Origin of the sequence: Herbaspirillum sp. ST 5-3 (assembly GCF_004804275.1) — a bacterium.
In the GTDB taxonomy this organism is placed as follows: Bacteria; Pseudomonadota; Gammaproteobacteria; order Burkholderiales; family Burkholderiaceae_D; genus Noviherbaspirillum.
Genome location: NZ_STGI01000018.1, coordinates 57,463 through 105,631 on the forward strand (window position 1 = coordinate 57,463; position 48,169 = coordinate 105,631).

The 48,169-nt window shown below is 61.0% G+C and carries 46 protein-coding genes (1 of these 46 cut by a window edge); 34 read left to right on the forward strand and 12 right to left on the reverse strand.

The window, feature by feature from the left end:
* The 17 genes from E6W33_RS24625 to E6W33_RS24705 form a co-directional block, all read left to right on the forward strand.
* On the forward strand, positions 1-874 hold the 3' portion of the coding sequence (locus E6W33_RS24625) for an amidase (protein WP_136420027.1). 524 nt of this gene lie to the left of the window's left edge; only the last 874 of its 1,398 coding nucleotides appear in the window; the start codon falls outside the window, past its left edge; its stop codon occupies positions 872-874.
* A 22-nt stretch (positions 875-896) separates the two neighbouring features.
* Positions 897-1,910: a ring-hydroxylating dioxygenase ferredoxin reductase family protein gene (locus E6W33_RS24630; RefSeq protein WP_211097423.1), complete on the forward strand. Its 1,014-nt coding sequence runs from the start codon at positions 897-899 to the stop codon at positions 1,908-1,910.
* Between the two features lie 28 nt (positions 1,911-1,938).
* Positions 1,939-3,270 carry an acetylornithine deacetylase gene (locus E6W33_RS24635; RefSeq protein WP_136420029.1) on the forward strand — a complete coding sequence of 444 codons (1,332 nt, stop codon included), beginning with the start codon at positions 1,939-1,941 and terminating at the stop codon, positions 3,268-3,270.
* A gap of 31 nt (positions 3,271-3,301) precedes the next feature.
* Positions 3,302-4,042 carry an aspartate/glutamate racemase family protein gene (locus tag E6W33_RS24640; protein WP_136420030.1) on the forward strand — a complete coding sequence of 247 codons (741 nt, stop codon included), beginning with the start codon at positions 3,302-3,304 and terminating at the stop codon, positions 4,040-4,042.
* A gap of 34 nt (positions 4,043-4,076) precedes the next feature.
* Complete coding sequence (gene iaaH / locus E6W33_RS24645) at positions 4,077-5,525, forward strand: indoleacetamide hydrolase (protein WP_136420031.1); 1,449 nt, start codon at positions 4,077-4,079, stop codon at positions 5,523-5,525.
* A 199-nt stretch (positions 5,526-5,724) separates the two neighbouring features.
* Positions 5,725-6,786 carry a YCF48-related protein gene (locus E6W33_RS24650; RefSeq protein ID WP_136420032.1) on the forward strand — a complete coding sequence of 354 codons (1,062 nt, stop codon included), beginning with the start codon at positions 5,725-5,727 and terminating at the stop codon, positions 6,784-6,786.
* Positions 6,787-6,813: 27 nt separating this feature from the next.
* A complete protein-coding gene (locus E6W33_RS24655) occupies positions 6,814-9,192 on the forward strand; it encodes an MMPL family transporter (RefSeq protein WP_136420033.1) in 2,379 nt (792 codons plus the stop codon).
* A gap of 62 nt (positions 9,193-9,254) precedes the next feature.
* Complete coding sequence (locus E6W33_RS24660; RefSeq protein WP_211097424.1) at positions 9,255-10,850, forward strand: DUF1302 family protein; 1,596 nt, start codon at positions 9,255-9,257, stop codon at positions 10,848-10,850.
* A gap of 22 nt (positions 10,851-10,872) precedes the next feature.
* Complete coding sequence (locus tag E6W33_RS24665; RefSeq protein ID WP_136420034.1) at positions 10,873-12,123, forward strand: DUF1329 domain-containing protein; 1,251 nt, start codon at positions 10,873-10,875, stop codon at positions 12,121-12,123.
* A gap of 177 nt (positions 12,124-12,300) precedes the next feature.
* A complete protein-coding gene (locus E6W33_RS24670; protein WP_136420035.1) occupies positions 12,301-13,245 on the forward strand; it encodes a 3-carboxyethylcatechol 2,3-dioxygenase in 945 nt (314 codons plus the stop codon).
* Positions 13,246-13,269: 24 nt separating this feature from the next.
* Positions 13,270-14,058 (forward strand): 2-keto-4-pentenoate hydratase, encoded by a 789-nt coding sequence (gene mhpD / locus E6W33_RS24675; RefSeq protein ID WP_136420036.1) that lies wholly within the window; start codon positions 13,270-13,272, stop codon positions 14,056-14,058.
* A gap of 11 nt (positions 14,059-14,069) precedes the next feature.
* Positions 14,070-15,014 carry an acetaldehyde dehydrogenase (acetylating) gene (locus tag E6W33_RS24680; protein WP_136420037.1) on the forward strand — a complete coding sequence of 315 codons (945 nt, stop codon included), beginning with the start codon at positions 14,070-14,072 and terminating at the stop codon, positions 15,012-15,014.
* A 14-nt stretch (positions 15,015-15,028) separates the two neighbouring features.
* Positions 15,029-16,054: a 4-hydroxy-2-oxovalerate aldolase gene (dmpG, locus tag E6W33_RS24685; RefSeq protein WP_136420038.1), complete on the forward strand. Its 1,026-nt coding sequence runs from the start codon at positions 15,029-15,031 to the stop codon at positions 16,052-16,054.
* Positions 16,055-16,099: 45 nt separating this feature from the next.
* Positions 16,100-16,978, forward strand: coding sequence for an alpha/beta fold hydrolase (locus E6W33_RS24690; RefSeq protein WP_136420039.1), 879 nt, complete (start codon positions 16,100-16,102; stop codon positions 16,976-16,978).
* 37 nt (positions 16,979-17,015) lie between these two features.
* Positions 17,016-17,444 carry a lipocalin-like domain-containing protein gene (locus tag E6W33_RS24695; protein ID WP_136420040.1) on the forward strand — a complete coding sequence of 143 codons (429 nt, stop codon included), beginning with the start codon at positions 17,016-17,018 and terminating at the stop codon, positions 17,442-17,444.
* A 77-nt stretch (positions 17,445-17,521) separates the two neighbouring features.
* The gene (locus tag E6W33_RS24700; protein ID WP_136420041.1) at positions 17,522-18,352 is read left to right on the forward strand and encodes an alpha/beta hydrolase; all 831 of its coding nucleotides are present in this window, start codon (positions 17,522-17,524) and stop codon (positions 18,350-18,352) included.
* Positions 18,349-19,317 (forward strand): VOC family protein, encoded by a 969-nt coding sequence (locus tag E6W33_RS24705; RefSeq protein ID WP_136420042.1) that lies wholly within the window; start codon positions 18,349-18,351, stop codon positions 19,315-19,317. The genes E6W33_RS24700 and E6W33_RS24705 overlap by 4 nt, the downstream gene beginning before the upstream one ends.
* Before the next feature lie 79 nt (positions 19,318-19,396).
* Here the strand turns inward: E6W33_RS24705 and E6W33_RS24710 are convergent, their stop codons facing one another.
* Positions 19,397-20,992, reverse strand: coding sequence for a catalase (locus E6W33_RS24710; protein ID WP_136420043.1), 1,596 nt, complete (start codon positions 20,990-20,992; stop codon positions 19,397-19,399).
* A gap of 283 nt (positions 20,993-21,275) precedes the next feature.
* On the opposite strand from E6W33_RS24710, the gene E6W33_RS24715 reads away from it, so the two are divergent.
* The 6 genes from E6W33_RS24715 to E6W33_RS24740 all read left to right on the forward strand — a co-directional run bounded on the left by E6W33_RS24715 (position 21,276) and on the right by E6W33_RS24740 (position 28,635).
* On the forward strand, positions 21,276-22,421 hold the full coding sequence (locus tag E6W33_RS24715) for a Do family serine endopeptidase (RefSeq protein WP_136420044.1): 1,146 nt from the start codon (positions 21,276-21,278) through the stop codon (positions 22,419-22,421).
* Between the two features lie 218 nt (positions 22,422-22,639).
* Positions 22,640-23,116, forward strand: a complete 477-nt coding sequence (locus E6W33_RS24720) for a formate dehydrogenase subunit gamma (protein WP_136420045.1) — start codon at positions 22,640-22,642, stop codon at positions 23,114-23,116.
* Complete coding sequence (locus E6W33_RS24725) at positions 23,113-24,675, forward strand: NADH-quinone oxidoreductase subunit NuoF (RefSeq protein WP_136420046.1); 1,563 nt, start codon at positions 23,113-23,115, stop codon at positions 24,673-24,675. The genes E6W33_RS24720 and E6W33_RS24725 overlap by 4 nt, the downstream gene beginning before the upstream one ends.
* Positions 24,676-24,693: 18 nt before the next feature.
* Positions 24,694-27,546, forward strand: a complete 2,853-nt coding sequence (gene fdhF, locus E6W33_RS24730; protein WP_136420047.1) for a formate dehydrogenase subunit alpha — start codon at positions 24,694-24,696, stop codon at positions 27,544-27,546.
* Positions 27,547-27,559: 13 nt separating this feature from the next.
* Positions 27,560-28,399, forward strand: coding sequence for a formate dehydrogenase accessory sulfurtransferase FdhD (gene fdhD / locus E6W33_RS24735; RefSeq protein WP_136420048.1), 840 nt, complete (start codon positions 27,560-27,562; stop codon positions 28,397-28,399).
* Complete coding sequence (locus tag E6W33_RS24740; protein WP_136420049.1) at positions 28,396-28,635, forward strand: formate dehydrogenase subunit delta; 240 nt, start codon at positions 28,396-28,398, stop codon at positions 28,633-28,635. Before fdhD ends, E6W33_RS24740 begins: the two co-directional genes overlap by 4 nt.
* A 38-nt stretch (positions 28,636-28,673) precedes the next feature.
* Here E6W33_RS24740 and E6W33_RS24745 read toward each other — a convergent pair whose 3' ends face one another.
* The 6 genes from E6W33_RS24745 to E6W33_RS24770 all read right to left on the reverse strand — a co-directional run bounded on the left by E6W33_RS24745 (position 28,674) and on the right by E6W33_RS24770 (position 32,524).
* Positions 28,674-29,270, reverse strand: coding sequence for a hemerythrin domain-containing protein (locus E6W33_RS24745; protein WP_136420050.1), 597 nt, complete (start codon positions 29,268-29,270; stop codon positions 28,674-28,676).
* Between the two features lie 49 nt (positions 29,271-29,319).
* Complete coding sequence (locus E6W33_RS24750) at positions 29,320-30,015, reverse strand: succinate dehydrogenase iron-sulfur subunit (protein WP_136420051.1); 696 nt, start codon at positions 30,013-30,015, stop codon at positions 29,320-29,322.
* 11 nt (positions 30,016-30,026) lie between these two features.
* Positions 30,027-30,359, reverse strand: a complete 333-nt coding sequence (gene sdhD / locus E6W33_RS24755) for a succinate dehydrogenase, hydrophobic membrane anchor protein (RefSeq protein ID WP_168798749.1) — start codon at positions 30,357-30,359, stop codon at positions 30,027-30,029.
* On the reverse strand, positions 30,356-30,730 hold the full coding sequence (gene sdhC, locus E6W33_RS24760) for a succinate dehydrogenase, cytochrome b556 subunit (RefSeq protein ID WP_168798750.1): 375 nt from the start codon (positions 30,728-30,730) through the stop codon (positions 30,356-30,358). The genes sdhD and sdhC overlap by 4 nt, the downstream gene beginning before the upstream one ends.
* 190 nt (positions 30,731-30,920) lie before the next feature.
* Positions 30,921-31,283 (reverse strand): cytochrome c, encoded by a 363-nt coding sequence (locus tag E6W33_RS24765; protein ID WP_136420054.1) that lies wholly within the window; start codon positions 31,281-31,283, stop codon positions 30,921-30,923.
* Between the two features lie 11 nt (positions 31,284-31,294).
* Positions 31,295-32,524 (reverse strand): molybdopterin-dependent oxidoreductase, encoded by a 1,230-nt coding sequence (locus E6W33_RS24770; RefSeq protein WP_136420055.1) that lies wholly within the window; start codon positions 32,522-32,524, stop codon positions 31,295-31,297.
* Positions 32,525-32,736: 212 nt separating this feature from the next.
* On the opposite strand from E6W33_RS24770, the gene E6W33_RS24775 reads away from it, so the two are divergent.
* On the forward strand, positions 32,737-33,567 hold the full coding sequence (locus E6W33_RS24775; protein WP_136420056.1) for an NYN domain-containing protein: 831 nt from the start codon (positions 32,737-32,739) through the stop codon (positions 33,565-33,567).
* Positions 33,568-33,622: 55 nt separating this feature from the next.
* Here the strand turns inward: E6W33_RS24775 and E6W33_RS24780 are convergent, their stop codons facing one another.
* Entirely contained in the window at positions 33,623-34,654 is a 1,032-nt protein-coding gene (locus E6W33_RS24780; protein WP_136420057.1) for an integron integrase, read from the reverse strand.
* A 237-nt stretch (positions 34,655-34,891) separates the two neighbouring features.
* Here E6W33_RS24780 and E6W33_RS24785 point away from each other — a divergent pair, with 237 nt between their 5' ends.
* From E6W33_RS24785 to E6W33_RS24800, 4 genes are all read left to right on the forward strand, one after another.
* Entirely contained in the window at positions 34,892-35,347 is a 456-nt protein-coding gene (locus tag E6W33_RS24785; protein WP_136420058.1) for a rhodanese-like domain-containing protein, read from the forward strand.
* Between the two features lie 456 nt (positions 35,348-35,803).
* The gene (gene ltrA / locus E6W33_RS24790) at positions 35,804-37,156 is read left to right on the forward strand and encodes a group II intron reverse transcriptase/maturase (RefSeq protein WP_211097420.1); all 1,353 of its coding nucleotides are present in this window, start codon (positions 35,804-35,806) and stop codon (positions 37,154-37,156) included.
* A gap of 138 nt (positions 37,157-37,294) precedes the next feature.
* Positions 37,295-38,161 carry a tetrahydrofolate dehydrogenase/cyclohydrolase catalytic domain-containing protein gene (locus tag E6W33_RS24795; protein ID WP_136420059.1) on the forward strand — a complete coding sequence of 289 codons (867 nt, stop codon included), beginning with the start codon at positions 37,295-37,297 and terminating at the stop codon, positions 38,159-38,161.
* Between the two features lie 201 nt (positions 38,162-38,362).
* Positions 38,363-38,902, forward strand: a complete 540-nt coding sequence (locus tag E6W33_RS24800; protein WP_136420060.1) for a DUF6817 domain-containing protein — start codon at positions 38,363-38,365, stop codon at positions 38,900-38,902.
* A gap of 143 nt (positions 38,903-39,045) precedes the next feature.
* Here E6W33_RS24800 and E6W33_RS24805 read toward each other — a convergent pair whose 3' ends face one another.
* Positions 39,046-40,131, reverse strand: coding sequence for a sensor domain-containing diguanylate cyclase (locus E6W33_RS24805; protein WP_168798751.1), 1,086 nt, complete (start codon positions 40,129-40,131; stop codon positions 39,046-39,048).
* Between the two features lie 519 nt (positions 40,132-40,650).
* The gene (locus tag E6W33_RS24810) at positions 40,651-41,127 is read right to left on the reverse strand and encodes a hypothetical protein (protein ID WP_136420062.1); all 477 of its coding nucleotides are present in this window, start codon (positions 41,125-41,127) and stop codon (positions 40,651-40,653) included.
* Between the two features lie 147 nt (positions 41,128-41,274).
* On the opposite strand from E6W33_RS24810, the gene E6W33_RS24815 reads away from it, so the two are divergent.
* A complete protein-coding gene (locus E6W33_RS24815; RefSeq protein ID WP_136420063.1) occupies positions 41,275-41,709 on the forward strand; it encodes a GNAT family N-acetyltransferase in 435 nt (144 codons plus the stop codon).
* Here the strand turns inward: E6W33_RS24815 and E6W33_RS27680 are convergent.
* Both E6W33_RS27680 and E6W33_RS27685 read right to left on the reverse strand, forming a co-directional pair.
* A complete protein-coding gene (locus tag E6W33_RS27680; protein ID WP_247869777.1) occupies positions 41,682-41,963 on the reverse strand; it encodes a hypothetical protein in 282 nt (93 codons plus the stop codon). The two genes, E6W33_RS24815 and E6W33_RS27680, sit on opposite strands and share 28 nt — an antisense overlap.
* A gap of 9 nt (positions 41,964-41,972) precedes the next feature.
* Complete coding sequence (locus E6W33_RS27685; protein ID WP_247869778.1) at positions 41,973-42,113, reverse strand: hypothetical protein; 141 nt, start codon at positions 42,111-42,113, stop codon at positions 41,973-41,975.
* 201 nt (positions 42,114-42,314) lie between these two features.
* On the opposite strand from E6W33_RS27685, the gene E6W33_RS24825 reads away from it, so the two are divergent.
* From E6W33_RS24825 to E6W33_RS24845, 5 genes are all read left to right on the forward strand, one after another.
* The gene (locus E6W33_RS24825) at positions 42,315-45,695 is read left to right on the forward strand and encodes an EAL domain-containing protein (RefSeq protein ID WP_136420064.1); all 3,381 of its coding nucleotides are present in this window, start codon (positions 42,315-42,317) and stop codon (positions 45,693-45,695) included.
* Positions 45,696-45,971: 276 nt separating this feature from the next.
* On the forward strand, positions 45,972-46,568 hold the full coding sequence (locus tag E6W33_RS24830; RefSeq protein WP_247869779.1) for a DUF2238 domain-containing protein: 597 nt from the start codon (positions 45,972-45,974) through the stop codon (positions 46,566-46,568).
* Between the two features lie 12 nt (positions 46,569-46,580).
* Positions 46,581-46,925, forward strand: coding sequence for a hypothetical protein (locus E6W33_RS24835; RefSeq protein ID WP_136420065.1), 345 nt, complete (start codon positions 46,581-46,583; stop codon positions 46,923-46,925).
* Between the two features lie 30 nt (positions 46,926-46,955).
* Positions 46,956-47,408, forward strand: a complete 453-nt coding sequence (locus E6W33_RS24840) for a YiiD C-terminal domain-containing protein (protein ID WP_136420066.1) — start codon at positions 46,956-46,958, stop codon at positions 47,406-47,408.
* A gap of 159 nt (positions 47,409-47,567) precedes the next feature.
* Complete coding sequence (locus E6W33_RS24845) at positions 47,568-47,996, forward strand: DUF3995 domain-containing protein (protein WP_168798752.1); 429 nt, start codon at positions 47,568-47,570, stop codon at positions 47,994-47,996.
* The last annotated feature ends 173 nt before the right edge of the window (positions 47,997-48,169 follow it).

The following is a 48,169-nucleotide window of genomic DNA, read 5'->3' on the forward strand; positions in this document are numbered from 1 at the left end:
CGGCGGCTCGATCCGTTTCCCTTGCGCGGCAAATGGCCTGACCGGCCTCAAGCCGACCTGGGGCCGTGTGAGCCGGCACGGCGTGTTCGAGCTGGCGGCCAGCCTTGACCACGTCGGTCCCATGGCACGCAGCGCCAGGGACGTGCTCTACCTGCTGTGCGCCATCGCCGGCCACGACCCCAAGGATCCAACTTCGCTGCCCGGCGCATGCCTGGAAATTCCTGGAATCGACGAAACGTTCAAGGGCCTGCGCGTCGGCGTGGACGAGTCATGGTTGAGCGACGGCGTTGATCCTGCCATCCAGCACGGCCTGCAACAGATCATGGCGCTCATCCGTGAAGGCGGCGGCATTTTGCAAAGCGTGCGCATGCCTGATACCCGTGCCGTGAGCGCGAACTGGGAGCGCCATTGCGGTGTGCAGACCGCGATCGCGCACGAGGCCACTTATCCAAGTCGCGCCGCCGAATACGGCCCTGCGCTGAGCCGCCTGATTGACGGCGGGCGCGAACTCGGTGGCATGGACTACCAGCGCATCCTGCTGGCGGCACAGCGCTTTACCGGTGAAGTCGATGCCTTGCTTAATCAAGTCGATCTGGTGCTGGCGCCGGTGCAGCCCTATGCCGCGCCGACCTATGAACAGCTGGCCGATCTCGCGCTGGACCCTGAGGCGAATCGCCGTCTGATCCAGTTCACCTCGCCATTCAACGTGAGCGGACATCCGTGCCTGAGCCTGCCTTACGGCTGCACGCAGCAGGGCCTCCCGCTGGGCGCGCAATTCATCGGGAAAAAGGGCTCGGAAGGTGTCTTGTGCCGCGCCGGCATGGCCGTGCAGCGCGTCAGCGACTGGCACAAGCAGCATCCACCCGGAATCTGAATTCATCGTAATGAGACACATCATGCATCACGTCAAATTTAACTATGCCGATGGCATCAGCCGCAGTTTTGAAATCGCTCCCGGCGAGCTCATTCTCGATGCCGCCATCGCCGCCGAGGTTCCCGTGCTGTACCAGTGCCAGTCTGGCAGCTGCTCCACCTGCGCGGCCCAACTGTCGTCCGGCGACGCGCCGACGCGCGCTGGCGTCAGCTCGACCTTGCTGGCCAGCGAAGTGGCCGCCGGCACGCGCCTGCTGTGCGTGTGCGAAGCCAATTCGGATTGCAGCTTCGACCTTGCCTACACCAGTGAAGCCGGTAGCAGCGTCGCGCACAATGTCCATGCCTTCATCGACTCGGTCGAGCAGATCGCCAGCAATGCCGTGCGCCTGACGGTGGAACTGGCGGACGGAGAGTGGATGGAATTCCGCCCCGGCCAGTTCATGCAGATCGAGGTGCCCGGACTTGGCGTACTGCGCAGCTATTCGCCGTCGAGTGTGGGCACCGACGTGCCGAAAATGGAGTTCCTGATCCGCATCCTGCCCGAGGGCGCGATGTCCAACTTCCTGTCGAAGGAAGCCGCGCCGGAGCAGGTGCTCAAGCTGAGAGGCCCGTACGGCTCCTTCTTCCTGCGTGAAGAGAAAAGGCGTGCGCCGCACATTTTCGTGGCGGGCGGCACCGGCCTCGCGCCCATCCTGTCGATGATCGACACGCTGCGTCAAAGCGGCGGACGCAAGCCGCCCATGCTGCTCAGTTTCGGCTGCGCCACGCCGGATGCGCTGTTCTGCCTGGAAGACATCGCGTTGCGCAAGCAATGGCTGCCGACGCTCGAAACGCGCATCTGTGTCGACCGCGATCCGCAGGAAGGCATGCATCACGGTAATCCGGTCAGCGCCCTGCGCGAAGGCGATGTCACGCCTGACACCGTCGCCTATCTCTGCGGGCCGCAAGTCATGATCGACGCCGCCACCAGGCGTTTGATCGAGCTCGGCGCCGATCCGGCCAACATCTACAGCGAACAATTCACGCCGAGCAATTAGAAACAGAAGTAACGCAAAGGAGCCATCTATGCTGCCCGTCACCACCCCCGTCCCGTTTTCCGCCGAACAGAAGAAATGGTATGAGCAGGCCTGCGCGAAGATCGATCCCAGGCGCCTGCAACAACTGCTGTTCGATCTTACCGACATCCACAGTCCGACCGGTGCCACGCGCGCGGCCAGCGAATTCATGGTCGCTCATCTAGGCAAGGTTGGCTTCGAGGCCGACTACCAGCCGCTGACCGACATCAGCGGTAACGTCAAGGCGCAGTACAAGGGCACGGGCGGCGGTGCGTCAGTGATGCTGTACGCGCCGATCGACACGCATCTCGACTGCACGCCGGAAGAAAGGGAACTGCTGACCGGGCCGGCCACCGAAGCCGACATGCAGCCGCGCGCACAACAGATCGATGACTGGGTATTCGGCCTGGGCGCGTCCAACCCCAAGGGCATGATCGCCACCTTGACAGAAGTCGCCACTGCGTTGATCGAGGCGAAGGTGCCGCTGCGAGGCGACCTGCTGATGGGCATGGCCGATGGCGGCATGCCGGTGGACATCTCCTCGCGCCAGCACGCCGGCATGTCCGGCGGTGTCCTGCACCTGCTCAATCGTGGCATGTATCCCGATTTCGCCATCATCATGAAGCCATGGAACTGGGTCTATCACGAAGAGCCCGGCATGGCCTGGTTCAAACTGCGCGTCTACGGCACGCTGGGCTATGCGGGCGTGCCGCACGACATTCCCGGCTTCCGCAGTTCGGTCGGCGCCACCGCCACCGTCATTCCCGAGCTGGAGAAATGGATCATCGACTATGCCGAGAAAAACACCTCGGGTGTGGTCAAGCCGCACGGCTGGATTGCCGGCGTGCGCGGCGGCGATCCTGAGCGCCCGGCCTTCCCGTCCTTCCTGACCGAATTGTTCTTCGATGTGCGGGTCAATCCGCGCACCTCGCCGGCCGAGGTGAGAGCGCAGTTCGCGGCCTTCGTTGCCGACCTCAAGGCGCGCCGGCCCGAGCTGCAGATGGATTGGGAAATGTACGGCTCCGTGCCAGGCGGTACCACCGATCCGCACAACTGGATCATCCAGTCCTGCAAGCGCGGTTGGGAACATGTCGAAGACAAGCCGCATGGTACGCCCGACTGGCTGGGCGGACAGACCGACGGCGCCGCCTTGCGCCGCTGGGGTGTGCCGACGGCACGGATCGGTTGGCCGTGGCCGGCGCAAGGGGCGCCGCTGCCGGTGGCCGAAGGACTGGGTGGCATGGGTGCGACCTACATCCCCGAACTCATCCCCTGTGCCAGGAAAATCATGTACGCGCTCATTGATACCTTGACGCGCTCTCGCAGCGAATTGGGTTTGTAAACGCCCTGTGGAAAAACGAAAGGATCCGACCATGAAGAAGAAACGCATCAAGCTCATTGTCCCAGTGCCGATGAGCGAACAAACCAAAGCGATGTTCGCCTCCCAGCTTCCTCCGGGCATGGTGCGCGACGACATCGACGTGGAGTTCGTCGGCGCCGGCAGCGTGCTCAGCCTGGCCGACAGCTATTACGACACGACCCTGATGGATGCCGCGGTGCTGGCCGCCGGCATGAAGGCCGAGGAAGAGGGTTTCGATGCGGTATGCATCAATACCGTCAGCGATTCCGGCCTCTACGGTTTGCGCTCGCGCCTGTCGATTCCCGTGATGGCGCCGGGCCAGAGCGCATTCCACCTGGCGTGCACGCTGGGTCACAAGTTCAGCGTCCTGACCATGTGGCCGCAGTGGTTCGCGCTCTACCGCAAGACGCTCAAGGAATACAACCTCGAGTCGCGTGTGGCATCGATACGCTCCATCAACGTGCGTCCGGATACCGAGTCCTTGTTGCAGGGCAAGGAGGAAGTCGTGTTCGGCAAGCTGCTGGAGCAGGCCAGGCTGGCCATCGAGGAAGACGGCGCGGACGTGCTGGTACTGGGTTCAACCACCATGCATCAGTCGCACGCCTATCTGGCGGCCAACTTGCCGGTGCCGGTCCTCAACCCCGGCGTGATTGCCTACAAGATGTGCGAAATGCTGCTCGACCTTGGCATCGCGCACAGCAAGACCGCCTTCCCCAGTCCGGAAGTGATCAAGGATCAGGCCTTCCGTATTTAATTCGGCATATGACATGGCAGCACAGGAGCCTTGCATGAAAACGTCTCACGTGGCAGCTGATGCGCTGTCGACCGATCTCACCATTTACCAGGCGATTGAAGCGTTCCGCGACGGCACGCTGACCAGCACGGCACTGGTCGAGGCCTGTTTGCGGCGCATCGAGGAACTCAAGCATCTCAATGTCTTTGTGACGGTCGATGCAGCCGGCGCGCTCAAGGCCGCCGCGCACGCCGACATGGAGCGCGCGGCGGGGAAGCCGGGGAAGCCGCTGGCCGGCATCCCCATCGTGGTCAAGGACAATATCCACGCCGCCGGCCTGCCGTGCACGGCAGGTTCCCCGGCACTGGCCGATTTTGTGCCCGAAAAGGATGCACCCACATTGCAGAAGCTGCGCGATGCGGGCGCCGTGCTGCTGGGCAAGACCAACATGAACGAGTTCGCCTTTGGCGCGACGGGCTATAACCCCTCATTCAATACGGGCAGCAAGGTGGGCGTGCGCAACGCGTATGACAGCGAACGGATTGCCGGCGGTTCGTCCTCGGGCAGCGCGGCAGCGATCGGCGCACGCATGTCGCTGGCGGCACTGGGCACGGACACGGGCGGATCGATGCGCATCCCCTGTGCGCTGAACGGGTGCGCATCGCTGCGGCCCAGCAGCGGCCGTTACCAAAGCCTGGGCACGATTCCCATTTCGACCAGCCGGGACACCGTCGGGCCGATGGCGCAATGCATGTCGGATGTGGCCCTGCTCGATGCACTGATTACCGATGACTATGCCTTGCCGCCCATCGCGCTGGCCGAGTTGCGTCTTGGCGTGCCTGCCGAATTCTGGGTCAGGCTGGACGAGGAAACGCAGGCATGCGCCGAGGCTGCACTGAACAAGTTGCGCGAGCACGGCGTGACGCTGATCGACATTCCGGATGCCGGACTATTCGATCTGAATCAGCCGATCGGCTTTCCCGTCGTGATCCACGAGGCGCGCGTCGGCATGCAGGCCTGGCTGCGCGAGCAGGGGCCGGGGATATCCATCGAGGCCATGGTCGAGAAGATCAACAGCCCGGATGTGAAAGCCATTTATGAGCAATGGGTTCTTCCCGGAAAATTGCCGACCCCGCAGGGCATGATCGATGTCGAACCCTTGTACGAGGTTGCCGAGAAGATTGGCCGCAACGCGCTGAAGCAGCGCTATCAAACCCTGTACGAAAGCTTGTCGATTGACGCCTTGGTATTTCCCACGACCACCATTGTGGCACCGCCGGCGGGCCCGGAAGTCAACGAACCGGAAACATTCGAACGCCTGATCCGTAATACCGAACCCGCCGCCAGCGCAGGACTGGCGTGCATCCAGCTACCGGTCGGCCTCGGCCGGTGCAGCGGCCTGCCGGTCGGGCTGGAACTGGATGCGCCGGCAGGAAGCGATCGCCGCCTGCTCGCAATCGGCGTCGCCATCGAATCCGTGCTCGGCCGCATACCGCCAGCCTGAAAACGCTCCGACTTGCCATGTGCTGGCGCGCCAGCACGGCAGCATCTCGCACTCGCGCATATCCAATATGTGACGCCGACATCATGAATAGTGCAGGCAAGGGATAAGCGCGCGGTGTTCGGATAGCCGCACATGTTCCAGATCAAGAAAATCGATTCATGGAAGCTGTTTTTTTCATTTCAACTTTGTGGATTTCTCTATGAACAAACCGTCCAGTCTTCGCGTGGCGGGCTCGCCCCGGCCGAGCGGGAAACAGCGCCTGGTCAATCTCCTCGTGTCGGCACTGCCGTGGATGATCATCGCCGGTCTGTTGTATGCCGGTCTGTTCATCAAACCGCAGGCAGTCGGCGCGAGCGTCACGCCGCCCGTGCTGGAGCGCCGGGACCGCGTCTACGGCCTCGCACAAGGAGAGGGCGGCACACTGCTGGCTGCCGCTTCCAACGGCAAGATTCTGGCCGTCGGCGCGGACCGCAAGATTGCGCGCCAGGCAACGCCAGTCGACCTGTCCTTGCAGGATATCGCCGCATTCGATGCGACGCATGCCGTGGCGGTCGGCAACGACAACGTGATTCTCACCACCGAGGACGGCGGCAGGCACTGGATCAAGGCCGACAAGGTGCCGCGCTCGCAAGTCGCCAACAAGCTCAACCGCGTGCGCGCTGGTGCCAATGGCGTGGCGGTCGCCGTGGGCGAGATGGGCGCACTGCTGCGCACGCAGGACTACGGCAAGACCTGGGAGCGCTTGCGCGAAGAAGAAGACGTGGCCTGGAACGACGTTGCCATCCTCGACGGCGGTGCGTTCGTGGTGGTCGGCGAGTTCGGCAAGATCCTGCGCAGCGCTGACGGCGGCAAGAGCTGGGAGATGGTGCAGATGCGGGAACAAGCCCCGGTGGAGGGCTCGCTGATGGCGGTCGCATTCCGTGATGCGTCCAATGGTGTCGCCGTCGGGCTCGACGGCGTCGTGCTGACCAGCAGCGACGGTGGGCGCAAGTGGAGCAGCGTCAAGCTGCCCGCGCACGAGCACCTGCTGGATGTGCTCTGGAACGCCCACAAGAGCGAATGGTTCGCGGTCGGCGTGCTGGGCCGCTGGATCAGCGGCACACAAGGCGCCGACGGCGTGCAATGGAAGACTGGCGTACTGGGTGAGCACACCCTGTCCTGGCATACCCGCGCCCTGGCGTCCGGTTCCGCCTACTGGCTGGCGGGCGCCGATGTCGGCACCTGGGACGGCCAGAAGTGGGCGCCGTTCACACCGAATTGAATCCCTGAATTTTCCGAGACTGCTCCCATGATTGAACGCATCGCGCATTTCTGCATCAGCCGGCGCAAACTGGTCGTCGGCCTGCTGCTGGCCTGTACCCTCGTTTTGAGCTGGTTCGCTCTGCACATCCAGGTGCGTACCGTGTTCGAGGACATGCTGCCCTCGAAGCACGAGTACGTAAAGACCCACGAGAAATTCAAGGATACCTTCGGCGGCTCGAACATGGTCACCATCATGCTCGAGGTCGACAAGGGCGACATTTTCCAGACGCCCGTTCTTGAGAAAGTGCGCGACCTGACCCTGGGCATGCGTGAAGTATCCGCGGTCAACCAGTTTCAGATCACTTCGCTGGCCTCCAAGAAACTCAAGGAAGTGCACGCCTCGACCAGCGGCATCGAAAGTTCGCCGCTGATGTGGCCGGACGTGCCGCAGACGGCAGAGAAGATGGCCGAACTGAAATCGGCGGTCCTGCGCAATCCGCTGGTGTATGGTCCGTATGTCTCGAAGGATTTGCAGGCCACGCTGATCACGGTGGATTTCATCGATCAGAAAGTCGATTATGCGACGGTCTTCAAGGAGATCAATGCGCAGATCGCCAAGGTCGCCAAGGTCGACGATGGCTCGGTAAAGATCCGCGTGGTCGGCGATCCGATCCTGTTCGGCTGGGTGAACCACTACCTGCCGGAGACCTTGCACCTGGTGTTCTACGCGCTGGGCGTTACGCTCGCCATGTTGTTCGTCCTGTTGCGCACCTGGCGCGGCGTCGTGCTGCCCTTGCTGGCCGGCCTCGTCTCCGCGATCTGGGCGCTGGGTATTTGCCAGATCCTGGGCATCAGTTTCGAGCCGCTGGTGATCGTGGTGGCGATGCTCATCACCTCGCGCGCCGTTTCGCACTCGGTGCAGATCGTCAATCGTTTCGATGACGAACTGGAGGCGCAGCCGCAACTCAGCGGCGAAGAATTGTCTGGCACCGCCGCCCGCGTCGCGCTGGCCGACCTGTTCCGTCCCGGCATGCTGGGCGTGATCGCCGACGCCGCCTGCATGGCCGTGGTGGCGATGAGCCCGATTCCTATGCTGCAAAAGCTCACGGTGTTGTCCGTGGTCTGGGTGTCCACGCTGACCGTCAGCGCCGTGATCCTCACGCCGGTGCTGCTGTCCTATATCCGCAGGCCGCGTGGTTATGCGCATCCGCTCAATCTGCAGCCGGTCCTGCGCAAGGTGCTGGACTTCGCGGTCGGCATCACCTTGTCCCGTGCGCGCTACCTAGTGCTGGGTACAAGCCTGCTGGTGATCGTCAGCGCCGGCATCTATGCCCTGAACTTGAAGATCGGCGACGCCAATCCCGGATCGCCGATCCTGTGGCCGCACGCAAAGTACAACCAGGATTCCAAGGCAATCAATTCGCGCTTTGAAGGCGTCGACCGCTTGTTCGTGGTGATTGGCGACGACAACCGGCCGGGCGTGGTCAAGGGCAATGACGTGCTGCCATCGATGGACCGCTTCCAGCGCTTCATGGAAGTGCAGCCCGAGATCGGCGGCTCGCTGTCGATCGCCGATGTGATCCCGCAGGTCAATGCCAGCCTGCACGAAGGCAATCCGCATTATCAGGAGATGTCGGACAACGCGGCCATCAACGCCAGCCTGATGGCGATGCTGGAGTCGGTCTCCGAGCCGGGCGACATGGATCGCTTCGTCGACAAGCAGTCCTCCAACGGCTCGGTCACGCTGATGTTCCGCGACCGCCAGGGCGAAACCATTCGCACCGCGGTGGCACGGATCAAGGAATTCATCGCCGCCAACCCGCTCAAGGAAGGCCACTGGCAACTGGCAGGCGGCGTCGTTGGCGTGATGGCGGCGATCAATGAAATCATCCTCTCCAGCCAGATCGAAGCCATCGCGCTGGCGCTGTTGGTGCTGGCGGTGCTGTGCACCATCGTCTATCGCTCGACGATCGCCGGGATGCTGTTCATGGTGCCGGTCATCATCTCCAACATGCTGACCTTTGCCTTCATGGTCTGGAAAGGGATCGGCATGAACATCAATACCGTGCCGGTGGCCGCCCTTGGCATCGGTCTGGGCGTGGATTACGCGTTCTACATCGCCGATCGCGTAAAGGAAGAAATTGCCATCGGCAGTTCTCCCGAGCACGCCATCAGCCAGGCGCTGCATTCGGCCGGCATGGGCGTCATCGTCACGGCCAGCGTGCTGATCCTGAGCACGCTCTTGTGGTGGGTCTCGTCGCTGCGCTTCCAGGCAGAGATGGGCCTCTTGATGGCCATCTGGCTCTCCGTTTCTGCCATGTCGGCGCTGTTCGTGATGCCTTCGCTGATCTACGTGTTCCGTCCCAGATTCATCTTTGGCGCGCAAGGAGGAGATGCCAAGGCACCGCTGCAACAGGCAGCCTAATTTCTGATTAAAACAAAAACCTATTTCCAATTCTTTTTCATGCCTCTTTGTAGGGAGACAAAATGAAGCAACACAAGATGAAGCTTACGCGGCGCAATCACCTTTTCCACGCGCTGATCCCCACCGCAGTCATGGTGGCCGCCAGCCCGCTGGCACTGGCCGATGACAACAGCGGCGACGGCCGCTTCCACTTCGACGGCTATCTGCGCGAGGAAGTGTCCGTCAATGCCAAGAACTGGCAGGACACGCCCGGCTACAACGACACGGGCAAGGTGTCGATGGCGCGCACCACCGCGCGCCTGAACATGGACTTCAAGGCGAACGACACCGTCACCTTTGTCGCCAAGGCGCGCGCTTCCAAAGAGTTGAACACCCCGTTCCTGAAACATCTGGAAAGCATGGGCGCCAACAGCTCCAGACATCAGGGGCTGACAAAGGATCTGTACGACGATCTCGATGTGCGCGAGTGGTATGCCGATATCAAGGCAAGCGACCGCGTCAAGTTCCGTATCGGCAAGCAGCAGATCGTCTGGGGCGAGACTGACTTCTTCGTTGCCAACGACCTCGCGCAAGGCTATGACAACGTCTGGCGCAGCTTCCTCGAGCCGGCCAACGAGGAACTGCGCAAGGGCAACATTATTCTCAAGGCCAATATCGATGTTCCCGAGGCCAACGGCGGCATTGAAGCCTTCATTCGTCCGGGCTGGGATCGCAAGAGGGATATCGGCACCGAGATCGATATCTATGGCGGCCGTTGGTCCAGTCAGCCCTATGCCGGCGTGGACTTCCGCAACATCGATCCCTACGCCTGGAACAACGCGAAAGCCGACATCCACAGCAAGACCGGCGGCGTGCGCTGGAGCGGCATGGCAGGCGACACCAACTACTCTGTCTCGTGGATGCGGACCTTCTACAACTCGCCGATCATGAATCCGTCGTCGAATCTGGCACTGTTCGGCCTGCCCAACGTGCCTTCGGGCGCTACACCGACGGGAAGCTCGACTACGGCCGGCGTGGCGGGAGAGATCATCTATCCGATCGTGAACGTGGTCGGTGCGACGGCCAGCCGTTACTCCGACATGGCTGATGCCGTATTCAGCACCGAGGTGGCCTATATCAAGGATGCACCTTTCAACTTCGCTGCAGGAACGCCGTCCCCGCTGAGCGGCGCCGTCGCGCCGGGCTTCGACGGCTGGAAGACCAAGAACGTGATCGCTTCCATGATCCGCATGGACAAGAATTTCGCGTTCACCCAGGGCCTCCTGGGCACGGAAAAACCGATGTTCTTCTCGGTGCAGCTGTTCGACAAGTGGATCCAGAACTTTGACGCGAACGAGAATCTGCTCTACAGCGTCGGCTGGGGCGGTCGCGTCAAGCGCCACAACACGCTGGCGACTGCCATCTTCGATCTGAGCTATGACAACGGCCGCATTCACCCGCAGCTCGTGCTGGGTTCGGACGTGACCAATGGCGGCGGTTTCTTCGTCCCCTCCCTCACGACCCAGTTAAGCAAGAACCTGCGCTGGAAGATCGAGTACGACGGTTTCTGGGATAACGGCTATGCCAAGGGCCCCGTTCCTGGCAGCGACAGGACCACGCTGTTTGGCTATTTGCACAACCGCGATCAGGTCTACACCAGCCTGACCTATCTCTTCTAATCCATTGCACTGGAGAGCATTCATGAAAACAACGACTCTGTACTCCCGTCTCATCGCCGTGCTGATCGGCACCTCCTGCCTGCCGGCGTTGGCAGCAGACCTGGCTGAAGGCACGGTGATTTCCGCCGCCAACCTGGACCAGGTCAAGAGCGCCACCTTCGACGGCCATACCATCGGCAGCATGCTGTCCGAGAGGATGGAGTGGCGCATCCGTAACAACGGCTGGAAGCTCACGCTGGCGCATGCAAAGAAAGTGGCGCTTGACCCGAACTGGGTCAAGGCCAGCAAGGCCAATGAAGGCAAGACCAGGATCAACGATGCCACTTGCAAGGTCGATGGCTGGAAAGCCGGCGAACCGTTTCCCGAGATCGACGTGAAAGATCCGGAAGCTGCGAAGAAGATCGTCTGGAACCTGCACTTGGGCTCGCTGCTCGGCGACGTGTCCTCCGTGCCGAATTTCACGCAGTTGCTGATCGACGGCAAGAGCGGCATCCACGCTGAACTGGTGGCCGAATTCACCCGCTTCAACATGAAAGGCCGTTTGACCGGCGGCTCGTCCACCATCGGCGATGATGACGAGAGCGCACGTCAGCTGCTGTTCTTCAAGGCGCCATCCGAAGTCAAGGGCATCGGTACTTACACCATGATGTACGACTCGAACAAGGTGCCGGACGTCTGGGCCTATGTCCCCGCGGTACGCCGTACCCGCCGTCTGTCGGGCGGTGCATGGATGGATCCGGTCGGCTCCTCCGACCAGTTGCAGGATGAGATCGACGGCTTCAATGCACGTCCGTGCTGGTACCCGGGCTACAAGCTGCTGGGCAAGCGCTGGCTCCTGGCTCCGGCCAACAGCCGGGTGGACGTCTGGAACCAGAAGGCGTCCGCGACCGCCGAGAAGTATCCGACGCTGGACCGTTCTGCGCCGTTCTGGAACCTGAACGACTCGTTCGAGCCGCGCGAAGTGTATATGGTCGAGGTCGCCACGCCGCCGCAGCACCCGTACAGCAAGAAGGTGCTTTACATCGAAACGGCGTATCCGCGTGTTCACTACGTGGAGACCTACAACCGCAAGGGCGAATTCTGGAAGTTCATCGAAATGCACTCCTACGTCAATGCCAAGGCAGGTGACATTCGCACCGTCTCTGCAGGCGTGATCGATTTCCAGCGCAACCACGCGACGGTTTCACTCATCGACGTATCGACCTGGCGCACCAACTTCGACGCCAAACCGAGCGATGTATCGCTGACCAGGCTGGAGTCGGCAGGGCGCTAATGGCGTGTTTGGGGCCGCTCGCTCCTTCGCGGGCGGCCTCTTTTTTCCTGTCATGCCAGGACGTTTCCTGGCGTGACAGACCCTCGGGCGGATTGCAGTCCGCAAGGCGCACCATCGCCAGGCGTATCCGTTGCGAGTGTCGGGGGATCGCCCGACAAGCATCTTAAGAACATCGCTATGCCAATCCATCTCGAATGCCTTTCCCATACGCCGCTGCACGGCTACTTCGATCCCGCGCCGCAGATCGTCGCCGAGGTCGAGGCGACAGCGGCTGCCGCCCGGGAACGCGTGCGCGCCTACGCCCCGGAGCTGGTGATCGTGTTTGCGCCCGACCACTACAACGGTTTTTTCTACGACATGATGCCGCCGTTCTGCATCGGTACCGCAGCGCACTCGATCGGCGATTACAAGAGCAAGCCAGGACCGCTGAACGTGCCACCCGAACTTGCGCGCGAGATGGTTGAAGCCGTCCTTGCCGCCGACATCGATACCGCCATGTCCTACCGGATGCAGGTCGATCACGGCTGTGCGCAAGCGCTTGAAGAGCTGACTGGCGATCTCGATACCTATCCGGTAATCCCCGTGTTCATCAATTCGGTGGCGCCGCCTATGGCGTCGCTGCGCCGAGTCCGTCTGCTCGGCGAGGCCATCGGTCGTTTCCTGCTGCGTACCGGCAAGCGCGTGCTCGTGATCGGTTCCGGCGGCATCTCGCATGAACCGCCGGTGCCGGAAATGAAAGGCGCCACGCAGGAAATCGCCGAACGCCTGATCGCGAACCGCAATCCCTCGCCGCAAGCGCGCGCGGCTCGCCAGGAACGCACCGTGGCTGCCGCCATCGCCTTCTCCAAGGGCGAAGCGCCGGGCATGCGGCCCTTGAACCCGGAGTGGGACATGGCCTTCCTGCAGCGCCTGCAACAGGATCTGCGTGCGGTGGATGGCATGACCGATGGCGCGATCACGCGTGAGGGCGGCCGCTCGGCACACGAGATCCGCACCTGGGTCGCCGCATTCGGCGCGCTGTCGGCCTTCGGCGCGTACGACGCGCACATTGATTTCTACCGTGCGATCCCGGAATGGATTGCCGGATTTGCCGCTATGCACGCCGACCCGCTGCAAGCCTGACGACAAGTATCACGAGGAGAAGAGATGTCGAATCAAACATTGGTAAAGGAACTGGCCGCACGGCTGCGCTCCGCAGAAAACACGCGCCAGCCGGTGGCGCCGGTGCGCGGCGAAATCGCGCTCGACGACATGGCGGCTGCCTATGCCGTGCAGCAGGCCAACGTCGATGCGCGTGTGGCGAACGGCGAACGCATCGTCGGCCGCAAGATCGGCCTGACCTCGTTCGCGGTGCAAAAGCAGCTGGGCGTCGACCAGCCCGACTTCGGCGCGTTGTTCGCGGACATGGCCTATGGCGACGGTGAACCGATGCCGTTGTCACGCCTGATCCAGCCCAAGGCCGAAGCCGAAATCGCCCTTGTGCTGAAGCACGATCTCACGCGTGAAAAGCACACCTTCGCCGACATCATTGGCGCCACGGACTACGCACTCGCTGCGATCGAGGTGGTCGACAGCCGCATCCAGCACTGGGACATCCGCTTTGTGGATACCGTTGCCGACAATGCATCGAGCGCCTTGTTCGTGCTCGGCAGCCGTCCGGTGCCGCTTGCCGATCTCGATCTCGTCGCCGCGACGATGACGCTGTCGCGCGACGGCGAAGTGTTGTCGCGCGGCAGTGGCGCTGCCTGTCTCGGCAATCCGCTGAACGCGGCCGTCTGGCTGGCGGACATGATGGTGAAGATGAACACGCCCTTGCGGGCCGGCGACGTGCTGATGACCGGCGCGCTCGGGCCGATGGTGCCCGTCACGCAGCCCGGAACTTTCACCGCGCAGATCGACGGACTGGGCAGCGTGCGCGCGGTATTTAGCGAATAAGGAATCAAGCAATGAGCAAGAAACTCAAGGCTGCCATCATCGGCAGCGGCAACATCGGCACGGACTTGATGATCAAGATCCTGCGCCACGGCAAACATATCGAGATGGGCGCGATGGTCGGCATCGACCCGAACTCGGATGGCCTCGCGCGCGCCGCGCGCATGGGCGTGGCGGTCACGCATGAAGGCGTGGAAGGCTTGACCAGAATGGTCAACTTCGCCGACATCGACATCGTGTTCGATGCGACGTCGGCCGGTGCGCATGTCAAGAACGACGCTTTCCTGCGCAAGCTCAAACCCGGCATTCGGATGGTCGATTTAACGCCGGCGGCGATCGGCCCGTACTGCGTCCCGGCGGTCAACGGCGACGCGCACCTGGACGCGCTGAATCTGAACATGGTCACCTGCGGCGGGCAGGCAACGATCCCGATGGTCGCCGCCGTGTCGCGCGTGGCCAAGGTCTGCTACGGCGAAATCATTGCCTCGATTTCCAGCAAGTCCGCCGGCCCCGGCACGCGCGCCAACATCGACGAATTCACGGAAACGACGTCCAAGGCCATCGAACAAGTCGGCGGTGCGCAAAAGGGCAAGGCCATCATCATCCTGAACCCCGCCGAGCCGCCCTTGATCATGCGCGACACCGTGTATTGCATGACGGAACTTAACGCCGACCAGGACGCCATCCGCCAATCGGTCAGGGACATGGCGTCCGCCGTGCAGGAATATGTGCCTGGCTATCGCCTGAAACAGGAAGTGCAGTTCGACCGCTACGAGAACGGCCTGAACCTGCCCGTCATCGGCAAGCAGCCCGGCCTGAAAGTCTCCGTCTTCCTCGAAGTCGAAGGTGCGGCCCACTACCTTCCGGCCTATGCCGGCAACCTCGACATCATGACCAGCGCGGCCTTGAAGACCGCGGAGCGCATGGCCGAGCGTCAACTTTTCGCAGCAGCGGCCTGAGCGGAGGAATGCACATGTTTGACAAGACCAAAAAGATTTACGTCTCCGACGTCACCCTGCGCGACGGCATGCATGCCATCCGCCACCAATATAGCCTGGAGCAAGCGGTGCGGATTGCCAGGGCACTGGACGAAGCGAAGGTCGATTCCATCGAAGTCGCCCACGGCGACGGCTTGCAAGGATCGAGCTTCAACTACGGCTTTGGCGCGCACACCGACCTGGAATGGATAGCGGCTGTCGCCGGCGTGCTGAAGCATGCGAAAGTGGCGACACTTCTGTTGCCCGGCATCGGCACCATCCACGATCTCAAAAATGCCTACGACGCCGGCGCGCGCATCGTCCGCGTGGCGACTCACTGCACCGAAGCAGACATATCGAAGCAGCACATCGAATACGCAAGAAAGCTTGGCATGGACACCGTCGGTTTCCTGATGATGAGCCACATGACCACGCCGCAAAACCTCGCGCAGGAAGCGAGGAAGATGGAAAGCTATGGCGCGACCACGATTTACGTGGTGGACTCGGGCGGTGCGATGAGCATGTACGACATCGCCGATCGCTTCAAGGCGTTCAAGGACGTGTTGAAACCCGAGACGCACACCGGCATGCACGCGCACCACAACCTGTCCCTCGGTGTGGCCAATTCCATCGTCGCGCTCGAACACGGCTGCGACCGCATCGATGCCAGCTTGACCGGCATGGGTGCGGGCGCGGGCAATGCACCGCTGGAAGTCTTCATCGCTGCCGTCGACCGCATGGGCCTGAACCACGGCTGCGACGTGAAAAAGCTGATCGACGCAGCGGAAGACATCGTGCGTCCGATCCAGGAACGCCCGGTGCGCGTGGATCGCGAGACGCTGGCGCTGGGTTATGCCGGTGTCTACAGCAGCTTCCTGCGTCATTCCGAAGCTGCTGCGCAGAAGTACGACTTGCCGGCCTTCGACATCCTGGTCGAACTGGGCAAGCGCCGCATGGTCGGTGGCCAGGAAGACATGATTGTCGACGTCGCACTCGACATGTTGAAGCAGAAGGCCGCCTGACACAGGTGCATTTCATCGAAACACGTTTATGCGAAGGAATCGCACATGAGTAAATCGTATACCGAAGCTTCGACAAGCCAGTTCGTGACAGTCCGCGACGGCGAGGTGGAGTACAAGGTTCACTACAACGACGTCGGTCCGCGTTTGGGCCAAACTTCGGGCCAGGTCGTCGTGATGCTGCACGGCTCGGGTCCGGGCGCGACCGGCTGGGCAAATTTCCACCGTAACATCGAGCCTCTCGTCGCGGCCGGTTACCGCCTGCTCCTGATCGACATGCCCGGCTTTGGCAAGAGTGATGTGTTCCTCAATACGGCCGGTTCGCGTTCGGACTTCAACGGACGCATCGTCAAGCTCGTGCTCGACCAGCTCAACATCGAACGCGCACACGTGATCGGCAATTCGATGGGCGGACACAGCACCACGGCCTTCGCGCTCGCCAATCCCGAGCGTGCCGGCAAGCTGGTCCTGATGGGCGGCGGCACGGGCGGTCCGAGCCAGTTCGTGCCGATGCCGACGGAAGGCATCAAGCTGATCAACCTCGTCTACCGCGAACCGACGCTCGAGAACGTCAAGCGCATGATGAACGTCTTCGTGTTCGACGCCGGCGCACTGACGGACGATCTGCTGCAACTGCGCGTGGACAACATGCTCGCGCGCCGCGAGCACCTCGACAACTGGGTGAAGAGCCTGGCGGCGAACCCGAAGCAGTTCAGCGACTATGGCGCACGCCTCGGCGAGGTCAAGGCGCCGGCTCTCATCATCTGGGGCCGCGATGATCGGTTTGTTCCTTTCGATATCGGCCTGCGCCTGCTGTGGGGCATGCCGAACGCCGAGATGCACATCTTCAACCGTTGCGGCCATTGGGCGCAGTGGGAGCATGCCGACAAATTCAACCGCATGGTGCTGGAATTTCTTGCGGCGTGACGAAATTATCAACAAGTCAGGTAACAGAGGAGTGTCAATGAGCAAACAAGGAATGACCGGGCGCTGGCAAATCGTCGCATGGGAGCAGGTCTACGACGATGGCCGCCGCACTTACCCGATGGGGCAGCAAGTGGAAGGCTTCATCCAATACGACCCCGATGGCCGCATGATGTGCATGCTGTGCCGCGGCGACCGCCAGAACTTCGCCACCGGCGGGCAGTGGAACGCGTCGGAGCAAGAAAAGGCCCAAGCCTACAGCTCCATGCTGGCCTATGCCGGAACCTACACCTTTGCCGGCGATACCGTCAGCCATCACGTCGAATTGAGCGCCTTTCCCAACTGGAAGGGAGGCACTCAGAAGCGCCGCATCGAGACGATGGATGCAGGCCAACTGGTGCTGGCGGCACGTCTGGAAGAGGGCACCTCGGAAGCGCGCACTGCACGGCTGGTCTGGAAGCGCGCTTGATTTTCCCTCTTCCTCCCTCGATCCAGGCAAACCAAGGCAGCAACACTTCGCACGGCACACAAATTCGGAAGGCAAGCATGAGCGAGAACATTCCCGAGATTGGCAACAGCATCATCCTCGACGGGATGAACATCAACTATCACGATCGCGGGCAGGGCGACGCCGTCCTGCTCATTCACGGCTCCGGCCCGGGCGTGACGGCGTGGGCCAACTGGCGGCTGGTCCTGCCGGAGCTCGCCGCGACGCATCGCGTGATCGCGCCGGACATGGCCGGCTTCGGCTACACACAAACGCCGTCTGGATATCAGACATCGCCGGAAAACTGGGTCGCGCAAGTCATCGGCCTGATGGATGCGCTGGGGATCGCGCAGTTTTCCATCGTCGGCAATTCCTTTGGCGGAGCCATTGCGCTCAGGACGGCGAGCATGTATCCGGATCGCGTCAAGAAGCTGGTGCTGATGGGCTCGGCGGGAACGAGTTTCCCCATCAGCGAAGGGCTGGACAAGGTGTGGGGATATCAGGCGTCGCGCGAAGCCATGCGCGAACTGATCGGCATCTTCGCCTACGATCAGTCCATCGTCACGGACGACTTGGTGGACATGCGCTACCGGGCCAGCATTCGCGCCGACGTGCAAGAGCGTTTTGCTCGGCTGTTTCCTGCGCCGCGCCAGGAGGGTATCGACATGCTCGCGCTGAGCGACGCGCAATTGAACGCCATTCGCATGCCGGTCGCGATCGTGCATGGGCGTGACGATCGCGTCATTCCCTTCCAGGTATCGGAAATGCTCGCGGCAAAACTGCCCAATGCGACCTTGCACCCGATCGACCATTGCGGCCACTGGGTACAGATCGAAAAGAAGCAGGAATTTCTTGGCATCGTCACCCGCTTCATGGAGGAGTACGCATGAGCATCGTCGCCTTGGGTTATGCGGGCATCAGCACCAGCCGTCTTGCCGACTGGGCCGAATTCGGCACGAAATTTCTCGGCCTGCAGATTGCCGACCAGTCGGCGCGTACACTGTCCTTCCGCATGGACGACTTGAGTCAGCGCTTTCAATTTGAAGAGGGTGCGGACGGCATCATCCAGCATCTGGGATGGGAAGTGGAAAGTGGCGCGGCCTTGCAAGCGATGGCGGCACGCCTGGAAGCGGCCGGCGTCCGAGTCGAGCGGGGCAGCGCCGCGCTGGCCGAGCAGCGCCGGGTGCGCGAACTCATCAGGATGCATGATCCGGCAGGAAACCGAGTCGAACTCTACTGGGGGCCGGAAAAGGCAGATAGCCCATTCGCGCCGGGGCGCAATATCGCGGGTTTCCGCACCGGCCCGCTTGGCATCGGCCACGTCGCCTTGACTTGCGACAGGATCGAATCCGTCCTGCCCTTCTATACCGAGCTGCTCGGCTTCGGCGTGTCCGATTACGTGCTGGCGCCGTTCAAGGCGTATTTTCTGCACACGAACGCGCGCCACCACAGCCTGGCCTTGATAGAAACGGGACGATGCGGCGTCCATCATCTGATGATGGAGCTGATGCAGTTCGACGATGTCGGGCATGCGTACGACCTTGCCCAGTTGCGCAAGGAAAATATCGCGGTCACTCTGGGCCGGCACTCCAATGATCATATGACGTCCTTCTATGTAAAGACGCCCTCGGCATTCATGATCGAGTACGGATGGGGCGGCCTCGCCATCGACCCCGCCAACTGGCAGGCCGTGGAGCTGACCGACGGCCCCAGCATCTGGGGACACAACCGGAGCTGGCTGAGCGAGGAAGCCAATGCGGTCTTGCGCGCCCAACTGCAAAACAATGCCGACCGCGGGCTGCGCCACCCGGTAAAAGTACTGCCTGACAATCATGTTCTCATGAAGGATGGCTAGCGCGAAATTCCTGAAGGGGCTTGTCGATGCGGTGGCGCGCCGGGCTTGATCCGGGCCCGAGACCGGATCGGCCTTTCCTTTACGTTCTCCCGGGCTCCGACGTCGGCTGCTCGGCACGGCCGCTGGTATAAGTCGCCGCCGCCCGCCGCGCATGCGGCGCCGGTTTGCCCTCCAGCGGCGGCAAATCCTTCGCCTTCGACAGCGCGATGCCCGCCGCCTGCGCGACGCGCGTGCCAAAGTCATGGTCGCAATGCCACAGATGCCAGACCATGCGCAGCTGGATCGGCTCCGGGCATTGCTTCAGGTCGTCACTGATATTCGCAATCAGGTCCTCGCGTTCCCAATCCTCGAAGCTGCGATAGCGGTCGCCGGCCTGCTTGTAATCATCCGCCGTGCGCGAAGTCTGATAGCGCCCGAGGTGGCCCTCGACCCATTGGTGATATTCCTTCTCCGGCTTTGGCGCCTCCTGCACGCCGCCCAGCATGCTCGGCTCGTAGTTGATGTGGCGGTTCGCGCCGCTGTCATCGACGCCATAGGCCATCTGGCCATCGCGCTGGTTGGTGTGCGTCGGCGCCTTTTCCTGCGGTGCGTTGATTGGCAATTGCAGATAATTGGGCCCGACGCGATAACGTTGCGTGTCCGAATACGACAGCGTGCGTCCCTGCAGCATCTTGTCGTCCGAAAAGTCAATACCATCGACCAGCACCCCGGTGCCGAACGCCGCCTGCTCCGTCTCCGCGAACACATTGTCCGGATTGCGGTCCAGCACCATGCGCCCAACCGGCAGCAGCGGAAACTTGTCTTCCGGCCAGCGTTTGGTGTCGTCGAGCGGATCGAAGTCGAGCTCCGCATGCTCGCCGTCCGTCATGAGCTGCACGCAGAATTCCCATTCGGGGAAATCACCGCGTTCGATCGCATCGTGCAAATCTTTGGTCGCATGTCCGACATCGCGTGCCTGGATCTCGGCCGCTTGCGCGGCCGTCAGGTTGCGCACGCCTTGCTTCGGCTGCCAGTGAAACTTGACGAGATGCGCGACGCCTTCGTCGTTGACCAGCTTGTACGTATTGACGCCCGACCCTTCCATCTCGCGGTAGTTGGCCGGAATGCCCCACGGGCTTTTCACCCAGGTCAGCATGTGCAGCGCCTCCGGCGACTGCGACACGAAATCGTAAAAGCGCCACGGCTCCTGGCGATTGGTGACCGGATCCGGCTTGAATGCATGGATCATGTCCGGGAACTTGATCGCGTCACGAATGAAAAACACTTTAAGGTTATTGCCGACCAGGTCCCAGTTGCCGTCAACCGTCTTCAGCTTGACCGCGAAACCGCGCGGGTCGCGCGCCGTCTCGGGCGAGTCCTTGCTGCCGATCACAGTGGAAAACCGGACGAACACGGGGGTGCGCACCCCGGTTTCGTTCAGCACCTTGGCGCGTGTGTAGGTCGATGCCGGTTCCTTGCCGATCTTTCCGTAGGCTTCAAAATACCCATGCGCACCGGTGCCGCGCGCGTGCACCACCCGCTCCGGAATTCGCTCGCGGTCGAAGTGCGTGATCTTTTCAATGAACTGATAGTTTTCCAGTGTGGCAGGGCCGCGCTCGCCGACCGAGCGCAGTGACTGGTTGTCGCTGACCGGATGGCCCTGGCGGGTGGTGAGAATCGGACGTTCGTCGCTCATGACATTCCTTTCGGGTGCAGTGGAGAAGTCATATTGACAATACGTTGCGCCTTTCTATCCCGCGCTCGGCGTAGTCGTTATTGCTGCACGACGTGCCTCGCATGCGAGCGCAATCATTGCCCTCTGGGAATGACTCCCGAAGGGCAAGTATCGCCGTCCCGCTCTTGCGCTGTCTCAACCTGTCGCCTCGTGCATCAGGTACCGTAGGCCAGCGAATTCAGCGCCTCAGGCCGGCGAGGAAGGGGCGCGTCCCCCCGCCGCTGAAGCTGCAAGGGAGAAACGCATGTCCAACAATACTCTGGCCCGTTGCACACCGGTCGCGGCCCTCGCCCTGCTCCTGCTGCTGGGCGGATGCTCTCCGTCAGGCAAGGAGCAGCCGGCTGCCCAGGCATCCACGCCGGCACCCACACCTGCACCCGCACCGGCCGCAGCACCGGCGCGCGGCATCGAGCTGCCCAGCTTCGTCAACCTCGTCAAGCAGGCGGGACCGACCGTGGTGAACATCAGCGCCATCCAGCAGGGCCGACAGTCCGGTTTGCGTCCGGGCGATCCGCTGTATGAATTCTTCCGGCGCTTCGGCGCCACCCCAGACACCGGCGAAGCGCCGACGCTCAGCCTCGGCTCGGGCTTCATCATCAGCCAGGACGGCTACGTCCTGACCAATGCGCACGTCATCGACCAGGCCGACGAAGTCATCGTGAAGCTGACCGACAAGCGCGAGTTCAAGGCCAAGGTCATCGGCGCCGACGTCTACACCGATGTCGCGCTGGTCAAGATCAAGGCGGACGGCTTGCCCGTGGTGAAGATCGGCGATCCCGGCAAGGTCGAACCCGGCCAATGGGTGGCCGCTATCGGCGCGCCCTTCGGCTTCGAGAACAGCGTCACCGTCGGCGTCGTCAGCGCCAAAGGACGGCTGCTGCCGAACGGCAGCTATGTTCCCTTCATCCAGACCGACGTCGCCGTCAATCCAGGCAACTCCGGCGGTCCGCTGTTCGATACCGAAGGCGAAGTCATCGGCATCAATTCCCAGATCTACAGCGAGACCGGCGGCTACATGGGCATCTCGTTCGCGATCCCGATCGACATCGCCACCGGCATTGCGAAGCAGTTGCGCGAAACCGGCAAGGTGGTGCGCGGCCGCATCGGCGTGCAGTTGCAGGAACTCACCCAGGACATTGCCTCGTCTCTGGGATTGAAGGAGACGACTGGCGCGCTGGTCGCCGCCGTGCAGCGCGGCGGCCCCGCCGACAAGGCCGGCATCAAGCCGGGCGATGTGGTGGTGTCCTTCAACAGCCAGCCGGTGAAGACCACCGCCGATTTCGCGCGCCTGATCGGCGATACCAAGCCCGGCACGACGGTGGGCGCGGAAGTGCTGCGGGGCGGGAAAAGCGTGAACGTGAAGATCACGCCGGACGCACTGGAAGGCTAGCCGCTTGCAATACACCCGCTCGTTGCTGCCAATCGGCCGCACATGCGATCTTTTGGTCAAGCCGGCGAACTCTCGCTATCATATGCACGAGCAGGAACCGGCGCGTGAACGCTCTTTGCAGCACCGATCGTCATGCGGAGAGCGTTTCAAAAGCCATTCTCCTCAACTCCTATCCCTTTTGGCAGGCGCATGAAACACCTGGCAGACCCTCTTGCATCATGAAAAATCCTTCTCCACACACCGAAGTCCTTCAAAGGATCATCTCCGAGCATAGGGAAATGCCCGGCGCCCTGCTCCCGATCCTGCACGCGATTCAGCACGCCGCCGGCTGCATTCCCGCCGAGGCAGTGCCCTTGATCGCCGAGGCGCTCAATCTGTCACGCGCCGAAGTGCACGGCGTGATCAGCTACTACCCCGATTTCCGGCAGCAGCCAGGCGGCCGGCATGTGGTGCGGATCTGTTGCGCCGAGGCTTGTCAGGCCGTCGGCGCCGAAGTCCTCGGCCGCCATGCGCGTGCCGCGCTGGACTGCGACTTTAAGCAAACCACGGCGGACATGGCCTTTTCGCTCGAACCGGTGTATTGCCTCGGCCAGTGCGCCGTGGGGCCGGCGGTCATGATCGACGACAAGCTGCATGCACGCGTGACGCCGGAGGGGCTGGACATCCTGCTCGGCAAGGCTCGGGAGGCGCAATGACGATCAAGGTCTTCGTGCCCCGCGACTCCAGCGCGCTGGCACTCGGCGCCGATGAAGTGGCGGCGGCGATTCGGCAGGAAGCCGCCGCGCGCGGCAAGGATGTCCGCGTGGTGCGCAACGGCTCGCGCGGCATGTTCTGGCTGGAGCCGATGGTGGAGGTCGACACCCCCCACGGACGCATGGCCTACGGCCCCGTCTCCGCCGCCGATGTGGCCGGCCTGTTCCAGGCCGACTTCCTGCAGGGCGGCACGCACAGGCTCTCGCATGGCCTCACCGAGGAGATCCCGTACCTGAAGAAGCAGGAGCGCCTGACCTTCGCGCGTGTCGGCATCACGGATCCCTTGTCGCTCGACGACTATCTGGCGCATGAGGGCTATGCCGGCCTGAGCAAGGCCTTGGCGCTGCGTCCCGAACAAATCGTGCAGGAAGTCATCGACTCGGGCCTGCGCGGGCGCGGCGGTGCGGCCTTCCCGACCGGGATCAAGTGGAAAACCGTGCTGGCCGCGCAAGCCGGACAGAAGTACATCGTGTGCAATGCCGACGAAGGCGATTCGGGAACCTTCTCGGACCGCATGGTGATGGAAGACGATCCCTTCATGCTGATCGAAGGCATGACGATCGCCGGCCTCGCAGTCGGCGCGACGCAAGGCTACATTTATGTGCGCTCGGAATATCCGCACGCCGTCGCGGCGCTCCGGGAGGCGATCGTCATCGCGCGCAAACGCAACTATCTCGGCGCCGATCTCCTCGGTGCCGGCAAGCGCTTTGATCTCGAGGTACGCGTCGGTGCCGGTTCGTACGTGTGCGGGGAAGAAACAGCACTGCTGGAAAGCCTGGAGGGCAAGCGCGGCATCGTGCGCGCCAAGCCGCCGCTGCCGGCGATGTCCGGCCTGTTTGGTCGGCCGACGGTGATCAACAACGTCATATCGCTCGCGACCGTGCCGGTCATCCTGGCGCGCGGCGCGAAATTTTACGAGAACTTCGGCATGGGGCGCTCGCGCGGCACCTTGCCGATTCAGCTCGCCGGCAATGTGCGTCGCGGCGGCCTGGTGGAGAAGGCCTTCGGCGTGACGCTGCGCGACATGCTGTACAGCTTCGGCGGCGGCAGTGCCAGCGGACGTCCCATCCGCGCGGTGCAGGTTGGCGGCCCCTTGGGCGCGTACCTGCCGGAGTCGCAGTTCGACACCCCGCTGGATTACGAAGCATTGATCGCCATCGGCGGCACGCTCGGGCACGGCGGCATGGTCGTGTTCGACGACAGCGTCGACATGGCAAGGCAGGCGCGCTATGCAATGCAGTTCTGCGCGGTCGAATCCTGCGGCAAATGCACGCCGTGCAGGATCGGTTCGATACGCGGCGTCGAAGCGATCGACAAGATCATCGAAGGCCGCGACCGGCCGCAGCAGATCCGGCTGGTGCGCGACCTGTGCGATCTGATGCTCAACGGTTCCTTGTGCGCGATGGGTGGCATGACGCCATTCCCGGTGCTGTCGGCAATGAATCATTTTCCGGAAGATTTCGGCGGCATCCCTTCCGATCAGGCGGCAGGACAAAAATAGAACAGCGAGCGAATCGACATGAACAAGCTGAATGAAACAGACTACGGCACCCCGGCGCGCGCGACCGGCAACACAGTCACGCTGGAAATCGACGGGGTTGCGGTGACCGTGCCGGAAGGCACCTCCGTCATGCGCGCAGCCACCGAATCGGGGGTCAATGTTCCGAAGCTGTGCGCAACCGACAGTCTCGACGCCTTCGGCTCATGCCGTTTGTGCCTGGTCGAGATCGAAGGGCGCAAGGGTTTTCCCGCTTCCTGCACGACGCCTTGCGAACCCGGCATGAAGGTGAAGACGCAAACCCCGAAGCTGGCCGAGCTGCGGCGCGGCGTGATGGAGCTGACTATCTCCGACCATCCGCTCGATTGTCTGACCTGCCCGACCAACGGCAACTGCGAATTGCAGGACATGGCCGGCGTGGTCGGATTGCGGGAAGTGCGTTACGGGTATGAGGGGGCGAACCACTTCGACCTGAAGAAGGACGAGTCGAATCCCTATTTCACCTACGATCCGAGCAAGTGCATCGTCTGCAATCGCTGCGTGCGCGCGTGCGAAGAAACGCAAGGCACGTTTGCATTGACGATCGACGGCCGCGGCTTCGCATCGCGCGTTGCCGCCGGCCAGAATCAGCCCTTCATGGAATCGGAATGCGTGTCGTGCGGCGCCTGCGTGCAGGCCTGCCCGACCGCCACCCTGACCGAGAAAAGCGTGATCGACAAGGGACAGGCCGAGCACAGCGTCGTCACGACCTGCGCCTATTGCGGCGTCGGCTGTTCCTTCAAGGCGGAAATGAAGGGCAGCGAACTGGTGCGCATGGTGCCGTACAAGGATGGCGGCGCCAATCACGGCCACTCCTGCGTCAAGGGCCGTTTCGCATGGGGCTACGCAACGCACAGGGATCGCATCACCAGGCCCATGATCCGCGCCGGCATCCATGAGCCATGGCGCGAAGTGTCCTGGGAAGAAGCGCTGTCATATGCCGCCAGCGAATTCCGCCGCATCCAGTCGAAGTATGGCAAGGATGCCATCGGCGGCATCACCTCCTCGCGCTGCACGAATGAAGAAACCTATCTGGTGCAGAAACTGGTGCGCGCCGCCTTCGGCAACAACAACGTCGACACCTGCGCGCGGGTCTGCCACTCGCCGACCGGCTACGGATTGAAGCAGACGCTGGGCGAATCGGCCGGCACGCAAACCTTCGATTCGGTGATGAAGGCGGATGTCATCGTGATCATCGGCGCCAATCCGAGCGCCGCGCATCCGGTGTTCGCCTCACAACTGAAGCGTCGTCTGCGACAGGGCGCGAAGCTGATCGTTATCGATCCGCGCACCACCGAGCTGGTCAGGTCGCCGCATGTGCAGGCGGACTACCACTTGAAGCTGCGCCCCGGCACCAATGTCGCGATCATCACCGCGCTGGCGCATGTGATCGTGACGGAAGGCTTGTGCGACGAGAAATACGTTGGCGAGCGCTGCGATGTTCAGTCCTTCCGCGATTGGAAGGAATTTGTCGCGCGTCCCGACAATTCCCCCGAAGCGATGGCCGGCATCACCGGCGTGCCGGCCGAAGCCATGCGCGGCGCGGCAAGGCTGTATGCAAGCGGCGCAAACGCGGCGATCTACTACGGTCTTGGCGTCACCGAGCATGCGCAGGGTTCCACCATGGTGATCGGCATCGCCAATCTCGCGATGGCGACCGGCAACGTGGGGCGCGAAGGCGTCGGCGTCAACCCGCTGCGCGGGCAGAACAATGTGCAGGGCTCCTGCGACATGGGCTCCTTCCCGCACGAGCTGCCCGGCTACCGCCATGTTTCCGATTCCACGGTGCGTGCCGCATTCGAGCAGGTGTGGCAGGTGACGCTGGACCCGGAACCGGGCCTGCGCATACCGAACATGTTCGACGCCGCGCTCGACGGCAGTTTCAAGGGACTGTATTGCCAGGGCGAAGACATCGCCCAGTCCGACCCCAATACCCAGCATGTCGCCGCCGCCCTGGCATCGATGGAGTGCATCGTGGTGCAGGACATTTTCCTGAACGAGACCGCCAAGTACGCGCATGTGTTCCTGCCGGGTTCATCCTTCCTCGAGAAGGACGGCACCTTCACCAACGCCGAGCGCCGCATTTCGCGCGTGCGCAAGGCCATGCCGCCGCTGGCCGGCAAGGCGGACTGGGAAGTCACCGTCGCGCTCTCCAATGCGCTGGGTTATCCCATGCAGTACAAGCATCCGTCCGAGATCATGCGCGAGATCGCCGCCCTGACGCCCACCTTCCAGGGCGTGAGCTATGAAAAAATCGACCGCCTCGGCAGCGTGCAATGGCCGTGCAATGACGAGGCGCCGGACGGCACACCGATCATGCACGTCGGTCGTTTCGTGCGCGGGAAGGGGCGCTTCCTGAATACGCAGTACATCCCGACCGATGAAAAGGTCACGCGCAAGTTCCCGCTCCTGCTGACTACCGGCCGCATCCTGTCGCAATACAACGTCGGCGCGCAGACACGGCGCACCGACAACCTGAAGTGGTATAGCGAGGACAGGCTGGAAATCCATCCGCACGATGCGGAAGAGCGCGGCATCCGGCACGACGACTGGGTAGGCATCGAGTCGCGCGCCGGCCGGACGGTCATGCGCGCTACCGTCACCGAGAATGTCCAGCCCGGCGTCGTGTACATCACCTTCCATTTCCCCGAATCCGGGGCCAACGTCGTCACCACCGACAATTCCGACTGGGCGACCAATTGCCCCGAATACAAGGTGACGGCGGTGCAGGTCAAGCCGGTGACGCAACCGTCGGAATGGCAGCGCCAATACGAACGCTTCGACCAGGAGCAGCAGGGATTGCTGCAATCCGCGCAGACCGAGGCCGTCAAATGAGGAGAGGACTGCAATGAACGCCATTTCCATTGCCGAAGACGATGCACTGCGGGAAGTAGCGGTGGATCGATGGGAAGGCGCCGCCCATCAGGCCAGCGTCGATACCGTCGCCGTCGAAGTGCCCGTCGCGCTGGAGTACAACGGCGTGTCGCACGCGGTGATGCTGGCTTCGCCGGAAGACCTGGAAGATTTCGCGCTCGGCTTTTCCCTGAGCGAGTGCATCCTCGCAAATCCGTCCGAGCTGTACGAATGCGAAGTCAGCGCGGTGGACGGCGGCGTGCAGGTGCAGATGCGCATCGCGACCGAGCGCTTCATGGCACTCAAGGAGCGGCGGCGCAACCTGGCCGGACGTACCGGCTGCGGCCTGTGCGGCGCGGAGAGCTTGCAGCAGGTCGTACGCGACATACCGCCGGTACGCGCCCATGCGTCGTTCCCGGCCGCGGCACTTCATTCCGGCATGGCGGCGATGCAGTTGCGGCAACGCATGCAGCGGCACAGCGGCGCCACCCATGCCGCAGCCTGGCTCAACGCGAAAGGCGAGATCGACATCGTGCGCGAGGACGTCGGGCGTCACAACGCGCTCGACAAGTTGATCGGCGCCCTGGCGCGCCAGCAGATCGACGTCGCGCGCGGCGCGGCACTCATCACCAGCCGCGCGAGCTATGAAATGGTGCAAAAAGCGGCGACCGCCGGCATCGGCATGCTGGCCGCCATCTCCGCGCCGACCAGCCTGGCGGTGCAACTGGCGGAGCAGGCGCAGCTTACCCTGCTGGGCTTCGTCCGGGACGACAGGCACGTGGTGTATGCCCATCCACAACGCATTCAGTTCGACAAGGAACACAGACCGCAATGAACCCAAGCAACCTGGTCCGCATGGCCAATCAGATCGGAGATTTCTTTGAGAGCATGCCGGATCGCACGCAGGCAAAGACGGATATCGCCAGTCATCTGAAGCGTTTCTGGGACCCGCGCATGCGTCGCGCGCTGCTGCAGCACATCGACAGCCATGGCGGCGAGGATCTCAAGGAGATCGTGCTGGAAGCGATTCTTGCCAATCGCGCGATGCTGGGCGATTCTGCCGGACGATAAACAAGGCACATCGACAAGGCACATCTCGCCTTCGGTTGTCATTTATCGGATGGCGCGGCGCGTTCCTCAAAGCAGCCGCAGCCCGCTTCCGTCGCAATGACACGGTGCAGGTCGGCAAAGCGCGTGACTGCGTTGTGGTCGAAGAGCGGGTCGGAAGGCGCTTGCGCCAGGTCCGCGCCGATGGCTTGCGCGTCGCTCGCGTCGAGTGTCGTGACGGCGAGCGGAAACAAGCTCAGTTCCTCGACCATCATGTTGTGCCGCAAGCGCTCCGCGTAGAGGCGGATTTCCAGCGGCAGCTGCGTCCACGACACGGTTTCCTCGCGCGCCGCCGATTCGAGATCACGCATCAGCTCGCGTCCCTGCCGGGCCAGCACATGATGCTGACGCTCGATTTCCTCGCCCAGATCGGCGGGCAGCGCCTTTCTGGACCGCAGCGCGGCAACGATGCGATCCTCGACCGGATGATGATGGACATCGGGGAATTGCGTCAGATAAAACAGCACATCCACCAGCAGGTTGATCTCGGAAGGCGCTGGCGGCAATGCGGAGGGCGACGCGGGGAACCTGGACAACAGCCCGACCAGCTTGTCGAGATTGCGGTGTTCCCGCTCCAGCTGAATCACGAGCGTTTTCATATCATCGATCCTCATGTTGCGACGGCCGCGATCCGTCCGCGACGCATGTTCAGAACGAGCTCTTGACCATCATCAGACGGATTTTTTCGATTGCGCGCGATGGCGCCAGGCCCTTCGGGCACACTTCGGTACAGTTCATGATGGTGCGGCAGCGGAACAGGCGATAGGCATCGTTCAAATCGTCCAGCCGTTCCTCCGTCGCCGTGTCGCGGCTGTCGGCAATAAAACGATAGGCCTGCAGCAATCCGGCCGGCCCGACAAACTTGTCCGGGTTCCACCAGAAGGACGGGCACTGGCTGGAGCAGCAGGCGCACAGGATGCACTCATACACGCCATCGAGTTCTTCGCGCTCCTCCGGCGTCTGCAGGCGTTCCTTCTCCGGCGGAAGCGTATCGTTGATGAGATACGGCGTGATCGAGTGGTATTGCTTGAAGAACTGCGTCATGTCCACCACCAGGTCGCGAATGACCGGAAAGCTCGGCAGGGGACGCAACACCACCGGCTCCTTCAGCCCTCTGACCGGCGTGATGCAGGCAAGGCCGTTCCGGCCGTTGATATTGATGGCATCCGAACCGCACACGCCTTCGCGGCAGGATCGCCGGATGGTCAGCGAGTCGTCTTCCATCTTGATGCGCAGGATCGCGTCCAGCAGCATGTGGTCGGTGGGCGCCAGCGCGATGTCGTAGTCCTGCATGTACGGTGCCTTGCCGGCATCCGGGTCGTAGCGGTAGATCGAGAATCGCATGGCGGATCGCCTCACAGGAGCAAGAGAATACGCATGACCCACGCGGCCATGCCGACCAGATAAAAGCCGAGCAGAGCAAGAAGGGCGACGCGCAGCGCCAGCGGCTTGATGTAATCCATCATCACATCGCGCAAGCCGACCCAGGTATGCAGCAGCAAGGCGACAAAAAACAGCAAAGTTGCTATCCGCACAAAGGGCCCGCCGATCCATGCGCGCCACGCCTCGAAGCCATGCGGCGCATTCCATGCAAAGTGAACGAAGGCGAACAGGAAGGCCAGCAGCATGTAGACCGCGGTGAAACGCTGCACCGTCCATGCGCGCAATCCGGATAGCGCTTTTTTCAAAACAGGACTCCCGCGCTCAACAGCGCAATTACCGCCGCGGTGCAATTGACGAGCCATGCGCTGGTGCGCGCGGCATGCAGATGCGACCCGATATCGATATCGCTGAGCAGATGGCGCACTCCCGCCAGCAGATGATGCGCCAGCGCCCAGATGAACAGCACCGCCAATAGCTTGACGGAAATCTGTTCGAACATGCCGGACACGCGTGCATAGCCTTGCGCATCGGCCAGCGAAAGGGCCAGCAGATAGATGCAGAACGGCGTACCGATCGCCAGAACGACGCCAGTGATGCGATGCAGGATGGAGGTCACGGACCCGACCGGCATCTGTAGTTGCGTCAGATTGAAAAATACCGGCCTTTGCCTGTTCATGGGTCTTTCCATCGGAATTTTCCGTGGGCAAGAATCTTCAGCGAGATGCCTCGATCAATGCGGCACCATCGCCTGCGCCCGTTGCAAGCAGGCAGGTCGACGGCACACCAAAGCAATTCGACAGCACATGAGCGCGTCGGTTTCCGCCGACGCCTTGCTTGCAGGAGAGAATGGAAAACGAGTACGCCGGCTATTTCCCCGTCATGGACGCCGTTGCCGTGCGCTCCGCGCCATAAGTCTTCGCCAGATAGTCCACCATCGCCGGGATATCCTCGTCCGCGAACTGCGCGCCGAAGGGCTTTTTCATCTTCTGCACCGTCGCACTCCAGTAGCCGCGCGGCGATGATGGCGGCTGCATCTGCACATACTGCGCCGAATGGCAGGTCACGCAGTTCTCCAGCACCAGCTTGTATCCCGGCAGTCCGCTTTCCTTGAAACGCGCGGTCTCCCGCGGCAAGGTGATGTCGAGTGCGCAAGCCGTCGAACTCAGCGCCAGCGCCATGCTTGCCAGCAGCAGGCGAGGCCATGCACGCCGCGTGTTGGTGGTTTTCATTGCCGGCCTCCTCATACCGCCACCACATGCGTGGTTTCGACCACATTGCGCATATACCCGGGCGGATTCCACAGCGCGTTCATCGGCTGGCTCTGTCCGATACGGTTGAGCGCGCGCACCATCAGCGCGTGCTTGCCGGCGCGTGGCGGGACAAAAGCGATGCTCCACTCGCGGAAGGAATAGCGGCCCAGATCCTTGCCCAGCTGTGCCGCCCGCCAGGTCTGCCCACCGTCGCCCGAGAACGCCACCTCCGTGATCCCGTAGCCGCCGTCGAACGCAATGCCGCGCACCACGGTCTCGCGTCCGGCGGTCAGCTGCGCGCCCTCGGCCGGACTGGTAATGAAGGACCGCACATTGAAGCGCGCAATCGGCACCGTCTTCGCCGGCGTGGTGCCCGGCGCCACGCACGCGCAGCTGTTGTCGGGAATGCGATAGGCCGGATTCATCCAGAACCCCTCGAACGGCTTGTCCAGCACCGCGATCTCGGACAAATGCTTGACCCAATAGGTGCCGTAATAACCCGGCACCACCAGGCGCAGCGGATAACCGTTCAGCATCGGCAGATCCTCGCCGTTCATGCCCCACGCCAGCAGCACCTCGCCATCCAGCGCATGATCGATGTCGAGCGCCTTGATGAAGTCCGGACCGTTGCCCACCGGCGGCTTGTCCAGTCCGTCGAAGGACACTTGCGCCGCGCCGGCCTTCACCCCGGCTTTTTCGAGCACCTTCTTCAAGGGCACGCCGGTCCAGCGCGCATTGCCCATCGCGCCGTTGCCCGACTGGCCGCCGTTGACGCGCGGCGAAAACAGCGCGCGGCTGTTGCCGGAACACTGGTTCACCGCGATGACCTCCACCGGATCCGCCATGCGCTTGATCTCGTCGAGCGACAATTCCAGCGGCGTGTTCACCATGCCACCGACATGCAGGCGAAAGCTTTCCGGCGAGATGGAAGTCGGAATGCCGCTCCAGTGATAGCGCACGAAAAATGCATCGTTCGGCGTGATCGGTCCCTCGCTATACACGCTGAAAGGCGTCTCCAGTTGCGGCGGCCGGTGCGTGAGCACGATCAGCGGACGCTTCTGCGGAAAAGCCAACACATCGCGTTCCCCGTTGTCGAAGGGGAGCGTGACCTGGGCCGCGAGGGCGGAAAACGGAGTGAGCGAGGCGCCGAGCGCACCCAGACGTCCGAGAAATTTTCTGCGGTGAAAAAATTCCGGGCTGAATTCCCTATCGGTCTTCATTATCGTCCCCTCCTCGGTGATTTGCAGAATATAGAGGGCCAGAAATTGGAGTGCCAGCAGAATCTGATGCTTGTTCAACAAAGCGCAAACCCGCCGCTCTTTGCTCGAATGCGCCTGAAAGGGTGTACCCTTTCGAACTGGAAAGAATGTCAGATGCATCACACACGGCATTCCATGCATACCGCCCGCAAACAACAACAAAGGAGCAAGCAATGGCAGGCCACTTCGAAATCACCAGCATGGCGCTGTTCTGCGACTTCGAGAACATCGCCCTCGGTGTCCGCGACGCCAAGTACGCACACTTCGACATCCGGCGCGTGCTGGAACGTCTGCTGCTCAAGGGCAGCATCGTGGTCAAGAAAGCCTACTGTGACTGGGAGCGCTACAAGGACTTCAAGGCGCCCATGCACGAAGCCGCCTTCGAGCTGATCGAAATCCCGCATGTGCGCCAGTCCGGCAAGAACTCGGCCGACATCCGCATGGTCGTCGACGCGCTCGATCTCTGCTACACCAAGTCGCACGTCGACTGCTTCGTCATCATCAGCGGCGACTCCGATTTCTCGCCGCTGGTATCGAAGCTGCGCGAGAACAACAAGTACGTGATCGGCATCGGCGTCAAGGACTCCACCTCCGACCTGCTTGCCGCCAACTGCGACGAATTCATTTTCTACGACGACCTGGTACGCGAGCAGAAACCCAAGCGCAAGCCCACCGAAAAGAAAGCGCCGGCCAAGAAGAACACTAACGGCAGCACCAAGGCTCCCGCCCCGAAGACGGAAGAAGACAAGCGCCAGGACGCGCTCGACTTCGCCGTCGGCACCGTCGAAGCCCTCATCGCCGAGCGCGGCGAAGACGAAAAAATCTGGGGCTCGATGGTCAAGCAAACCATGAAGCGCCGCCGCCCCGGCTTCAACGAGTCGGCATATGGCTACCGCTCGTTCAAGGAACTGATGGAGGACGCGCAGAAGCACGGCCTGCTGCAGATCGTGCGGGATGAGAAGACGGGGCAGTACACGGTGCGCCTGGCGGCGGGGGAGGAGTGAGCGGTAGCGTATGGCAGGGGACAGGACATGTCAGACGTGGCGATCCATGCTTTGGTCAGGGCGCCCGAAAGCGGGTTTCTTCCTTTGCCGCATCGATGCGATCGACGGGGGAAACGACGCCTCGACCGCCGCGATTGAGGACATGCAGGTAAATCATGGTGGTCGACACATCGCTGTGACCAAGTAATTCCTGCACCGTCCGTATGTCATAACCGGATTCGAGCAGGTGCGTGGCGAACGAATGACGGAACGTGTGCGAGCTTACACGTTTGCTCAGCTTTGCAGCCTCGACTGCCCTCTTGATGGCCCGCTGGAACGTTTGCTCGTACATGTGGTGCCGACGCACGATACCCGAGCGTGGGTCGGTCGACTCGTGATCGGAAGGAAAAACCCAGAACCATCCCCATTGTGTGGCCGCTCTGGCATATTTGCGTTCCAGAGCGTCGGGCAGCATGACGCCGGGACGCGAGCCTGCGCGATCTTCATCGTAGCAGGACCTGGCATACGCGATCTGCTCCCGCAGTGCGGCAACCAATGCCAATGGCAGCATCGTGATGCGATCCTTGTTGCCCTTGCCTTCCCGGATCGTGATTTCGCGCCGGCCAAAGTCGACATCCTTGACGCGCAAGCTCATGCACTCCATCAGACGCATGCCGGTCCCATAAAGCAAGCGCGCCATCAATGCATGCGTACCCCTCATCTCAGCAAAGACGGCCGACACTTCCCACTCGGTCAGGACAGTCGGCAGCCGCGCCGGGCGACTCGGCCGATAGACTTCGTCAAGCCAGGGGAAATCAAGTGCGAGCACCTGTTTGTACAGAAAGAGCAAGGCACAGAGCGCCTGCTTGTGCGTGGATACACTGACGCCACGCTCGTTCGTCAGGTAGGAGAGGAAGGCCTTGACCTCATCCGCTCCCATTTCCATGGGATGCCGCAGACTGTGGAAGCGGATGTACCATCGAATCCAGTAGACGTACGCCTCCTCCGTGCGTAAGCTGTAATGCTTGTCGCGAATGCAACGTTTGACCTGATCCAGAAGCTTTGGCTGCCTGGAAACTGGCAAGGGAACGGGAGGATTTGAATGCATGAAAGCTGTCAGTTTTTGTTGGTTATTTATAACTGTATAAATGTACAGTATATTGGCGACAGCCAATCGAATCAAGGCTCCCGAGCCGGTCACCCAGCCGAGATAGGCGGACGGACGGCCTGGATAGGCAGAAAAATTTTTCACCCTAATTGAAGTTAGGCCCCTCGAACTCGGTCGGCCGCACGTCCATACCGTCGCCTGATACTCTCGTTCTCTCGAATCCACAGGAGGAACTGCATGCAGTCGCAAGCTACCAACATCCCGCTTTCTCGGCGTGCTGTAGTTCTTATGCCGGTAGCCGCTGGAGCGCTGTACGTCCTGGGTCGATCTGACTCGCCGAAGAGAGCCGAGTTCAACGTCCGAGAGGTTGTACTTGCTGAGGCTCAAGCCCTTATCGCCGCTGGAGCACTAGTTTTGGATGTTCGCCAACGTGCGGCCTACGAGACCAAACACATTGCCGGCGCCATACTGGCGCCGGTGGAGGCTTTGTCGGCAGCCATTCCGGCATCGCTTGCGCAAGCCCGAGAAAGGGCGATCGTCGTGTACTGCGGTGACGGTTCTACCCTGGGCCCCGAGGGAACGTATGTGCTGAACAAGGCGGGCTACTCACAGGCGGTGAACCTCAAGGCTGGCATTCAAGGTTGGGCAGCGGCTGGCCTACCAATTGAGCAAGGCGCGGGCAAGCAGGCGTGAGGCCTAACCTCTCCATCGAGCGGACATGCCCCGGCAAGCCGGGTCATGCCGCTCATGTCGAACGTGTGTGCCGGGCATGGCACGTAACTATGCAGGTGCAAGTCCTGCAGCCAGGTTTTCGTAGAGCCGAAGGCTAGGAGAACGGCAAGGGCGTCGCCGCGAGGCGGGGTCTGAAGGAAGCCGAATCCAAAACTGCGGGGCGACGAACAGAAACCGGATATGAGGCGTGATGCATTCGGGGCGAGCGGGCACGTGACTGCGAAGCCCTCCATCTACGATTGGGATGCATTTTGTAAATCCGGCGCTCGCGCAGTGAAAGTGACGTGTCTTACCCCGGGAGGCCTGTCCGGTGCCACAGGAGTGGCTGGGAACTGAGAGATTGGTTTTGACCGCCGGGCAGGAGTCAGCAGAAGGCATAGTAGGTGCAAGGCCCTGCACCGAAGGCCGGAACAATAAATGATGCCAAACCTTGTAATGAGAAACGGGACTGCCCCTGATCGACAGCTAACGCTGCCGCTGGCCGAAAGGCCAGAGGGTGAACTCGTGGCTGGAGAGCAAGGGCTTCGTGCATCAACGGAAGACCTTACCCTGATGGCGCAGATACTCGCACGCGAGAATCTGAAACGCGCCTTGAAGCAGGTTCGTCAGAATCAGGGCGCACCGGGCATCGACGGCATGACGGTCGATGAACTTCCGGCGTACCTGAAACAGCATTGGCCGGAAATACGCGCCCAACTGGAGGCGGGACAATACCACCCGCAAGCGGTCAAGCGCGTGGAAATTCCCAAGCCCGACGGCAAGAAACGGCCATTGGGCATTCCGACCGTGTTGGACCGCTTCATTCAGCAAGCCATTGCGCAAGTAATACAAGCGCAATGGGAACCGGCATTCCACGCCGACAGTTACGGCTTTCGACCCAACCGGAATGCACATCTGGCTATCTGGCAGGCGCAACGCACTATCCGTGAAGGCCATGGCTGGGTGGTGGATATCGACCTTGAAGCGTTCTTCGACCGCGTCAATCATGACCGGCTGATGCAGCGGCTCAAGCAGCATGTTCCCGACCAGCAGGTACTGCGGCTCATCAACCGCTATCTGAAGGCGGGGGTGCGGATTGGCAGCCAAACACAGGCAACGACAGCAGGCGTGCCGCAAGGCGGCCCACTGTCTCCGGTGTTAGCCAATGTCGTGCTGGATGAACTGGACTGGGAACTGGACAAGCGTGGCCATCGCTTTGCCCGCTATGCGGATGATTGCAACATCTTCGTGCGCAGTCAGCGTGCCGGCGAAAGGGTGATGGCAAGCATAGAGCGTTTCGTGCGTGACCGGCTGAAGCTCACAGTCAATTCACGCAAGAGCGCAGTCGACCGACCATGGAATCGAAAATTCCTGGGCTTTACCATCAGCGCCAAGACCAAAGTGAAAGTGGCCGAACAGGCCATCTTCAAGCTCAAGGCGAAGGTAAAGGAGTTGACCCGTCGTACCAGAGGCCACCGTTTGAGCGATATCATCGTGGAGCTGAGAGAAACCCTGCTTGGTTGGAAAGCGTATTTCGGCATTGCCGAGGTACTGAGCCCTCTGCGGGATATAGACAAATGGATACGACGGCGGTTACGCTGCTATCAATGGAAACAATGGGGGCGAGCGGGATACCGTGAGCTGAGAAAGCGCGGTGTGACTGTGCGAGAAGCATGGAACTGCAGCAAATCGGCGCATGGACCTTGGCGCATCAGTATGGCTCCAGCCTTGCTGCTTGCGATGCCGAACCGATTGTTTCGCCAAATGGGGCTGCCTTCACTGGCAGCATGAGATCAACCGTATTTATTGAACCGCCGTGTACGTGACCCGTATGCACGGTGGTGTGGGAGGGAGGGGCTGCGAGGCTTCTTCCTATCCCGATTAAATGCGCACACTGATGGCTAATCATTGAAGTTTGCATAGGAAGATATGTCTGCAAAATTATTAGAAGGCAAGGCAGTCGCCGATGCCGTGCTGTCCGAGGTAGCCTCAAAAGTAAAGAAACTAAAAGAGCGCGGTGTAACGCCCGGGCTTGGTACCATCTTGGTGGGCGATGATGGGCCGAGCATCAGCTATGTTAAGAAGAAACATGAAACATGTGCTGCCGTCGGTATGCGATCTTACAACGTCACGATTTCTTCTGACGCGACGCAAGCACAGCTGTTAGAGGCAGTTGATCGCTTCAACAACGATCCAGAAGTCGATGCTTTTCTGATTCAGCATCCCGTACCCGCTGGCTTTGATTTTAACGAGGCGCTAGTACGAATGAATCCGAATAAGGACGCAGATGGATTGCACCCAGTTAATCTGGGGCGCTTAGTGTTGCAGGAACCAGGACCGCTTCCTTGCACCCCTGCCGGCATACAGGCGATGTTGAAGTACTACGACATCCCGGTTGAAGGAAGGAATGTTGTTATCGTTGGGCGCGGGCCAACGCTGGGTCGCCCTTTGGCCCTCATCCTGACGCTTAAGCAGCCTTTTGCAAACGCCGCTGTAACCGTTGTGCATTCTGGTGTGCATGACCTTTCTCGATATACCAAGATGGCGGACATTGTTGTGGCAGCAGCTGGAATTCCAAGCATTGTTACATCTGAAATGATAAAACCTGGTGCAGTGGTGATCAGTGGTGGCATTACGTGGGAAGGAAAGAAGCTGATACCCGACGTAGCAGAAGCAGTTGGCGAGGTCGCCGGCTGGATCACTCCGCGGTTAGGTGGGGTAGGTCCGACGACGGTCGCCATGTTACTGCGAAATACAGTAGCCGCAGCGGAAAAAAGAGACTGTGCTTATGACTAATGAATATGCTCTCAGGCAGAACATGCATTTAACTCGCCGTTGCACACGGACGCGCGAACGCGCCTGTGAACTTTGACGTTGAGGCTGTAGAAAAAGTCCAAAAATGCCATTCTTGCTAATTCTCAAGCCAAGGGAATCAATGACTTACGCCGCTAAAAAAACCGCAAAACGACTTTTCCTACAGTCTCGTTAGACATTCGAATGGCCACGAGCGAATTGTTTGGAAGGCTCAAGGCGCTGGGCGCCGGCGAGTTTGTGCATTTCAACGGCTCTCTGGAAGAGCACCTGATTGGAACAGAGGCGCTGCTGCGAAGGTGGAGCTGTGCTGAGCACGTATGCATTGCGGGACTCTTCCATGCTGCGTATGGCACTGCCGGCTATGGCGAGCAACTAGTTTCAGTCGAACTTCGAGACAAGGTGACTGCACTCATTGGCCAAGAGGCCGAGTCCCTTGTCTATCTGTACTGCGCCTGCGGTCGGAACGCGTTCTACCCGCGCATCGGCTCGCTCGATCAACTGCACATGCCAAATCGGTTCACGCAGCAAGAGCAAGAGCTTTCGATCGCTGAGCTCGAGGCGTTCTGCGTGCTTACGATGGCCAACGAAACGCAAATCGCTGCAGCCAGTTCCGAGTTTCGGACGCAGCACGGCACTGCACTTGCGGAGTTGTTTGGCCGTATGAGCGGTCTCGTCGAAAACGCAATTCTTTCTGAGGCGCTGGCGGTGCTCGGAAATACCTGACCCCCTCCATTGAGCGGACGTCTTTGAGCTGGCTGCGCCACATCGAAGTCGCCGCGTATGTCAAACGTCATGCATATCCGAACCTTGGCGCGAGTGTAGAAGCCGATCTCCTTTGCGGATGACTGACAATTGCCGGCTACGGCTCATGCCAAGGTGGATTCCAGCGGATCGGCCAACTGCACGCGATTGCGCCCCTGCCTCTTCGCTTGATAGAGCGCATTGTCGGCCGCCCGAAACAGTTCCTCTGCGGTTGCACCATTTGCCGGAAAGGTGGCAATGCCTGCCGACCAGGTCACCGTAACCGGCCCATCGCCTAAGGTGATGGGCGACGCTGCAAATGCCGAGCGCCATTCTTCGGCGCGGACATGCGCGACATCCTGCGGAAGCCCGGGCAACATGAGCAGGAATTCCTCGCCGCCGTATCGGCATGCGATGTCCGATCCGCGCACCTCGGCACCGAGCATGGCAGCCAAGTGTTTCAGCACCTGATCGCCCGCCAGGTGCCCATAAGCGTCGTTGATCTGCTTGAAATGGTCGATATCGATGAGCACCAGGCTGAGCGGCTGCTGCTCGCGCTTGCATCGAATCAGCTCCCGCGCCAGATTGTCGTCCAGGTAGCGCCGGTTATACAGACCGGTCAGCGGATCATGATTGGCCTGATCGCGCAACTGCTCCTGCAGGCTGGTGTTCGCGGCAAGCTGACGCAACAGCTCCTGCTGGCTGGCGCGCAGCTGTTCGCGTGTCGCATGCAACTGCAGCGCCCGTGTGTAGGCGCTGTCGGCCACAGTGAAGACATACGCGGCGATGGCGGAGATGCATAGCAGCGTCACCGGCCAACTCGTCTGCGGATGAAAGTGGAGTCCGCCTGCGAGGACGGCAAGGCCCGCGCCACCGGTCGCCCATGCGAAGGCCTGGATAAAGCCCCACCTGCCGCGGAACACTGTCATGTTGATGATGGCGGAAACAAGAAAGATGAACGTGATCCAGACCGGAAAGCCGAGTGCAGCAGCCCACACGCCAAGCAGCGTGGCGTCGACGGCCAGGTTGCCAAGTTCGGCGGCTCTCTGGTCGGTGGCGTGGCGTGCACGCCAATACACCACCTGCGGGTACACGAGGAATTGCAGGACAAGCGCCATCCATGCAAAGGGTCCGCTGCCGATATCAAAGAGATGCACTCCGACACCGACGAACAGAAGCAGACCGTACCTTGACCGGTTCCTGCGATTCATGCGCACCATCCAGTGAATCGAAGTTCTCGTATCGTGAGACATTGTCCTTGGCGAGCTTGGGGTTTTTTGACGCGATCAAGTGTAGCGTATACCCGGCGGCGCGTTAGGGTGCGGTGGCGGCTATTTCAGTAGGCCGGGATTGCCCAAGCGGCCTGGCGAAGTGGCCGGCGATGCGTGGAGGGTGACGCCTATCCTGCCGTGCCGACTTTGTTTCCAGGTCGGACACTCTTTAAGAGTTGTCGGCTTGTCGATGGCGCGACTACTGACGATTCATCGCGTAGCCGGGCAAAAATGATCTTGAGTAGCATGAACGGAGGATAAGGCGAAGCGCCAGTGGCGTTGTTGCAATAGCGCGCATCGAAATTGGACAGAACTATTTCATGTCCGAGCGACTCGTTCCGCGCATGCTCGAAGGTGCCCGGCAAAAGCTGCGAAGGTCAATCGGTAGAAATCGCGGATTGGTATCGATGTGCTTGCAACGGGCCACGGGAAACGCGCCTTGTTTCTCCCATAGACTGGTTATTGTGGTAACAGTTTGGGAGTGGCAAGATGAGTGAACACTTTTTCGGCGCCTTCGTTAGAAATGCAATATTTGGGAAGCGTATTTATGAGCCGAGCGATATTCCTTGCCCTATATATACCTGTCGCATTATTTTTTTCGGGCGGGTTCGCGTCGATGTGGACGGTCACAATAATGGCTCTCGCCTTGGGGCAAAAGGGCGCTGCTGCGCTTTTCAGCCCTATATTTCTCGTATCATTTCTCGCCCCGATTACGCTAATCGTTCTGGCCCAGACAAGAGGGAAGAGAATAAATAACAGAAGGTTGATATGGTTTCCGATTACGGCTTTCATCTTGACTCTGGTGCCTTTAATTTTTGGCCTGCTTGCCAAAGCCATTTCAGGGCCAGGGCCGGTCATGATCGGAGGGACATCAAGCGTATATACATCGATGATCGTAGCTACAGCTTCCACTTCAGGCCCTTTGATTTTGCACACGATCTGTTGCGTTTTAGGCGGTAAAAAAGGTTCCTATGACAAGAGCGAAGAGGCGTCGGGCAGAATAGATAGAGACTACGATAGCGTGACGCCAAACACACCGTTGCATACCGACCCTCCGGGCCGTTGAACTCAATCTTGGACACCATGAAGACGCCACCAGTCGAGCTTTGCGATGAGAAGGAGTGCGTGGAGGTCGAAGCATTCCTGGTTGAGCGGATCTACGAATTCAATTCGCAGGCAACCGGCTACTTCGATGGAAAGCTTCTTGGTGGCCAGTTGCGTAGCGAAGCAGGCGAAGTCATCGCCGCATTCAATGGTCACACCTGGGGCGGTTGCTGTGTCATTGCTCATCTATGGGTGCATGAGTCGCAGCGCGGCCGCGGGCTCGGACGAACCCTCCTGCAAGCCGCAGAGGCGGAGGCCCAACGAAGAGGCTGCGAACAGGTGGTGCTGTCAACGCACACCTTCCAGGCCCCTGGGTTCTACGAGAGGCTGGGCTACAAACGGCAGGCAGTAGTTCTCGGCCAACCTAAGGGGCACGCGAATGTCACCTACGTCAAGCGCATTGAAGCCCTGTGAGGCGGCTCAACCCTTTCGAGCAGGCGGATTTCTTCCGCGAGCAGCTTCATGGTGCCGCGGATCAGTGCAGGAACAGCAGAGTTCGGATCAGCCAAGCCGCAGCGGGCGGCTTCGAGCAAGGCGCAGGCATCGACGGCATCAGTCTTGTTGCGCTTGACGTAGGCGCGGATGCAGGCGGCCGGCAGCCGGTGCACCTCGATACCCCGGCTATTGAGCCAGCGTGCCCAGTGATGAGCCGAGCCGCAGGCTTCCACGATGACGAGCTACACGTTGCGGTCGACAAACCAGCGCTCGAACTGGCTGCGGGTAAGCCGATGATGTTCAGTAACACGCCAGGCGCCATCGGTCACGGCACGCTGAAATACGGACTTGACCAGATCAAGGACCTCGGGAGTAGTATGCATTGTGGACTCATTTCGTTGAAGGCTGATCCCGTCCCTACGTCGACCGGCACATGCGCTTGGACACGAAAAAAACGGGGGGAGTCCATCCCATCAATCGAAAGGTGTGGCGACAAATGCTGAAAGCTGCAAGTTGATGCCAATTTGAGTAAGGATATCGGCACCGACATCAAGCTGTCGAAACAAGAAAGCCGGGAAATTCCAGTGAGATTACGCTCGAGTTTTGAAACCAAGGTGCTGACCGCATTCGCCGCCGCCATGCTGGTAGTCGCAGCGCTCGCGATCTCGACACGGATACTCGCGACGGATGCCACGAACGCGGCGCGCTGGGTAGCGCATTCCCATGAGGTGCTCAACAGCCTTGCGCGGGCCAGAGGCGATGCCTTGCAGATCGAGTTGACCACGCAAAACTACAGACTTCATGGCAATGAAGCATTGCTTGCCGAGCGAGATGCGACGATTGCCGATCGAGAAATCATGCTGCGCCAGGTCAGACAGCTGACCGCGGATAGCCCGCGCCAGCAGGCACGCTGGATTCAACTTCGCGCGGTGATCGATGAGCGCATCGCGATTTCCAGGCGCACCGAGCAGCTTCGCAAGACCCAGGGCATCGAGGCGGCGAGCGCGTATGTGGCAAGTGCTCCCTTGAAGGAAACGCGCGAACGTATGTACCGCGTGTTGGGTGCGATGGAGCAGGAAGGGCGCCAGTTGCTGGAAAGCCGCAATGCCGAGCAGTTGCGCGCGCAACAAGTCTTCATTGCCGCCGACACTGCGGCCGCCCTGTTGCTGGGCGCGCTGCTGGCGGCAAGCTACATCATGATCCGGCGCCAGTTGCAGGAGACGGAAGCCAGCCGGCGCGCACTCGCTGAAAATGAGGAAAACCTTGCCACCACGCTGCACTCGATCGGCGATGCCGTACTGGCGACGGATGCCGGAGGTCGTATCACCCGCATGAATCCGGTGGCGGAGCGGCTCACCGGCTGGCGCCATGCCGACGCGAGCGGCCGGCCAGTCGATGAGGTTTTTCACATCATCAACGAACACACGCGCGCGCCGGCCACAGTACCGGTGTCACAGGTACTTGCCACCGGCGAAGCCCAGGAACTTGCCAATCACACCGTGCTTATTGCCCGCAACGGGCGCGAGTGCTCGATCGCCGATAGCGCTGCACCGATACGCGATGCCAAGGGGCGGATCAGCGGCGTGGTGCTGGTGTTCCGCGACGAGACTGTTGCGCGGCAGGCGCAGCGAACGATACGGGAACAGAACGAACTTCTGGAGCAGCGTGTGCACGAGCGCACGGCGCAATTGCACGAGAGCGAAGAGCATCTGCGCAGCGTCATCGGCAACGTGCCGGCCATGATCGCTTTTGTCGATGCGCAGCAACGCTATGTCTATGTCAATCAACAGTACCGCCAGCGTTTCGCCCCGGGACGGGAGGATATTGCTGGCTGCACGGTATGTGAAATCCTGGGTGAGGAGCGCTATGCAGTCGCTGCTCCGCTCATCGACAAGGTGCTGCTAGGACAAGCGCAAAGTTATGACTGGCAACCCTTTCCCGGTGTCTGGCAAGCCATCAATTACGTGCCCAAGCGCGATGCCGCGGAACGGGTGGTTGGCTACTATGTGCTGGGCACCGATATTACAGAGCGCAAGCACGCAGAGGAAAAGATCCAGTCGCTCAACACGGAGCTCGGACGGCACCTGCGCGAACTGGAGCATGTCAGCCGCGCACTGAAAACCCTGAGTGCGGGCAACCGAGCCATGTTGCGTGCGACCGACGAGCAGGAGCTGCTCGACAGCATGTGCAGAGCCATCGTCGAGGCGGGCGGTTATCGCATGGCATCGGTCTGGTATTGCGTGCACGACGAGTACAAATCGCTGCGGCCAATGGCTGCGAGCGGGCACCCGGGCGGGCTCGAAGCGCTCAACCGCATGAAGGGCAGCTGGGGCGACAACGAGTACGGCCGCGGCGCGGTCGCCACCGCGGTCCGAACGGAGCGGACCAGTGTGGTGCGGAATATCCTCACCGACCCGGCGTATGCGCCATGGCGGCCATTCCTGCCCGGATATGCGTGCTGCGTGGCCGGCCCTCTGCGCGTTGGCGGCGAGATTATCGGCGGCCTCGTTATCTACGCTGGCGAACCGGACAGCTTCGGTGCGGATGAAGCTGCGCTGCTGACCGAGTCGGCCGACGATCTGGCTTTTGGCATTGCCACCTTGCGCGCGCGGGCGGAGCAACAAAGAATCCAGGAGGCCATGCACCGCTTGACCTTCTACGATGGCCTTACCGGCCTGCCAAACGAAACGCAATTCACTGAATTGCTCGTTGGCGCCATCGATGCCGGCAACCGCCTCGGGCAAGCATTTGCCGTGCTACAGGTCAATATTGAGCGGCTGAGGGAGATCAATGATGCTCTCGGATTCAACCATGGCGATCATATATTGCGCGAATTCGGCACCCGATTGCGCGCCGCCGTCCCGGCCGACGCCACGGTCGCGCGTCTGCGCGGCGACGAATTCGCCATCCTGCTGCGCGGCAGCGATACGGCCGCCGCCGTCGGTATGGCGCAGCATCTGGAAGCGATGCTGGCCGTGCCATTTCCGATTGCCGGTTTGTCCCTGGATGTGTCGGCGAAGATGGGTATCGCTTTGTTCCCGCAGCATGGATCGACGCCGCATGATTTGTTCCGCCATATGGACATTACCGTGAACCAGGCCAAGAAAGAGGGCATAAGCCATGCCGTCTTTAACCCGGAGCGGAGTCACGGACAATCAGGGCGGCTGACCATGGTCGGGGAGCTGCGGCGCGCCATCGCGGGGGGAAATCTGCTGCTCTACCTGCAGCCGAAGGTCGAGATCGCCACCGGACACCTGTGCGGCACGGAAGGATTGGTACGCTGGAAGCACGCCGAGCGCGGCTTGATTTCGCCGGGTGAATTCATCGGGCTCGCGGAACATACCGGACTGATCAAGCCACTCACCGAATGGGTCATCGAAACGGCATTGCGACTGAACCGGACCTGGGAGCGCGATGGCCGTGCCCTGCCGATCGCAGTCAATCTCTCGGCACGTAACCTGCGCGATGAAAACCTGCTGGAGAAGATCTGCAAGATGCAGGCGGCCTTGGGCGTCACGCCCGGCTTGCTCGAACTGGAAATTACCGAGAGCATGGTGATGGACGATCCCGATTTCGCGCTGCGCGTGCTGTACAGCCTGCGCAATGAAGGAATCCCTCTCTACATCGACGATTTCGGCACGGGTTACTCCTCGTTGAGTTACCTGCAGAAGCTGCCGGTGGAATACATCAAGATCGATCGATCTTTTGTGAACGACATGTTAACCAGCAAGGATTCTTCATTGATCGTCCGATCCACCATTGACCTCGCGCATGATCTCGGACGCAAGGTCGTGGCCGAGGGTGTCGAAACCCAGGCCCAATGGGATCAACTGGCCAGATTTGGCTGCGATATTGCGCAGGGCTACTTCATCGCCAAGCCGATGCCGCCCGAGGAATTCCAGAATTGGATCGCGCAATTCCGCGCGCCTGTAACAACGGCCGCCGGTATGAACGGGCATACCTGAGCGCCCGAGCACCAAGTCGCGGCTTTCTGTTTCCGCGTGAGGTCGGTCGACACAAAGCGCGGGATTGGCATCGATGTGCTTGTGACGGGCCATGGGAGTCGCTCCTTGTTTCTCCCGTGGGATGGTTATTGTGATAACAGTTCGCGCGTGGCAAGATGCGGGGATACTTTTTCTGCATCGTCGTCAGACGGCAAATCCCATAAGAACGATATGACAAGAGACAATATGTTGATGGTAGGTGGATCAGGCCTGTTAGCCATCCTGGCATATTCCGCAATGCGCGCATCTGATCGTGCCACCTGGCTCATGGAAGTGGCACCGATTGTGATTGCGGCGCCTGTTCTGATTTTTACCTATCGCCGCTTTCCGCTGACAAGCTTGTTATACGGCCTGATTTTTTGCCATGCCTTGATTCTTATTTTGGGCGGCACCTACACCTACTCCCGAGTGCCTCTGGGTTTCTGGCTGCAAGACCTGCTCTCTCTGGGACGCAATCCCTATGACAAGATCGGCCACTTTGCGCAGGGCCTCGTGCCGGCGCTGGTCGCAAGAGAGATTCTTATTCGATGTGGCTATGTATCCGGGCGCAGGATGGCCGCATTTCTGGCGGTGTGTGTTGCGCTGGCCATCAGCGCCTGGTATGAATTGGTTGAATGGTGGGCGGCCCTCGCACTTGGCCAGGGAGCGGACCAGTTCCTCGGTACCCAGGGTGATCCATGGGATACGCAGTCAGACATGTTTTTCGCATTGATCGGCGCGTCAATCGCCATGCTTCTGCTGTCGCGAATTCACGACCGGCATATCGCCGCAGTGGACGCGCCATCGTACGCCGCGCTCAAGGCCGATGGCCATGCGGACCGCCGGCCGGCATAGGTGGCACTAGATATGCGAAATCTTTTTGCGACATGGCCTGCCTTGCTTGCGCGTGAACTGCATATCCCCGTGGCTGAAGCAAAAAGGCTTTGGGACGAGCCTACTCCTGGAGTTGCAAAGAGTGCGCTGCCTTGGGTTGTCATTGTTGTTTGCGTTTCGCTTTCGCTGATTTTGCGAGGTTGGGAACCAAGCTGGTTAAACGACGAGCTGCGCCGTTTTCTTGCGAACTCACTTTTTATCGGCGGCTCAGTTTTCGGCACGCAGTTGTTTTTGCGGGCCAAGCTAAGATTGATCGTGCAGCGACACGCGGCTTCGCCTGACAAGGAATTGCGCGCTGACAGGCAAGCGCCCGAGTAAGCCAGCCACACGCATTAACCAGGAGAGCGCATGCTCGCAATAGAATTGGAAAAGTACCTCCACGAACACATTCCCTTGTCCAGGGCAATGGATGCCTCCGTTGTTTCAGTGGCGCAGGACGAGGTCGTCCTTCGTGCTCCACTCGCACCCAACATCAATCACCGCGATACCGTGTTTGGCGGCAGTGCGTCCGCGCTGGCAATCCTTGCCGCATGGTCGCTGCTTCACACGCGCCTGCGCTCGGAAGGAATTTCCAGCCGTCTCGTAATCCAACGCAACACGATGGAGTATCAGCAACCGATCCTGGGCGAGTTTACGGCGCGCTCCTTCCTCGAGCAGCCGGCGCAGTGGCAGCAGTTCACGCGCATGCTTGCTCGCAAGGGCAAGGCCAGGCTCTCCGTATCATCGGAGCTGGAGCATGCTGGTGAAGTTGTCGGCAAGCTGGTCGGCGAATTTGTGGCATTGGGTGCGCACGGTGCGTAGTCGCGCCATGGTGTTTCATCAGGATGATGAAATTGCGCTGATGCGATGAAACACGACGTGCCACGGGGGAGCTGTCTTGCTTCCGATGGACTGATTATTGTGATTACAGGTCGGACGTGGCAAGATGCGGAGACACTTTTCTACCTTCGTCAGGTCGCCATGCATACAGCATTCGCCGTTGCGGTTTGCGTCATTTTCATCGGGTTGGCGCTATGGCATTTCCGAATGGCGCTCGCACCGACGGTTGCCGGGAGCGGCGCGGTCCCGACTGTCGAAGGCAAGCCCTTGTTCGTTCCGTCACGGCGAGCGACGGTCACGGTGGGGTTTGCGCTTTTGCTGGCTGCGGCACTGGTCGCGATTACCGATGGCTTGATTCCACTCGCCGTCCCCAAGGCCGTCCCGTCCGCGCTTTCGTACGCGCTCGCGCTTGGGCTTCTCGGTCGCGCCATCGGAGAGTTCAAGTACCTGGGATTCTTCAAGCGTGTGCGCGGCACTCGTTTCGCGCGGCTCGACACACTGGTCTATTCACCGTTGTGCCTGCTGCTGTCCGTCGGCGTTGCATTCGTTGCTCTGCATAACGGTGTGTAGCCCTTCCGACGAGGGGGCGGCTTCCCGCGGTTTTATTCATCGTTGAAGCTGTAGAAAAACCCTTTTTCGAAAGGGCGAGGGCGCACGAAGCAGTACGCCAATTTGCGCTTCGAGCCGATTGAGTCAATTCGGGAAGTGAACGAGACAAAGGCAAGCCATGCGCTTGCCTTTGT

Coding starts and splice junctions, on each gene's coding strand:
- E6W33_RS24715 (WP_136420044.1), top strand. CDS start 21,276: ATGTCCAACAATACTCTGGCCCGTTGCACACCGGTCGCGGCCCTCGCC.
- dmpG (WP_136420038.1), top strand. CDS start 15,029: ATGTTTGACAAGACCAAAAAGATTTACGTCTCCGACGTCACCCTGCGC.
- E6W33_RS24785 (WP_136420058.1), top strand. CDS start 34,892: ATGCAGTCGCAAGCTACCAACATCCCGCTTTCTCGGCGTGCTGTAGTT.
- fdhF (WP_136420047.1), top strand. CDS start 24,694: ATGAACAAGCTGAATGAAACAGACTACGGCACCCCGGCGCGCGCGACC.
- E6W33_RS24800 (WP_136420060.1), top strand. CDS start 38,363: ATGGCCACGAGCGAATTGTTTGGAAGGCTCAAGGCGCTGGGCGCCGGC.
- E6W33_RS24670 (WP_136420035.1), top strand. CDS start 12,301: ATGCCAATCCATCTCGAATGCCTTTCCCATACGCCGCTGCACGGCTAC.
- E6W33_RS24640 (WP_136420030.1), top strand. CDS start 3,302: ATGAAGAAGAAACGCATCAAGCTCATTGTCCCAGTGCCGATGAGCGAA.
- E6W33_RS24705 (WP_136420042.1), top strand. CDS start 18,349: ATGAGCATCGTCGCCTTGGGTTATGCGGGCATCAGCACCAGCCGTCTT.
- E6W33_RS24710 (WP_136420043.1), bottom strand. CDS start 20,992: ATGAGCGACGAACGTCCGATTCTCACCACCCGCCAGGGCCATCCGGTC.
- E6W33_RS24720 (WP_136420045.1), top strand. CDS start 22,640: ATGAAAAATCCTTCTCCACACACCGAAGTCCTTCAAAGGATCATCTCC.
- E6W33_RS24840 (WP_136420066.1), top strand. CDS start 46,956: ATGCTCGCAATAGAATTGGAAAAGTACCTCCACGAACACATTCCCTTG.
- iaaH (WP_136420031.1), top strand. CDS start 4,077: ATGAAAACGTCTCACGTGGCAGCTGATGCGCTGTCGACCGATCTCACC.
- E6W33_RS24775 (WP_136420056.1), top strand. CDS start 32,737: ATGGCAGGCCACTTCGAAATCACCAGCATGGCGCTGTTCTGCGACTTC.
- E6W33_RS24700 (WP_136420041.1), top strand. CDS start 17,522: ATGAGCGAGAACATTCCCGAGATTGGCAACAGCATCATCCTCGACGGG.
- E6W33_RS24740 (WP_136420049.1), top strand. CDS start 28,396: ATGAACCCAAGCAACCTGGTCCGCATGGCCAATCAGATCGGAGATTTC.
- E6W33_RS24805 (WP_168798751.1), bottom strand. CDS start 40,131: ATGAATCGCAGGAACCGGTCAAGGTACGGTCTGCTTCTGTTCGTCGGT.
- E6W33_RS24695 (WP_136420040.1), top strand. CDS start 17,016: ATGAGCAAACAAGGAATGACCGGGCGCTGGCAAATCGTCGCATGGGAG.
- E6W33_RS27685 (WP_247869778.1), bottom strand. CDS start 42,113: ATGCATACTACTCCCGAGGTCCTTGATCTGGTCAAGTCCGTATTTCAG.
- E6W33_RS24845 (WP_168798752.1), top strand. CDS start 47,568: ATGCATACAGCATTCGCCGTTGCGGTTTGCGTCATTTTCATCGGGTTG.
- E6W33_RS24690 (WP_136420039.1), top strand. CDS start 16,100: ATGAGTAAATCGTATACCGAAGCTTCGACAAGCCAGTTCGTGACAGTC.
- E6W33_RS24680 (WP_136420037.1), top strand. CDS start 14,070: ATGAGCAAGAAACTCAAGGCTGCCATCATCGGCAGCGGCAACATCGGC.
- E6W33_RS24650 (WP_136420032.1), top strand. CDS start 5,725: ATGAACAAACCGTCCAGTCTTCGCGTGGCGGGCTCGCCCCGGCCGAGC.
- E6W33_RS24660 (WP_211097424.1), top strand. CDS start 9,255: ATGAAGCAACACAAGATGAAGCTTACGCGGCGCAATCACCTTTTCCAC.
- E6W33_RS24780 (WP_136420057.1), bottom strand. CDS start 34,654: ATGCATTCAAATCCTCCCGTTCCCTTGCCAGTTTCCAGGCAGCCAAAG.
- E6W33_RS24770 (WP_136420055.1), bottom strand. CDS start 32,524: ATGAAGACCGATAGGGAATTCAGCCCGGAATTTTTTCACCGCAGAAAA.
- E6W33_RS24765 (WP_136420054.1), bottom strand. CDS start 31,283: ATGAAAACCACCAACACGCGGCGTGCATGGCCTCGCCTGCTGCTGGCA.
- sdhC (WP_168798750.1), bottom strand. CDS start 30,730: ATGAACAGGCAAAGGCCGGTATTTTTCAATCTGACGCAACTACAGATG.
- E6W33_RS24830 (WP_247869779.1), top strand. CDS start 45,972: ATGCGCGCATCTGATCGTGCCACCTGGCTCATGGAAGTGGCACCGATT.
- E6W33_RS24655 (WP_136420033.1), top strand. CDS start 6,814: ATGATTGAACGCATCGCGCATTTCTGCATCAGCCGGCGCAAACTGGTC.
- ltrA (WP_211097420.1), top strand. CDS start 35,804: ATGATGCCAAACCTTGTAATGAGAAACGGGACTGCCCCTGATCGACAG.
- E6W33_RS24665 (WP_136420034.1), top strand. CDS start 10,873: ATGAAAACAACGACTCTGTACTCCCGTCTCATCGCCGTGCTGATCGGC.
- mhpD (WP_136420036.1), top strand. CDS start 13,270: ATGTCGAATCAAACATTGGTAAAGGAACTGGCCGCACGGCTGCGCTCC.
- E6W33_RS24815 (WP_136420063.1), top strand. CDS start 41,275: ATGAAGACGCCACCAGTCGAGCTTTGCGATGAGAAGGAGTGCGTGGAG.
- E6W33_RS24745 (WP_136420050.1), bottom strand. CDS start 29,270: ATGAAAACGCTCGTGATTCAGCTGGAGCGGGAACACCGCAATCTCGAC.
- E6W33_RS24750 (WP_136420051.1), bottom strand. CDS start 30,015: ATGCGATTCTCGATCTACCGCTACGACCCGGATGCCGGCAAGGCACCG.
- E6W33_RS24635 (WP_136420029.1), top strand. CDS start 1,939: ATGCTGCCCGTCACCACCCCCGTCCCGTTTTCCGCCGAACAGAAGAAA.
- E6W33_RS24630 (WP_211097423.1), top strand. CDS start 897: ATGCATCACGTCAAATTTAACTATGCCGATGGCATCAGCCGCAGTTTT.
- E6W33_RS24835 (WP_136420065.1), top strand. CDS start 46,581: ATGCGAAATCTTTTTGCGACATGGCCTGCCTTGCTTGCGCGTGAACTG.
- E6W33_RS24795 (WP_136420059.1), top strand. CDS start 37,295: ATGTCTGCAAAATTATTAGAAGGCAAGGCAGTCGCCGATGCCGTGCTG.
- fdhD (WP_136420048.1), top strand. CDS start 27,560: ATGAACGCCATTTCCATTGCCGAAGACGATGCACTGCGGGAAGTAGCG.
- E6W33_RS24725 (WP_136420046.1), top strand. CDS start 23,113: ATGACGATCAAGGTCTTCGTGCCCCGCGACTCCAGCGCGCTGGCACTC.